Source organism: Paenibacillus ihbetae (genome assembly GCF_002741055.1).
GTDB lineage: Bacteria > Bacillota > Bacilli > Paenibacillales > Paenibacillaceae > Paenibacillus_AQ > Paenibacillus_AQ ihbetae.
Genome location: NZ_CP016809.1, coordinates 2,956,615 through 3,014,285, shown reverse-complemented (window position 1 = coordinate 3,014,285; position 57,671 = coordinate 2,956,615). Strand labels below are relative to the sequence as shown.

Here is a 57,671-nt window from a genome sequence, read left to right as displayed (position 1 = left end):
GAGCGGCGTTACCCGCATGTAGATCGACCATCCCTGCACCCGCTCCTGAACGAGCCGGATGCCAAGCGACATAATGGCCGTGCCCATCACGCTGAAGGAGGTCATCGACATGAGATAATGAGCCTGCCACTGCCCGGCCTCGGCTGCGCCGGTATCCACGATACGGGTGAAGATGAAATAAAACAAGATCGGCATGGCCAAAGACCAGAATATATAGTACGGATTGCGGATCATCCGCAGCAGCTCCATCCGGCATTGAATCGCAACCAGCTTCAAATTTTTCATGTTAACCCGCCTCCCCTTGACTCATCGTTAACTGATCGAATGCTTCATCCAGACTGCCCTGATCGATCCGGATATCGCGAACGGCGAGACCGGCCCGGAACAGTGCCGCAAGGGCGGTGTCCGTGTTGTTCGTGACGGCGATGAGCCGCCCGTCTTGCTCGTAGACATCCGTTATGCCCGGCACCTCGTGAAGCAGCCGGATCACCTGGTGGCCGTCCGCATCCGCGATGAAGGAAACCGTGCGCCGGGTAAGCTTGGATTTGATCGCTTCGGGCGTACCGTCCGCCGCGACCTGGCCCTCGTGAAAGAGGACGATGCGGTCGGCTATATCGTCAGCCTCCTGCAGATAATGCGTGGTGAACAAAATGGTCTTGCCTTGGGCCTGGAGGCCCCGGACCGTCTGCCAGAACAGCCGGCGGGCGGATGTATCGAGACCTACCGTCGGCTCGTCGAAGAACAGCAGCTCGGGGTTGCCGGCAATAGCCAGCGCAAAGCTGAGCTTGCGCTTCTGGCCGCCGGACATTTTCACCGCCCATTTGCCAAGTTCCTCCGGAGTGAGCCCGCTGAGCGCTGCGATTTCCCCGAGCGTCATCGGATTCGGGTAATAGCTGCGGATCAGATTGATGATCTCCCGCGTCCGCAGGCCGTCCATGACGCTCACCTCTTGGAGCATGGCCCCGATCTTTTCCCGCACTTTGAGATCCTTCGGGCTCTGGCCGAAGAGAAGGACCTCGCCTTCGCTTGCGTCCTTGAGGCCCAGCATCATGGAGATTGCGGTCGATTTGCCCGCGCCGTTAGGCCCAAGAATGGCCGTAATGGATCCTCGCTCAATCTTTAAGGAGACCCGGTTGACGGCTTTCTTGCTTCCGAACGTTTTCGTTACCTGCTTCAGCTCGGCAACCGGCTCGCCGCTTAGCTGTTGTTTCATAGGTTACGCACCCCCGCTTTCGTTATCGTGATCATGATTCCATGATATCGGGAGCGGGAGAGGCCCGTTAGTAAAGGATGTCACCGGTTTGAAATGACTTTTGTCATGTCCCGAGCACCTTGGGGAAGCCGACTTTGTACGGCCTATAAGGGATTTCTATCCCCTTGTCTTCTCTTGACCGCAGGGGTGCCTTCAATTATAGTGGGTACAGTAGGAGCAATCTATAAATTATAGAAGGAAAAAGGTGGCTTGTAACATGTCTGAGAAGATCTACGTCGGTGTCGACCTGGGCGGAACGGCAATCAAAGTCGGAATATGCGACGAGGAAGGGCATCTTCTGCAAAAGTTTGAGGGGCCTACGGAAACAGCAAAGGGCGTTGACACGGTAATTGACAACATTGAAAAATATGTGCGTCACATTGTGGAGGAATCGCCATACACCTGGGATCAGCTGGCCGGAGTGGGAGCCGGATTCGCAGGCTTCACGAACATTCGCGAAGGCATCATTATTCTGGCACCGAATGTAGGATTCAAGGATGTACCGATTCGCGCCATTTTGGAGGAGCGTCTTGGCAAGCCGATCAAAATAGACAACGATGCGAATGTAGCGGCGCTTGGAGAAGCATGGAGCGGCGCGGGCCGCGGGATTGATAACTGCGTATGCTATACCCTGGGAACCGGCGTAGGCGGCGGCATCATCATCAACGGCAAAATTTATCAAGGCTTCGGGGGAATGGCCGGCGAGCTGGGCCATATTTCGGTTGTTCCTGATCTGGAAGCCATCCAATGCGGCTGCGGGAAAATGGGCTGCCTGGAGACCGTATCCTCCGCAACCGGCATCATTCGTATGGCGAAGGACGCCGTGGAGCGCGGAGACCGCACCTCCCTGTCGCTCGTGCAGAACATCGCGGCCAAGGAAGTGTTCGACGCGGCGAAGGCGGGCGACGAAGTGGCGATCCGCATCGTAAATCGCGCAGCGTATTACCTGGGCAAATCGATGGCTGCCGTTTCGGCCGTCCTGAACCCGGAAGCTTATATTATCGGCGGCGGCGTGTCCAAAGCCGGCGACATTCTGTTCGATGAAGTGAAGGCGGTATTCGCGAAGCTGACACCGGAGCCGCTGCAGCGCGGCGTGCGCATCGTGCCGGCCGAGCTTGGAAACGATGCCGGCGTCGTCGGCGCTGCCGGACTTCACCTGCGCTCGTAGTGAATTCATCATTCGATTTTAACTTATAAGGGAGGGAAAGCTGATGCTGGAAGCAGCCGAACGAGGCAGCAACACATCATCGATGGCCACCCTGATCATCATAACCGGGATGTCGGGAGCAGGTAAAACATTGGCCGTGCAAAGTCTGGAGGATCTAGGGTTCTTCTGCGTGGATAACCTGCCCCCGGTGCTCATCCCGAAATTCGCGGAACTGATCGATCAGTCCAAGGGCAAGATCGGCAAGGTTGCGCTGGTCATCGACCTGCGCGGGCGTGAATTCTTCACCGCCTTGTCGGAATCGCTCAATTACATCAAGGATCACTTCACGATACATTGTGAAATTCTGTTCCTCGATGCAACTGATTCCGTACTCGTTCAGCGTTATAAGGAGACCCGTCGCCGCCATCCGCTCGCTCCGGAAGGCATGCCGCTTGACGGGATCCGGCTGGAGCGGAAAATGCTCGAAGAGCTGAAAAACTCGGCAACCCAAGTGATTGATACGAGCAATATGAAGCCGCTCAAGTTAAAGGAGAAAATCATCTCGCGCTTCACGCATCTGGAGAGCAGCGTTCTCTCGGTCAACATTACATCGTTCGGGTTTAAATACGGCATTCCGATTGACGCGGACCTGGTCTTCGACGTCCGGTTCCTGCCGAACCCCCATTACGTCGAGCAGCTCCGCCCGAACACGGGACAGGACAGCGATGTATATGAATATGTAATGAAATGGCCGGAAACCCAGGCTTTTCTGACAAAGCTGCTGGATATGCTGCATTTCTTGATCCCCCAGTACCGCAAGGAAGGCAAGAGCCAGGTCATCATCGGCATCGGCTGCACCGGCGGCAAGCATCGCTCGGTAGCGATTGCGGAGTACCTCGGCAAGATGCTGGGCGTAAGCGAGACGGAGTCCGTATCGGTTAGTCACCGGGATTCCGAGCGGGATCGGCATTAATTAAGGGAAGTGATAGATGTGGCTGTGCAAGCTAGAAAGCGCCCCCGCATTGTCGTAATGGGCGGAGGCACCGGGCTGTCCGTTATGCTTCGGGGCCTTAAGGAAAAACCGCTCGATATAACGGCCATTGTCACGGTCGCAGATGACGGAGGAAGCTCCGGCATTTTGCGAAGCGAGCTGCAGATGCCTCCCCCCGGAGACATCCGCAATGTGCTTACGGCGCTAGCCGACGTGGAGCCGCTGCTATCGGATATACTGAAATACCGTTTCAAGTCAGGGTCGGGACTGGCCGGCCACAGCCTCGGCAATCTGATCCTGGCTGCCATGACGGATTTGCACGGAGATTTTGTCACGGCAGTCAAGGAGATGAGCCGGGTTTTTGTTGTTCGCGGGCAGGTGCTGCCTGCAGCCGGCGAAGCCGTCATCCTGCACGCGGAGATGGAGGATGGCACCATCGTCACCGGTGAATCCAAAATTCCGGAGGCCGGAGGCCGCATCAAACGGATCTTCCTGGAGCCGGAGCATGTCGAGCCGCTGCCTGAGGCGCTGGAAGCGATTCAGCAGGCGGATGCGATATTGATCGGTCCGGGGAGCTTATATACAAGTATTTTGCCAAATCTGCTCGTTCCGAAGCTGTCTGAAGCGATCGTCTCCTCGGAGGCGATTAAAATCTTTGTCTGCAATGTTATGACGCAGCCCGGCGAGACGGATAATTATACGGTAAGCGATCATCTCCAGGCGGTGTATGACCATATTGGTCTTCACCTGTTCGATTATGTTATTGTTAATGATGGAGAGATTCCGCCTCAGGTTCAGGATAAGTATGCCCAGAAGGGTGCCAAGCCCGTCTATTTGGACCGTGATGAGGTGACCAGCCGTGGATATAAACTCATTGCGGATAAGCTTGTGCTATTTCGAACGTACTTGCGGCATGATGCCGACAAGCTGAGCAACCATATTTTCCAGCTGGTGCAAGACTGGATTTCACGAAAGGGGTGAGTACCTTGTCCTTTGCGGCACAAACGAAGAAGGAACTAACGATGGTCGAAAGCCAAAACTGCTGCGAGAAAGCCGAGCTGTCCGCGTTGATCCGGATGAACGGTTCTGTTCAGCTGTCCAACAAAAAGGTGATTTTGGATATTTCGACGGAAAATGCCGCGATTGCAAGGCGTATTTATTCCTTAATTAAGAAGCATTTCCAGGCGCATACCGAGCTTTTGGTGCGTAAAAAAATGCGTTTGAAGAAGAATAACGTATATATCGTCCGGATTCCTGCCCAGGTCCAGGAAATTTTGAAGGAGCTTCGAATCGTGTCCGAGGGCTTTCTGTTTCAGTCCCGGATCGATGAGAAGATCATCCGGAAAAATTGCTGCAAACGGGCTTATCTCCGCGGCGCCTTCATGGCGGGCGGATCGGTCAACAATCCGGAGGGTTCTTCGTATCACCTCGAGATTGCTTCGATGTATGAGGAGCACTGTCAGTCCCTCGTTGAGCTTGCTAACCAGTTTCGCCTGAATGCGCGCTGCATCGAACGCAAGAAGGGCTTTATCTTCTACATTAAGGAAGGCGAGAAGATCATTGAGTTCCTCAATCTGATCGGCGCTCATCAAGCGCTGTTTAAATTCGAGGATGTCCGCATTATGCGCGACATGCGGAACTCGGTGAATCGGATCGTGAACTGCGAGACCGCCAATCTCAACAAAACGATCGGTGCCGCTGTTCGTCAGATCGAGAACATCAAGCTGCTTCAGAAGGAAGTGGGACTTGAGAATTTGCCGGATAAACTGCGGGAGGTCGCCGAAATCCGGCTGGCTCATCCCGATATGAACCTCAAAGAAGTCGGGGAACTCCTTAAGGGGACCGTCAGCAAGTCGGGCGTCAACCACCGTCTGCGCAAGATCGATGAAATGGCCGAAAAGATCCGCAATACCTGACATTTTTTCTTCTAGTGTCCTGTATGCTAAAATGGTATAATATTATAAAATGTCAAGACGCTTTCAATACCGCAGATTTATAAGATAGGGGGTAATTTTCATGACAAAGCACCCGGTAGTCGTTCGGTTGAAGACGGGGCTCCATGCTAGACCGGCCGCGCTGTTCGTTCAGGAAGCGAATAAATACTCATCTGAAATTTTTGTTGAGAAAGATGATAAAAAAGTAAATGCCAAAAGTATCATGGGAATTATGAGCCTTGCAATCAGCTCGGGTACGGAAGTGCATATTAGCGCTGAAGGAGCCGATGCTGAGCAAGCGGTTACTTCTCTGGTTAATCTTGTGAGCAAAGAGGAACTCGAGAACCAATAAGCCATCCATGTTTAAGAAAAGTCTTGTGTTTGCAAGGCTTTTTTTAATATATGGGCGCGATCCCCATACCCGTGTATGCATCAAGCTGAACATGAGTTACATATGACTTTACAGAAAAGGGGAAGCGATTCCGCCTTTTTTTGTTTTTTGCGCCGGAAAGCTGTTGTTTAACTTCAGTTTAACTTGCTGTTTTATTCTTTCCTTACACAGTAGATAATCCGGACGGGGAAGGGAAGAGAAAACAATGAGTGTACTGGAAAAAACAGCAGCGGATCATCAGGCGTCGCCAGACGAGAAGCGAAAGGCGGGCTCCCAGGCTTTCTTCCGCCTGCTGAAAGAGACCAAGCCGCCGATGGCCCTGCTCGTGGGCGCCATTCTGCTTAATATCGTTTCGACGCTGGTCGGGCTGGTCATTCCGATGTTTACGAAAAACCTGGTGGATGGCTTCTCCTTAACGGATATGAACCGGAGCCATATCATAGGGCTTGGCATCGCGTTTATCATACAGACGATTGCCGCAGGCATCTCGATCTATTTGCTGAGCTATACGGGACAGAAGATGGTGGCCGCCCTGCGGGACCGGCTGTGAAGAAGCTGCTGGTGCTGCCGGTAAGCTATTACGACCATAACCGGTCGGGGGAAACGGTCAGCCGGATGACGAATGATACCAGCGTCATTAAGGGCCTGATCTCCGATCATGCGGCCGGCTTCGCCAGCGGAATCGTGTCGATCGTCGGATCCATCGGGGTGCTGTTGTATCTGAACTGGAAAATGACGCTGACCATGTTCGTTGTAATACCGGTTGCGGCGCTAATCCTCGTTCCACTGGGACGCAAAATGTATAAAATATCGCTGGGAATGCAGGATGAAACCGCATCGTTTACGGCAAATATCAGCCAGGTGCTGTCCGAGATCCGCCTGGTCAAGGCCTCCAATGCGGAGAATCGGGAGTACGCTAACGGCAGCAGAGGCATTAGGAATCTGTTGAGATTCGGCATTAAGGAAGGCATCGTATCCGCCTGGATCGCGCCGCTGATGTCCTTTGTGCTGATGATGCTGCTCGTCGTCGTCATCGGCTACGGCGGATTGCAGGTGTCGACCGGGGCGCTGACGGCAGGCGAGCTCGTGGCGTTCATTCTATACCTGATTCAGATCGTGATGCCGATGACGCAGCTGACAACGTTCTTCACCCAGCTTCAGAAGGCAAAGGGGGCCACCGAGCGAATCCTGGAGACGCTTGATGCCGAGGAAGAGGCATTCGAGGACGGAATGGACGTGATCGATGCGAATCAGCCGGTATCCATTGAGCAGCTGACCTTCGGTTACAAGCCGGATGAGCCGGTGCTGAGGAATGTCAGCTTCCGAATGGAGCCGGGGACGGTTACGGCCGTCGTCGGGCCGAGCGGAGGCGGGAAAACGACGCTGTTCTCCATGCTGGAGCGATTCTACCTGCCGCAGGAGGGACAGATCAAGCTTGGGCCGGACCCGATTCACGCATTTGCTCTGCGGTCCTGGCGCGGATTGATCGGTTACGTCTCGCAGGAAAGCCCGATGATTGCCGGTACGATCCGGGAGAATCTTTGTTACGGGACGGAGCGGGTCATCAGCGATGCGGAAATCCGGAGGGCGGCTGAAATGGCTTATGCGGACGGGTTTATCGATGAGCTCCCTAACGGCTTCGATACCGATGTAGGCGAGCGGGGCATTAAGCTCTCGGGCGGACAGCGGCAGCGGATCGCGATTGCAAGGGCGCTGCTGCGGGATCCGAAAATTTTGATGCTGGACGAGGCTACATCGAGTCTGGACAGCCGCTCCGAGATCGAAGTCCAGAAGGCGCTGAAGAACCTGATGGCCGGCCGGACGACGATTATCATCGCTCACCGGCTGTCGACGGTGGTGGGCGCGGACCAGATCATATTCATCGAGAAAGGGGCCGTTACCGGAAAGGGCACCCATGAGGAAATGGTACGGGAGCATGCGATGTACAGGGAATTTGCAGCCCAGCAGTTACAGATGAACGAAAGTCTGGAGGCATAGGGAGCCGGCCGGGCCGGGGATAATGCTTGGGAAAGAAAGGGATGGACATGGCAAACATATTGGTCGTCGATGATGATCCGAATATTCGGGAACTGGTGAAGGTGTTTCTGGAGGAGGCGGGCATGGACGTCCTGGAAGCGCAGGATGGACTGGCGGCACTGAGCGTTATGGAACAGAGCCCCGTTGATCTGGTCGTGATGGATATCATGATGCCGAATATGGACGGCTGGGAGCTGTGCCGGGAGATTCGCCGGCATGACGGCATTCCGGTGCTGATGCTGACTGCCAAAGGGGAAACCAGGCAGATTGTGAAGGGCTTCGAGCTCGGTACCGATGACTATCTGGTGAAGCCCTTTGAGCCGGCTGAGCTGGTAGTTCGGGTGAAGGCGCTGCTGAAGCGGTATCAGGTGGCCGCCTCGCAGACGGTCACCGCCGGCAAGCTGCAGATGAACCGCCGCACCTATGAAGTGAAGACGGATAAGGAGACATTCACGCTGCCGCTGAAGGAATTCGAGCTGCTGTTCAAGCTGGCCAGTTATCCGGGCAGCACACTGCCCCGGGACCGGCTGATCGAGGATATTTGGGGCTACGATTTCGAGGGGAACGAACGGACGCTCGACGTCCATGTAAACCGGCTGCGGGAGCGGTTCCCCGAGGCGAAATACCGGTTCCGCATACGCACCGTGCGCGGGCTCGGCTACCGGCTGGAGGGGTGTGAGGACTAATGCGCAAGACCAGCAATTGGGCATGGAAAATCTTGAGGGAGATCCTGCAGATCATTGCCCTCTTCGCCGTGCTGGCCGTCTCCTGGACAGCGGCGACTTATTTGACCAAGGCCGTGTATGCAAAGACAGGTGCGCCGTCATCGGCTTATGTGACGCAGATCATCGACTTGTTTCTTGGCGTCGTGATATTCTTCTTATGCATGATGCTGCTCGGATTAATGTTCAAGCATAAGCAGATGGCCGTCTTGAATGCGATGACGGATGCGATGCGCCGCATCTCCCAAGGCGACTTTAACGTCAAGATGGAGGAGCATAAGCTGCCCGGCGAATTTAAAATGATCGCGAACGGCATTAACGATATGGCCGAGGGGCTTGGGCGGATGGAGACGATGCGTCAGGATTTCATCTCGAACGTATCGCATGAAATCCAGTCGCCGCTGACGTCCATTCGCGGCTTTGCGCGGGCGCTGCGCAACCCCCGGCTGACGGAGGAGCGAAGGAACCATTACCTCGAGATCATTGAAGGAGAGAGCAGGCGTTTGTCCCAGCTGAGCGACAATCTACTGAAGCTGTCCTCGCTGGAAGGGGACCGGACCGTATTTGAGATGCAGCCCTACCGACTAGATGGGCAGCTCCGCGCGTTGGTGCTTGCAAGCGAGCCGCAATGGCTGGCGAAGCGGATTCAGGTGGATCTCGAGCTGGCGGAGGTGCAGATCCGGGCGTCGGAGGATTTAATGAGTCAAGTCTGGATGAATCTGCTGCACAACAGCATCAAATTCACCCCGGAGGGCGGCGTGATCACGATCGAGCTGAAGGCAGACCGGGAAGCGGCCGTTGTTACGATTACCGACACGGGAATCGGGATGTCGGAAGCCGATCAGCTGCGCATCTTCGAACGGTTCTACAAGGCGGATAAATCGCGCAATCGCTCGGCCGGTGGGAGCGGACTCGGGCTGTCGATCGTGAAACGGATCGTCGACATCCACCAAGGGACCGTGACCGTCCGGTCCAGGCCCGGAGAAGGCTCCGCCTTTACCGTGAGCGTGCCGCTTGCCCCTCCTACAGAATGAGCGGCGGACGCAACAAGGCTCACCAGCCATCACGAGATGTCCGGTGAGCCTTGTCATTGTTTGTTGGGTTTGTAAGTGGGAACCTTAGGCCAAGACGCGGCGGCTGTCACTTGGGTTACAGCCGTTCAACGTCACAGCACTTTCTCCAGGAAGCTGATCGTCCGCTCGTTCCTCGGATTGCCGAATACCTCAGCGGGCGGTCCTTCCTCCACGATGTAGCCGCCGTCCATAAAGATGACCCGGTCGGATACCTCGCGGGCAAAGCCCATTTCATGCGTGACGATCATCATCGTCATCCCTTCGCGCGCCAGATCCTTCATGACGCCGAGCACCTCGCCGACCATCTCCGGATCGAGTGCCGAGGTCGGCTCATCGAACAGCATGATGTCGGGGTTCATGGCAAGCGCCCGTGCAATCGCGACCCGCTGCTTTTGCCCGCCGGAGAGCTGGCTCGGGAATGCCTCCGCCTTATCGGAGAGCCCTACCTGTTGCAGCAGCCGCAGGGCCGTAGCTCGCGCTTCCTCCTTCGTTTGCTTGCCGAGCTCGACCGGGGCAAACATAATGTTCTTCAGCACGTTGAAGTGGGGGAACAGATTGAAGTGCTGGAACACCATGCCGATATTTTCCCGAACCTTATTAATGTCGGTCTTCGGGTCGTTGATGTCCCGGTCATCGACGATAACCTTGCCGGCCGTAATTTCCTCCAGCCGGTTGATGCAGCGGAGGAAGGTGCTCTTCCCTGAGCCCGATGGCCCGATCACGCAGACGACCTCGCCTTCCTGTACCTGCATGTCGATGCCCTTCAGCACCTCGTTCGAGCCATAGCTCTTCTTCAGTCCTTCTACACGGATTTTACCCAACTCGAACCCTCCTTTCCAGACGGTTCGCAATCTTCGTCAGAATGGTGATAACAATCAGATACATGATCGCTACGACCAGCCAGATATCAAACGATGCGAACGTTCTTGCAATGACGATTTTACCCGATTGGGTCAGCTCGACCAAACCGATGACCGAGAGAATGGACGTATCCTTCAGCGTAATGACGAGCTGGTTGATAAACGTCGGTATCATGATTTTGACGGCCTGCGGGATGATGATCTTCATCATGGCTTTGCGATACGGCAAGCCAAGCGAGCGGGCTGCTTCCAGCTGACCGGGATCGATGGACTGGATGCCGCCGCGGATAATTTCCGTCACATAAGCCCCGGCATTGAGGCTCAAAGTCAGAACGGCCGCCACCAGCGGGGACATCGTGAATCCGAGAGCCTGCGGAATGCCGAAATAGATGAAGAAGGCAAGCACCAGCAGCGGGATGCCGCGGAAGACGTCAACAAAGACGGTCGCAATGCCCCGAAGCCATTTGTTGCGGCCAACCTTCATGAAGCCGAAGATCAGGCCGATGAAGAAGGCGAAGAACAGCGATACGAACGTGAGCAGCAGCGTTTTGCCGAGGCCTGTGAGCAATGCCGGCATCGACTCGGCAATTAATCCGAGACGGCTTTGGTTAGCCGGTCCGGCCGCGTTCTCGCCGATGTACGTTTCGAGAATGCGGTTATATTCGCCGTTTGCCTTCAGATTAGCCAGCCCGGCGTTGAATTTCTCCATAAGCTCCTGGTTCTGGCCCTTCTGAACGGCAAAGCCGTAGGATGCCCCTGGTTCTTTGTCGGTAACGAGCTTCAGCCCGTTATTTTGCTTGACGCCGTAAGCCAGCACCGGATAATCGTCAAAGCAGGCCACGGAATTTCCGGTTTTGACATCTTCGTACATCTGGGCCGAATCGTCGAACGGCACGATCGTGAAGCCGTATTTCGAAGCGATGGATTCGGCGAAGCTGTAGCCCTCCGTGCCGGTTTTGACCGCCACTTTCTTGCCTCTTAAATCCTCGTAGCTTTGAATACCCTCTTGGTCCTTACGGACCGCCATCACGACACCGGAATCGAAATAGGGATCAGAGAAATCGAATTTCTGTTTCCGTTCCTCCGTGATGCTCATGCCGGCGATGACGCCGTCCACCTGACCGGATTCCAATGCCTGAACGGCTGCGTTGAAGCCGAGCGGCCTGATCTCGTATTTGAAGTTCTGATCCTTGGCGATCGCTTTCATTAAATCCATGTCGATGCCGACAAACTCGCCGCTCGGATCCTGGAATTCAAACGGAGCGAACGTGACGTCCGTACCGATCAGATAGGTTTTGCCTGGTGCCGGCTGCTCGGACTGGCCTTGTGCCGACACCGGTATGCCCGTGGTTGCAGCGAGCAGCAGGACCAAGGCAAGTACTACACCCCTTATTAATCTCATAATGACCTCCTCAAGTTGAAACAACATATTAAGTTAGTTACCCACTTACCATAATACATTAACATCCTGCTGCCTATTTCGTCCTCTATTATATTTTATTTGTCATAGTGCCCTGCAACCACTGGCATTTCCTGGATCCGGAATCCGGGCAATGATGGATCAAAAAAAGTTATGCAACCGCTTAAACGGGATGCAACATTTACCAATCCGTTTGCGTTAGAGAGGTAAGGCAAGCATCAGAAGCGGGCCAATATTAAAGGAGGTTGACCACACATGAGAAGATGGGTCAAACAGGTAGGTTCCATTATGATTGCAGGTGCTCTGCTGACAGGCGGTACGGCTTGGGCCGGATTCGGCGGCGCGACGGAAGCCTATGCGGCCGAGGCGGTGCAGCAAAATATCGTGACGGTGCTCGGCAAGGGCGAGATATCCGTGAAGCCGGATATCGTATATTTGTCCATTGGGGCAGAGTCGTATGCGGAGACGGCTAAATCGGCGCAGAAGGCTAACGCGCAAAAAATGGATAAGGTTATCAAGGTGCTGAAAGAGACCTGGAAGATCGACGACAAAGATATTAAAACCGAACAGTTCTATGTGCAGCCAAATTACTCTTATACGGAAAAAGAAGGCCGCAAGGTGCAAAACTACTCCGCTTATCATTCCCTTGAAGTAACGCTGCGCGATCTGAACAAGGTGGGCGAAGTGCTGGATGCAGCGGCTGAAGCCGGGGCCAATTCGATCGGCAATGCCCGCTTCTCCGTGGACAATCCGGATACATTCGAGGCTCAAGTGATCGATAAGGCAATGGCGAATGCCGATCTGAAGGCCCAGGCGATCGCGAAGGCTTCCAAACGTCAGCTCGGCGTCGTTGTTAATGTAACCGAAGGCTCGGTGAACAACAACGTTGTGTACGGCATGTATGACAAGATGTCGATGGAAACGGCTTCGATGGCCGACGGTGGCGCTGCGACATCCGTGAAGCCGGGCGAGATCAAAATCACGACCCAGCTGTACGTGCAGTATGAGCTGAAATAATCCCCTTTATGAGGAACCGGCAAGAGAAGAGACCGTTCACCGCTTGGCAATGCGGGGGCGGTTTTTTTGTATTTGGCAATCCTATGCCTTGGACGGTTCGATCCTCCACGCGATCCAGAATCCGGTGAAATATCCGGGGCTTCCCCTGTCGAATTAGTAAGAAAAGTGTTGTGTACAAAGGGAAAACAAGGTATAGTGAATATGCGAAAAACGTAAGCCGCCAGTACGCGGCGTGAACATCGAAATATGAAGCAAACGGTAAAGCCATACCCATGGATATGGCTTTTTTTTCTTAAAGAGACTTTAAAGCATCGTCCCTCAAGAAACGGATCCCCCTTCAGGCACAGGCTGGAACACGGGCGGAATTACCGTTTCTTCTTAATGGAAATGGAATTGTAGGTTCGGTCAAATCAATAGCCCTGTGCCGAAAGGCCGCATTTTGAACAAGGAGTTGGTGCATGTGATTGAACTTGTCCAGATCGAGAAGCATTTCCAAGGACAAGCGGTCGTGCATCCGCTGTCGCTCTCTATTAAAGAAGGGGAATTCCTGACTTTGCTGGGCCCCAGCGGCTGCGGCAAAACGACGATTCTCCGGATGATAGCAGGATTTGAACAGCCGACAGGGGGCCAGGTATGGCTGGCGGGTCAGAACGTGACAGAGGTGCCTGCGAATAAGAGGGATCTCAATCTCGTATTCCAGCATTACGCCCTGTTCCCGCATATGACGGTGGAGGACAATATCGCCTTCGGGTTAAAAATGAAAAAGCTGCCGCGCCAGCTCATCAAGGAGCGCGTGGAGGAGGCGGCCGCGATGACGCAGCTGACCGCTCTGCGGGAACGATTCCCGCACCAGCTTTCCGGCGGACAGCAGCAGCGGGTGGCGATTGCCCGCGCGATTGCGAACAAGCCTAAAGTGCTGCTGCTTGATGAGCCGCTCGGCGCGCTGGATCTGCAGCTGCGCAAAAGCCTGCAATCGGAGCTGAAGCATCTGCAGCGGACGCTCGGCATTACCTTCGTCTATGTAACGCATGACCAGGAAGAAGCGATGATGCTCTCGGATCGGATCGTCATCATGAACCAAGGGAAGGTCGAGCAGATCGGGACGCCGCGCGACGTGTATGCGAAGCCGCAAACGCTCTTCGCAGCCACATTTATCGGGGAGAACAATGTATTCTCTTCGCCGGAGGGCCTGTTCTCTGTCCGTCCCGAGAAGCTGGTTCCGCAGCGCGGTGCGGCCGGCAGGAAGACAGGCGTCATTGAAGACGTCCAGTTCCTTGGCAGCGTGCATAAGTTGCTTGTCCAGCTGGACGACGAGCCGATGAAGGTGACGATTGCGCTCGATATTACGGAGGAGCATCCTTGGAAGATCGGCGAGAGGGTCGGGGTGAATTGGAACGACAAGGATGAGGTGATGATCGGGCCATGAGGAAATCGAAATTCCTGCTGACCCCGGTGCTCCTGTGGATGTCCCTGTTCCTGATCATCCCGATGCTGATTGTGATCGGCATTTCCTTCCTGTCGCGGGACGCCCAAGGCAATCTGGTGTTCGAGCTCAGCATGGAAGGCTACAAGACCTTTTTCGATCCGTTATATCTTGGCATCTATTGGGATACCTTGGTGCTGTCGCTGCTAACAACCATCATCTGTCTGCTGGTCAGTTATCCGCTTGCCTATTATATTGCGGGTGCATCCCCGCGAATCCAGACTTGGGGTCTGATCCTCATTACGATTCCGTTCTGGATTAATTTCTTGATTCGAACCTATGCCTGGGTGCTGCTGCTTCGAACCCAGGGCGTGGTCAACAGCCTGCTGATGTGGCTCGGCTGGATTGATGAGCCGATTCAGATGCTGTACACCTACGGCGCCGTGCTGCTCGGCATGGTGTATAACTTCATCCCGTTCATGGTGCTGCCGATCTATGTAGCGCTGGAGCAGATGGACAAGCGCCTTCTGGATGCAGCCAGCGATCTCGGCGCGTCCAAATGGAAGGCATTTCGGCATATTACGCTGCCGCAGAGCAAATCCGGCATCATGACCGGATCGGTGCTGGTCTATGTATCGACCTCGGGCATGTTCGTCGTCACGGACATCCTGGGCGGAGCCAAGTCCTCCATGATCAGCAACATCATCCAGTCGCAGTTCCTTGGAGCCCGCAACTGGCCGTTCGGCGCTGCGTTGTCGGTCATTTTCGTGGCAACGTCCCTGGTGCTCATTCTGCTGTTTAACCGGGCGATGCAGGCCCGCCATCAACGTGTAGGGGAGGGGAGATAAGTGAAGAAGAAGCGTCAGCCTTTGCTTTCGATTCACGCCTTCCTGATGATGGCGTTTATCTACGTGCCGATCCTGATCATCATCATTTATTCCTTCAACGATACGCGGTTGAGCGGGAACTGGGAAGGCTTCACCTTCGAGTGGTATATCTCGCTCTTCGACAACCGAAACGTGATGGAAGCCTTGATGAACAGTCTGACCGTTGCGGTGGTGTCCACGATCATCTCGACAATGCTGGGAACGGCGGCGGCCCTCGGGCTCCGGAATTTGGGACGCCGGGGCCGCAGCGGCATGAACGGTCTCCTGTACTTGCCGGTTATCATTCCGGATATAATCATGGGACTGTCGCTGCTCGTGCTGTTCAGTCAATTAAATATTCCGCTTGGCAAGACGACGGTGATGATCGCCCACATCACCTTCAGCATATCCTATGTCTATGTAGTGGTGAGCGCCCGGTTGTCGGGCATGGGCAAGCAATTGGATGAAGCGGCCCAAGATCTGGGCGCTACGCCTTGGCAGGCATTCCGGCATGTGACGCTGCCGCAGATCGCACCGGGCATTATCTCCGGGGCCTTGATCGCGTTTACGCTGTCGCTTGACGATTTCATGGTCAGCTTCTTCGTTGCGGGACCAAGCTCGACTACGCTGCCAATCTACATTTATGCCCAGGTGAAACGCGGAATATCGCCTGAGATTAACGCGTTATGTACGAAACTGATTCTGGTGAGCATCACGCTCATTCTGCTCGCCCAATATATTCTTAACCGCGGCAGCGGGGATAAGAAACATAAAACGCTGCCGATCTAAAGCAAACGTTCCATTTCTTTTTTTGAGAAGGATCCGATACATCCGCCATGGATACGAAAGAGAGGAGATAGGGAATTGAAAAGATCAAGATGGACCCGCCTGCTTGCTGCAGGGCTGGTCGCCGTATTGTCCGCAAGCCTTCTGGCTGCGTGCGGCTCGAGCAAGGAGACGCTTCACATTTACAGCTGGGCTGACAACTTCGATCCTGAGGTACTGGAGGATTTCGAGAAGAAGTTTAACGTGAAGGTCACGTATGACAACTATGCGAACAATGAAGATCTGCTGGCGAAGATTAAGGCCGGCGGCAGCGGCTACGACCTGATTCAGCCGTCCGATTACATGGTCAAGACCATGATTGAAGGGGATCTGCTGGAGCCGCTCGACATGAACAATATCCCGAACTTTGTCAACATTTCGGAGACGTTCAAGAACCCTTCTTTTGACCCGGGGAACAAGTACTCCATCGTCTACACGTCCGGTGTGACGGGGATTGCCTACAACAAGAAGTACGTGAAGGATGAGATCAACAGCTGGGAAGATTTGTGGAATCCGGAATACAAGGGTAAAGTGCTGCTTCTGGACGACAACCGTGAAATGATCGGCATGGCGCTGAAGAAGCAAGGGAAATCCAACAGCACGACGGACGAAGCCGAGATTAACGCTGCGGCCCTGGACCTCAAGACGCTGCTGCCGAACGTCCTTGCCTTCGACACGGATAACATCAAGCAGAAGATGATTCAAGAGGAAGGCTGGATTGCAACGGTATGGTCCGGTGACGCTGCATTCATCGCGGAAGAAAATCCGGATGTGGCGTATGTGGTGCCGGAGGAGGGCGCAACGATCTTCTCGGATAACTATGCAATTCCGAAGGGCGCGAAGAACAAGGAGCTGGCGGAGAAGTTTATCAATTTCATGCTGGAACCAGAAGTCAGCGCGAAGAACTACGAATATATCGGATACAGCAACCCGAATACGAAAGCGATGGAATTCCACAGCGAGGACTATCGCAGCAACACCATGATCAACTTGACCGACGAGGAGCTGGGCCGCACGGAATGGCTCGACAACGTCGGAGAGGCGCTCCAGATCTATGATCGCTTGTGGACCGAGCTGAAGAGCGGACGATAGAGAATTGGTGCTTTAGTACCCTTTTTATAAGCCTTGCCCTTAGGGGCAGGGCTTTTTCTATTGCAATGGGGATCATGACGGAGGAGCAGCGGTCTATAAGATTTACACAGGATCCCGATTGTTTGAGAACCCTATGAAGTGGTAAGACACTATAGAGAGCTGCGGTTTGCAGATCGATCGGGTGAAGAAAGCAGCCCGTTCGTAGAGCTTGGCCGTACATGGGGATATAAGACTATAAGCTCATATTTTTCATGTAGTTCCTGCAGCATGGAATCAAAATTGTCATTCACTTGTTACCAAACGGGGGGCCGAATTTTTTATAATGAATGAGGGTAATAAACAACTAATGGAAACTTAAATTGGAAAAGGTGGAACTTATATGAATACCAAATTTCGTGTATGCGCATCAATTATTGCAACCGGCGTCCTGCTCGGAAGTCTTGGCTTGAACGGACAGGTCATCGATGCAAGCCCCTCGAAACCCTCTGTTTCCGCCAGCCACAACGTAGCGAAGAAGAATGAAGTGACATTGAAGTGGAACGGCAAGGCCCTGTCCCAGAAGGGAGTTCTTCTGCACGGAGTTACATACGTACCGGCAACCGTACTCCGGGATGCGGCGGGCTTGCCTCTGAAATATGATTCGAAGAACCGTACGTATACGCTGAACGCCGGCTATCATCAGCTAAGCGCCGTTGTGTACGACTCGAAGGAAATCGGCTTGTCGGTGAACGGATTATACGCCGGAGAGCCTGGGGGCCAGATCATCAACGGACGGCTCTATCTGCCGTTCAAGACGGTCAGCGAATACTTGGGGATCCAGGGACAATGGAGTCCGTCCTCGAAGACGCTAAGCTTGACCAAGCAGCAGGCTGATCTAACGATCAAATCGGAAACGCTGAGGAAGACGATCCTTGGCGTGGAAGCTGTCGTGAATTATCCGGTTGTCAGCGGCCTGGGTAACGAAGAAGCTCAAAGCCAAATCAACAGCGTATTGAAAAAGCATGCCGAGGGCGTGATCGCCCGGGCAGAGGAAAGCATCAAGGAGCTTCCCCCGGGTGGAGATAGCTTCCCTTACGCATTCGAGGGCAATTTTGTGGTCCACTACAACAAGGACGGCCTGCTGAGCGTGACGGCGCATGAATATTCCTATCTTGGCGGCGCGCACGGCATGACCTTCAAGAACAGCTTTACATTCTCCCTGAAGGACGGGAAGCAGCTGAAGCTTGGCGATTTCATTGACCTGAAGGGCAAGAAGAAGAAGCTCGACAACCGCGTCCTGAGCGAGTTGAAGAAGGGCGGAGGCTACCTTGGCGGATTCCAAGGAGTTCCGGGAGATGCGGAATTCTACTTGAAGGATAACGCCGTCGTCCTGTACTTCCAGCTCTATGAATACACGGCATATGCCTATGGCTTCCCTGAATTTGAATTGAAGCTGAAGGAATGGAAATAAGGATGTGAACCGCAGGTTTTGAAACCATGGGATAACTGAATCCTAGGGGACACGGGGCCTGTGATCGTTTGATACGCTGTGATGTAAAGATGCAACAATGTGCCGGAATACAAACAGAAATCCCTTGGATGGCAGCCTGAGGTTTAACTTCAGGCATCGCGACCAAGGGATTTTTGTATGCGTAGGGCATGGCGGCGGGTTCTGCATCACAGTTGGGTATAGCTAATGAGACGGATATGGGCTTCACATGCTCATGAACCAATTAGGAATCCATCCTGATGCGATCCGATAGAATCTCATGTTGCTTGTTCGGGAGCCCTCCGTCTGAAGCGGGAATGTCCAATTCCGTAACCAATAAGACCGGCTCCCCAACCAACGACCGCATGGATAAGCGGATAAACCGTCTCCTCCGAGTGACCGGTGTAGTGGACGAGCCCGTAAAGGGGGACGGCGTAGAGAAGGACGAATGGAACGAGAATGACGTAGAGCTTCAGCAAGTAGCCGACGACCATGAAGAACACGCCGACGAGCCAATAAGCCGAGAACCAGCGGGGGTAGTAAATCTGATTGGTATACCCCATCACAAAACCGGAGAACAGAAGCAGAAGGACAAGAACAATGGAGGCAATTCCATGAATTGCATGCGGATCGGCGCCGGAGACGGCACGCTCCAGGTTCATGATCAGAAACGGAAGATGGACAAGCACGAGCATGAAAACAAAGGATATTTTAGAGCCGATCATAAGGACCTCCCTGTATGTAGGAATCAACAATGCAATTATACCAGGAATAACCAGTGGGGTTGGTCACTATGTTCTATACAGACATAAGAAAAAAGGCATGCACCTTTACGTGTGCATGCCTTTTGCATGTATTGCTTCTTACAGTCCTTGCGAAGGCGTCTTCTCCAACACCTGGTCGACGAGGCCATAAGCTTTGGCTTCTTCGGCTGTCATGAAGTAGTCGCGGTCGGTATCCTTCTCGATTCGTTCCAGCGGTTGGCCGGTGCGCTCGGCAAGAATACGGTTAAGCTTGTCGCGCATCTTCAGAATGCGGCGTGCCCGGATTTCGATATCCGTTGCTTGACCTTGTGCGCCGCCAAGCGGCTGGTGAATCATGATTTCGCTGTTCGGCAGCGCGTAGCGCTTGCCCTTAGCGCCTGCATTCAGCAGGAATGCACCCATGGAGGCGGCCATGCCGACACAGATGGTCGAGACGTCCGGCTTGATGAATTGCATCGTATCGAATATTGCCATGCCCGCGGTGATCGAACCGCCAGGGCTATTGATGTAAAGGTGAATATCCTTCTCCGGATCCTCTGCCGACAAGAACAGCATTTGGGCAATGATGGAATTGGCGACCACGTCATTGACGTCGGAGCCGAGGAAGATTATGCGGTCTTTCAGCAATCTGGAATAGATGTCGTATGCCCGCTCGCCGCGGTTGCTTTGTTCAACGACCATAGGTATAAAACTCACGTGAAAAACCTCCTCATTAAGTGCATCACTAATAAATACTGTTACCGTATTACCCACATGATAAACAATTTTAATCAAAAAGTCAAAGATAGTCAAACTATTGGGTAAAAAAAAGAGCCGTCATGGGCACTTTCGGGTAAGTCTTATATGAGAAAATTCAAAGATGGCGCGCCCGCGAGGAATCGAACCTCGATCTCAGGCTCCGGAGGCCTACGTCATATCCATTGGACCACGGGCGCATATAAAAATCAGCAACGAAGATGATTATACCCTATCTAATTGAAAAACACAAGAGCGGATAAAACATTGTTTTGATATATAGAGAGGTTTCGATTTGGCCATAATGTATAAGAATGATGGTTGCAGAGAAATATACGTTCGGACACTTGCAACCTGCATCATTATTGGTTAGAATAGGGGTGGGACTTAAAAAGTTATCCCGGGACATTTTACGTCCAACCAATAGAAGAGCCGAGACGAAAGTTTGCAGGAGTGGAATGCATGCGTAACCTATTAGAAATACAAGAGCAGCTTCTGCCCGATTTGATGGACACCTTTAAACGAAGGTACACGATTCTCCATCAGATCAAGCTGTCCGGGCTGGTCGGCCGACGAACGCTGGCGTCATCCCTGTCGATGACGGAACGGGTTCTGCGGGCTGAAACCGATCTTCTGAAAGCACAGGGACTGATCGAGATTGAGACGCTCGGCATGCGGATCAGCCATGCGGGCCTGTGTCTGCTTGAAGAACTGGAGCCGCTCATGAAGGAATTGTTCGGGCTGGTCGAGCTTGAGGAGAAGATCAAGAAGGCCTACGGACTCCGCAAGGTTGTCGTCATTCCCGGTGACAGTGAATCCTCTCCGGAAGTGAAGCGCGAGCTCGGGCGTGCCGGAGCAAGAACACTGCTAAGCTTCGTCGAGAACGGCGATACGATCGCCGTCACGGGTGGATCCACGCTCGCCGAAGTCGCGGAGCAGATGTCACCGTTGACAGCAGGGCCTTTGAAAGGCACCTGGTTTGTGCCCGCACGCGGCGGTCTCGGAGAGAGCATGGAAATCCAGGCCAACACGATTGCTTCCAAGATGGCGAAGCGCGTGGGAGCCGAATATCGGTTGCTGCACGTCCCTGACCTCCTGAGCGAGGATGCCTATCAATCTCTAGTGCAGGATCTGCACATCCAGGAGATTGTGGATGTCATCCGACGTTCCCGGATCATCATCCACGGGATCGGTGACGCGATGGAAATGGCCAGAAGACGCAAGCTGGACGAGGAATCGATCCGCAGCCTCCAGCAGGATGGGGCGATTGCCGAATCCTTCGGATATTACTTCAGCAAGGAAGGCGCGGTTGTCCACAAGATGCTGACTCTCGGGCTCCGGCTGGAAGACATCATGCAGACGGAGACGATCATCGGTATTGCCGGCGGCCGAAGCAAAGCCAAAGCGATTCATGCCGTGCTGAAATTCGGGCACGAGGATATCCTCGTTACGGATGAGGCGGCGGCGCTGGAGGTGGAGAAGGAGATCGATGCGGCGGCATCGTAGCCTTACGGTCCAGGCAGCATGGCAGCATACAGGAGCAAGGCCTCGTTATTCTTTATCCCGTTGTCTTGATCGGCTTAACGGCCGGTCTTGAATATATTAATTTTACAAATATGGAGGGAACTACTCATGGTTAAAGTAGGTATTAACGGTTTTGGACGTATTGGACGCAACGTGTTCCGTGCTGCGCTGAATAACAGCGAAGTAGAAATCGTTGCAATCAACGATTTGACGGACGTAAGCACGCTGGCTCACCTTTTGAAATATGACACGACTCACGGAAGACTGAATGCAACCGTTGAAGCTAAAGAAGGCGCACTGGTTGTAAACGGCCGTGAAATCAAAGTATTTGCTGAGCGCAACCCTGAAGCATTGCCTTGGGCTGAGCACGGCGTAGAAATCGTTGTTGAGTCCACGGGGATCTTCACAGCGAAAGAGAAAGCTTCCGCTCACCTGAAAGGCGGCGCTAAGAAAGTTATTATCTCCGCTCCAGCTACGGACGAGGATATCACCATCGTTATGGGCGTTAACGAAGAGAAATACGATGCTGCTAACCACACCATCATCTCCAACGCTTCTTGCACAACCAACTGCTTGGCTCCATTCGCTAAAGTTCTCGACGAGAAGTTCGGCATCGTGAAAGGTATGATGACTACCGTTCACTCCTACACGAATGACCAGCAAGTGCTTGACCTTCCGCACAAAGATCTGCGTCGTGCTCGTGCAGCTGCAGAGAACATCATTCCTTCCACAACGGGTGCTGCTAAAGCGGTTAGCCTGGTTCTGCCGCAATTGAAAGGCAAGCTGAACGGTATGGCAATGCGCGTACCTACGAAGAACGTTTCCGTAACGGACCTCGTTGTTGAGCTGTCCAAGAACGTAACGCAAGAAGAAGTTAACGCAGCGCTGAAAGCAGCTGCTGAGGGCCCATTGAAAGGCATCCTGAACTACTCCGACGAGCCGCTCGTATCCAGCGACTACAATGGCGATCCTGCTTCTTCCACAATCGACGCGCTCTCCACAATGGTTGTTGGCGACAACATGGTTAAAGTTGTTTCCTGGTATGACAACGAGTGGGGCTATTCCAACCGTGTCGTTGACCTCGCTGCTTACATCGCAAGCAAAGGTCTGTAATTGATCCAGCCCATCAATCGAAGAGGAGTTCCGTTTACGGGCCTCCTCTTTGGTTCATGGTTTTACCTGTTTTCATGCCAGAGTACTGGGAAGTAACGAGAGAAGCCGGTTCTGGCGGGCGATTAGACAGAGAAACGAAAGCAGCGGCATGCTGCCCGGCGAGGAGAACATTTTGTTAGGAGGAACGTGGAGATGAACAAGAAAAGTGTGCGTGACGTAGAAGTAAGCGGCAAACGGGTGTTTGTCCGCGTCGATTTCAATGTACCGCTCGAAGATGGTAAAATTACAGACGACACTCGGATTCGCGAAACTTTGCCGACGATTCAATATTTGGTGGAGCGGGGCGCCAAGGTCATCCTGGCGAGCCACTTGGGCCGTCCAAAAGGCGAGGTTGTCGAATCGCTGCGTCTGAATCCTGCGAGCGAGCGTCTGTCCGAGCTGTTGGGCAAGCCGGTAGCGAAAGCGGACGAAGCTGTAGGGGAAGCGGTAAAAGCCCAGGTCGAAAAGCTGCAAAACGGCGACGTGCTTGTGCTTGAAAATGTTCGTTTTTATCCAGGTGAAGAGAAGAATGATCCGGAGCTGGCGAAGCAGTTCGCAGAGCTTGCCGATCTGTTCGTGAACGACGCGTTTGGCGCAGCACACCGTGCGCATGCATCTACTGAAGGTATTGCTCATCATCTTCCAGCCGTATCCGGCCTCTTGATGGAGAAGGAGCTGTCCGTTCTCGGCAAAGCCCTCTCGAATCCGGATCGTCCGTTCACGGCGATTATCGGCGGCTCGAAGGTTAAGGACAAAATCGATGTCATCGACAACCTGCTGAACATTGCCGACAACGTGATCATCGGCGGCGGACTGACGTATACCTTCCTGAAGGCGCAAGGGCATGAAATCGGCCAATCTCTACTTGACAAAGAGAAGCTGGATGCCGCGCTCGGATTCATCGAGAAAGCGAAGCAGCTCGGCAAGAATTTCTACCTGCCTGAGGATATCGTCGTTACCGACGAATTCAGCGCAAATGCCAACACCAAGGTTGTCAATATCGACGGAATTCCGGCGGATTGGGAAGGCATTGATATCGGACCGAAGACTCGCGCCAAATACGCTGAGGTCATTAAAAACTCCAAGCTGGTTGTATGGAACGGACCTATGGGCGTATTCGAAATCGAACCATTCAGCCATGGTACCCGTGCAGTGGCACAGGCATGTGCAGAAACGGAAGCCTACACGGTGATCGGCGGCGGGGATTCCGCAGCAGCTGCTGAGAAATTCGAACTCGCTGACAAAATGGACCATATTTCCACCGGCGGCGGTGCGTCTCTTGAGTTCATGGAAGGCAAAGCACTTCCTGGTGTTGTGGCACTGAACGATAAATAAAGATATAGATCAATGATTTTGGATAGCTAATGTGGAAGAAGCTTGAACCCCGGCTCACCGGGGGAATAAAGGAGTGAACTGTGTGAGAACACCTATCATAGCTGGCAACTGGAAAATGTTTAAGACGGTTCCAGAAGCAAAGGCTTTTTTCGAAGAGGTTAAAGGCAAAGCGGAAGTAGAAGGCGTGGAGAGCGTGATCTGCGCACCGTTTACGAATCTTCCGGCTTTGGTGGAAGCAGCCAAAGGAACGAACATCAAGATCGGCGCGCAAAACCTCCATTTTGAAGATAACGGCGCATTTACAGGCGAAATCAGCGGTTTGATGCTGAAAGACCTGGGCGTTGATTATGTCATTATCGGACATTCCGAGCGACGCCAATACTTTGCGGAAACCGATGAGATCGTGAACAAGAAGGTTCATGCGGCATTCCGTCACGGCTTGCTGCCGATCGTATGCGTAGGCGAGAAGCTGGAAGAGCGTGAAGCCGGCCAAACGAAAGATGTGTGCAAGGTACAGACCGAGGCCGCATTTGCAGGTCTTCCTGCAGACCAAGCGGTTCATGTTGTCATTGCTTACGAGCCAATCTGGGCTATCGGTACAGGCAAATCTTCCACGGCTGAGGATGCTAACGAAGTGATTGCCTATATCCGCGAGCTCGTTAAGGGCTTGTACGGTGAAAGTGTTGCAGCTCAAGTACGGATTCAGTACGGCGGCAGCGTGAAGCCTGAAAATGTAGCGGAGTATATGGGACAAAGCGACATCGACGGCGCGCTCGTCGGCGGTGCAAGTCTTCAGCCGGCTTCCTACATCGCACTCGTTGAGGGGGCGAAGTAAGATGACAGCTCCAAGACCAGTAGCCCTGATCATCATGGATGGTTTCGGGCTTCGCAACACCGAAGCAGGCAATGCAGTCGCTCAAGCGAACAAGCCGAATTACGACCGGTACCTGAAGCAGTATCCGAACACGACGCTTACCGCTTGCGGCGAAGCGGTCGGCTTGCCGGAAGGCCAGATGGGGAACTCCGAAGTGGGCCACCTGAACATCGGCGCAGGCCGGATCGTGTATCAGGATCTGACCCGGATCTCAAAGTCGATTCGGGAAGGCGAGTTCTTCGAGAACGATACGCTGGTCGAGGCGGTTCGCGCGGCAAAAAACAGCGGCAAGAAGCTTCATCTGTACGGGCTTGTGTCGGATGGCGGGGTACATAGCCACATCGAGCATATGTTTGCGATGCTGGACCTGGCCAAGAAGGAAGGCATGCAGGACGTTTACATCCATGGCTTCATGGACGGACGGGATGTAGCGCCTGACAGCGGCAAGCAGTTCGTGAAAGATCTCATTGCGAAGATCCAGGAAGTGGGCGTTGGACAGATCGCTACATTGTCCGGACGCTATTACGCGATGGACCGCGACAAGCGTTGGGATCGTGTGGAGAAGGCTTACCGCGCCATGGTATACGGAGAAGGACCGAAGTACACCGATCCGCTCAAAGCGATTACCGAATCGTATGAGAAATCCGTATATGACGAATTCGTCGAGCCTACGGTGATCGTTGATGACCAAGGCCAGCCGATAAGCCTGGTGGAAAGCGGCGATTCGGTCGTCTTCCTGAACTTCCGTCCTGACCGCGCGATTCAATTGTCCCAGGTGTTCACGAATAAGGATTTCCGCGGCTTCGACCGTGGTCCGGGATTCCCGCAGAACCTGCATTTCGTGTGCTTGACCCTGTTCAGCGAAACGGTGGAGGGCTTCGTTGCCTACAAGCCGAAGGATCTGGACAACACGCTGGGCGAAGTGCTGGTGCAGCATAACAAAAAGCAGCTGCGCATTGCGGAAACCGAGAAATATCCGCACGTGACGTTCTTCTTCAGCGGCGGACGCGATGTCGAGCTTCCGGGCGAAACGCGCATCCTGATCAATTCGCCGAAGGTAGCAACCTATGACCTCAAGCCGGAGATGAGCGCTTATGAGGTCGCAGATGCGTGCGTGAAGGAAATCGAAGCTGAGAAGCATGATGCGATTATTCTGAACTTTGCGAACCCGGACATGGTCGGCCACTCGGGCATGCTCGAGCCAACCAAGAAGGCGGTTGAAGTGACGGATGAGTGCGTCGGCAAAGTGGTTGAGGCCGTCTTGGCTAAAGGCGGAGTCGCCATCATTACGGCTGACCACGGCAATGCGGACATGGTCTTTGACGAGAATGGACGCCCATTCACGGCTCATACCACCAACCCGGTTCCGTTCATCGTTACCGATGAGAACGTGACGCTGCGCGAAGGCGGCATTCTGGCCGATATCGCTCCGACGATCCTCGACCTGATGGATCTGCCGAAGCCGGCTGAAATGACCGGAACTTCCATGATTGCGGCGCGTAAATAAAGACGGACAAGATCTTAAACCATAAACGATACCAAAGAAAAAGGAGACTATACCCATGACTATTATTTCTGACGTATATGCTCGCGAAGTCCTTGACTCCCGCGGCAACCCGACTGTAGAGGTTGAAGTATACCTGGAATCCGGCGCAATCGGACGCGCGATCGTTCCATCCGGCGCTTCCACTGGCGTTCACGAGGCGGTTGAGCTTCGCGACGACGACAAATCCCGTTACCTGGGCAAAGGCGTTCTGAAAGCTGTTGAGAACGTGAACGAGATCATCGCTCCTGAAGTAATCGGCATGGACGCGCTTGACCAGCTCGGCATCGACAAGCTGATGATCGCTTTGGACGGAACGCCTAACAAAGGCAAGCTCGGCGCAAACGCGATCCTGGCTGTATCCATGGCTGTAGCGCGCGCTGCTGCTGACGCATTGGATCTTCCGCTGTACGTATACCTTGGCGGATTCAACGCCAAACAGCTTCCAGTACCAATGATGAACATCGTGAACGGCGGCGCTCATGCCGACAACAACGTAGACGTTCAAGAGTTCATGGTACTGCCTGTGGGCGCACCTAGCTTCAAAGAAGCGCTTCGCATGGGTGCTGAAATCTTCCACAACCTGAAGTCCGTTCTGAAAGGCAAAGGCCTGAACACGGCAGTTGGCGACGAAGGCGGTTTTGCTCCAAACTTCACGTCCAACGAAGATGCACTGTCCTCCATTATCGAAGCGATCGAAAAAGCTGGCTACACGCCAGGCAAAGACGTATTCCTGGGTATGGACGTTGCTTCCACGGAATTCTTCAAGGACGGCAAATACGTTCTGGAAGGCGAAGGCAAATCCTTCACGCCTGCGGAATTCGTTGACCTGCTCGCTTCTTGGGTAGACAAATACCCAATCATCACCATCGAAGACGGATGCTCCGAGGACGATTGGGAAGGTTGGAAGCTGCTCACTGAGAAGCTGGGCAACAAAATTCAGCTGGTTGGTGACGACCTGTTCGTTACGAACACTGAGCGTCTGGAGAGAGGTATCAAGGAAGGTATCGGTAATTCCATCCTGATCAAGGTTAACCAAATCGGTACATTGACTGAAACCTTCGATGCAATCGAAATGGCAAAACGCGCAGGCTACACCGCTGTTGTCTCCCACCGTTCCGGTGAGTCCGAGGACAGCACGATCGCTGACATCGCTGTTGCTACCAACGCAGGTCAGATCAAGACGGGTGCACCTTCCCGTACGGACCGCGTAGCGAAGTACAACCAATTGCTTCGCATCGAAGACCAATTGGGCGAGCTTGCTCAATACAACGGCTTGAAGTCGTTCTACAACTTGAAGCAACAATAATTTGAAATGAAGAAGCCCAGTTCCTGCTGTTGCGGGGGCTGGGCTTTTTATTTTGCGCTTTTCTGGGAGTGGGGAAGGGGCTGTGGCTGCACATTTGTTAGCGTGCCGTGGGGCGGTGCGTATATCGGCTTCGGTCGCTGTTAAAATCGGGAAGCTAGAATGGAATAGGTAGAGGATGCTTCCCGATTTTAAAGGCGAGCGCGCTGCTCCTCCGCCGATATACGCACCTGTGGCAGGGGAGAAAGTGTGCAGCCCAGCCACGTGGGTGTCTCATGGAAGCACAAAGGCAAAGCCCGGCTTGCTGCAAAGGCAGGAGCCGGGCTTTTTCTGGAGGAGGGGGAAGGGGCTGTGGCTGCACTCGTTAGCGAGCCGTGGGGCGGTGCGTATATCAGCTCCGGTCGCTGTTAAAATCGGGAAGCTGGAATGGAGTAGGCAGAGGATACTTCCCGATTTTAAAGGCGAACGCATAGCTCCTCCGCCGATATACGCACCTGTGGCAGGGGAAGAAGTATGCAGCAAAGCCCTTGTGGGTGTCCCATGGAAGCGCAAAGGCAAAGCCCAGCTTAGCTGCAAAGGCAGGAGCCGGGCTTCTTGGGGTGAGGGCGTTGGCTGAAGGCTGCACATGGGGATGGTGCCGTAGGCCGGTGCGTATATCGTCTCAGGTCGTCATAAGTCTGACTTTTCAAGGTTATTAATTTTTGTATGTAAGTTTTTTACCTCAGCCCTTAATTTTGTGATGTCCTCTTTAATTTCAGATCGGTTAACCGCAAGTTTTACGATTCGATATAGGACTAATAAAACAACAAAGATTATGACTAGATTGGCGATCAGGCCTCCAAAACCAAATGCCGAACCCATATCAACACCCCCTTATCATGGGATTTTATTAAACTATTTACAATTATACCATTAATCGCGCTCTTCGTTCGACCGTATGGTGAAAACAACCAATTGCTTTGCACCAGGCTCCTGCTCTTGCGGGGGCTGGGCTTTTTATTTTGCGCTTTTTTCGGGAGTGAAGGGAGGGGCTGTGGCTGCACACCTTTTAGCGTGCCGTGGGGCGGTGCGTATATCAGCTCCGGTCGCTGTTAAAATCGGGAAGCTAGAATGGAATAGGTAGAGGATGCTTCCCGATTTTAAAGGCGAGCGCGCTGCTCCTCCGCCGATATACGCACCTGTGGCAGGGGAGAAAGTGTGCAGCCCAGCCACGTGGGTGTCTCATGGAAGCACAAAGGCAAAGCCCGGCTTGCTGCAAAGGCAGGAGCCGGGCTTTTTCTGGAGGAGGGGGAAGGGGCTGTGGCTGCACTCGTTAGCGAGCCGTGGGGCGGTGCGTATATCAGCTCCGGTCGCTGTTAAAATCGGGAAACTAAGCATGGAATAAGTGAGGATACTTCCCGATTTTAAAGGCGAACGCGCTGCTCCTCCGCCGATATACGCACCTGTGGCAGGGGAAGAAGTATGCAGCAAAGCCCTTGTGGGTGTCCCATGGAAGCGCAAAGGCAAAGCCCAGCTTAGCTGCAAAGGTTAATGGAAACAGATCATGATAGTGGCAATCTGAATTCAGTCAGTGGTCATCATTATCTTGGTATGCAAGTATCCTCCAGGGTCTAGATTATCTCTGGGCGGATAAGGTAAGATCGGTTGGAAGCAATCCAGCCATTCATTCTTCTTTGGACGGTGACGGAAAACGCTTTACCTTTGTTGCTTTCCAGCAAACGAAACCAATTCTACAGGTGGAACAACTAGACAAATACAGTACGAAACAAATAGGCACAGGTAAATCCCAATTTCCTTTTGATTCCTGCTGCATTCAAGTGTTTGAGGACTTTCTTTTGTCCTATCATATAGAGGGCTGTGTGGTAGTGGAGGCTCGACACTCTCACTTTTACCAACGAAGCGGTGTTTTTCTATTTTTCGTCAAGGAGTCTATTCAATCGTTCTTTAACCCTCGTTGTACATGCTATTAATCTGTTTTTTTTCTCTGCAAAAGTGAGTTATTAAGATAAATCGTGAAAAGAAATGTAACCAATTGGTCTGTTAGCGTGTTTATAGTATGTAGGCGCCTACATTTTTTAAAATTTATTTGGGAGGAGATACGAAGAACGTAACAGCCTATCTACTTAACAGAATCTTCCGCTTTCTGGAGGCTAAGTTATATTGAGACAGAGCCAATAAAGATTTTTCTGCAGCTGGCCAGCACATCTATGATGTCAGGGAAATCTCGTTTAATTGATATTAATTACAACTAATAGGAGGCACATAATTTGAAGAAAAGTTTAATATTATTAGCTGCATTACTACTCATGCTTAGTGTTTTCCCGCAATTCGCATTTGCAGATATAGGGATACTTTTACAATAAACAATGTTTATGAATATGACAATGAAACCTATGAAAAGATTAAACAATACAATAACTTGAAGGTAGATCTGATATCTGACAGTGACCTATCTCTTGTTTTAGACACCAAAGATGGGATTATCGAGGCTGAGGGTTTATATGAAATCAGCCATGACACTGAGTCAAATACAACTCTAATCTCAGCTCAGGGAATGTTGCATACTGGTGAATCATACGTATTAAAACTTGGATATGACAAAAAAGAGAATGCAAATGGTGATTTAATTATTACAAAGCCTTCTATTGGCAATGAGTTTCCTGAAGAGACTTTCATACATTTTAACAATAATGAGTGGATTTCTTTAGAAAATATGCACGAAATTATTGAGAAAAATAGCCAAGGACTTGTGATGCCAATGGCTGATAATCTGCCGTATGTTAAGTCAGCGAAATATGGTAAATATACTTTCTCAAATGTTCAATGGAATACTAACAACCTTGTTTCAAATAATGACAATAACCTCCAAATTAAATTCCAACCTCTTTTTTCGAGTATCAATACTTGGAAAGATCCTTATGGAAGAACTGGACAATTGATTAAAAAGCAGTCTGGGATTTATACTCTATTAACTCGATATGAATCTTATACAACTACAAGTCCTTATGCTATTGCATACACTTATCCTATCGTTAAAGAAACTACTAAAACAACTATACCGATTACAATTTCCTACGCTGGAATAGGATCAGAAATTCAAATTCCAATCGGTTCAGATAACAAAAAGACTGATGGTAATCCTGCTCGTTGGGATTTGAGTAATATTAATATTCCATTACAAGATTCAAGTGGAAGAGATTTAGATAAATATACTATTCAAGGGATCACAAAAATTACAGGTAAGGGTGCCAATGTTAAAATTCAGGCAGGCGTATATGTTAAAATAGGAGCCTTCTATTCTTTTTATGATAAACCAGCCCAGTGGACAACCTTTACCGATACGTATAACCACGATATAACTGCAAAAGTTCAATAGATATTTCCTTGTTCATAATAAGACGGAGACTGGTTGACAGCCAGTCTCTTAAAATGCTTAGGGGGAAAACATGAAGAATGTCCTGATTTTGTTGTTGTTAACTTTATTAGTTTCGGGATGCAGTAAAAATAACACTGAGAAGGCCACAGATTTTTTGTTAGAAAATCAAACAAATGAGGTCACAGTAGTAGTTTTTACAAATAAATCATTAGAAGATTCATATACTGAAACATTACAGAAGAATATTGATTATATAAATAATAACTTGAGGATTGATAAACCCATCACAAATGTTTCGTTCATTGACGTTAGCCAGGATCAAAAATTTAATTATGAAAGAATTTTCGACTTAAATACATTCCCGCAAATTGTTCTTTTTGAAAAAGATGAAATTGTTTTAAAAACTACCGATTCTGAAGAACTTATACGTCATTATGAGAATTAAACAGGCTAGCCTTTGAGAACTGTACGGTAAGACAAGCCCCGCTGGCTATTACAAGTCTTTGGCTTGTCTTTTCTATTTGATTAATAATTGTACAAGAAAAGCCTATAATATCGACATTAGTGGTGAACGTTCTTCCCCTTCCAGCTCATATTGCTCCCCCGCAACAGACTCGTTTATTGAATCACTACTATTCTTAGTAATGCAAACTATATCGTTTTTAGAAATGCTGCCACCCTTGACCTCATATTCAATCATCGGTTCCTCTGAGAAGTAATTTGAGTTTCGAAGTGTGAGGCGACAGGTCACCAAGTTTTTTCTGGAATCGTATTGTGGAAGGCCATTTTAATAGACGGATTGTAATTATGAAGTGCAACACCTACTGGAATTAAATAAAAAAGGGCCCATGGCCCGATTCGTGTAAAATGAATTCCTACACCACATTCACACAAGGAGAATCCGCTATGAGCTACACACGGCTTAGCATAATTGAACGCAGCAAGTTAGAAATCCTCCATCAGCAAGGCAATAGTTTGAGAGCCATTGCAAAAGAACGGGGAAGACATCCTTCGACGGTTTGCCGTGAGTTGAAGCTTGTTGCTGCGTTGTAGCCCTATCGGGCTGAAAAAGCCCAGCACGCTTATGAGGAACGCATTAAGGCTTCCGTTTCTTCGGGTAAATGGTCAGACCTCTTGTCTGTTTCCTTAGAGGAAAAGCTCCAGCGACGTGGTCTCCAGAGCAAATCATGGAACGTTTCCGCACAGAAGGCACTGATGTCGCTCAAGTTGAGGATGAGGAGCTCGCCCATTCACTAGATCTAATCAACCACAGGCCTCGTGGGTTGGCGAAACCGCTCACGAATCTTTCACAGAGGAATTGTTGCACTTGGTATTACAATCTGTCATAACAATTAAAGGCTAAGCAGCTCCTTTCAAAATACAGGTAAGCGGGACGGCCCATCATCGCTTCTTCCAGAACAGCTGCAGCGCCACCTTGGCGCACCACAGAGAAAAGACGAAGAACAGCAGGGCCCAGATAATCGCGGGAACCACAGTCATATTGGCCAGATTGCTTGCGTCTCCTGCTTGCGATGGCTGGCTCAGCGCCCGTATGGCCAAGGTCAACGGCCCCATGACGGACTCCTCGAGCACGAGAAAGGCCAGAAGCAGGTAATAGAAATTACGGATTTTCGGTCCCAGCATGTAGAAGATAAGATTGACTATGATGAAAATAATGAGCCACCACAGCCCATACCCCTTGTGTACGAAGAAAATAATCATAATAACCGCCAGCGCGGTAATGGTCATTAAGCCTTCGCCCTGCCGCTTACGGGCATATCCCAGGAACATGAGAATGGCGAACACGGAGGCCGATATATACCCTGCCAGCGAGACAATAACAGGACTCCAGCCCCCCGAGGACAGCATGGAATACGTGACGCCGCTGTGATCGGGGTTCAGCTCAATGCTGAGCACTCGGCCGGACATGAGGAGGGTCATGAGTGCGTGTCCCAGTTCGTGAATCATCGTATCGAGGATGCGGAACCAGGAAGAGAAGGGGATCAGCCGGGTCAGAATGGCCGCTCCTACCAGAAATAATAGTGCCTTGATCCATTTATTCATCAGGAAGTCCTTTCCGGCTTCAGTCTTTGATCTGGAGCATCGTTCGCTTTCATCCCTTATAATATAGATGAGTTTCATATGAAAATCCATTAGACTGGCCATGCAAAATGGTATAATTGAAGTCATGACGGAGGTTCATGACCGATGAAAAATGAGAAGCCGGATTTCAATAATGACAAAAACAATCACATAAAGCACATAAGACAAACCACGCTGGTCAATGATCAGGGGATTCGTTTTGCGGAAATCGAGTTCGGCGGGGAGGAGCGGGACATGCCGCTTGCCGCCCGGACCGGGGAGGGGCTGGATCCGGATCAAGAGCAGGATCGGCAAACGGAGGCACCTCAAGCACCGATGGGGAGAAGCTCGTTGGTTGTAAAGCCGCAGCAGCCCCTCGACCTGAATTTGGACGACAGCTTCCGTTATGTGACCAAGGAGCAGCAATTCGCGCTGAAAGCACGGGAGCTGGCCTGGCATACGGAGCAAGAGGCTCCATTCGTTCCGTTCAAAACGTACTGGCCGACGTACGAGCAGATGAGCCCTGAACAGTTTCGCTGGTATTTTTACTGGCGGGAGGAGGTACGGTCCGGCCGGTACCCGGATACGGATTTATCCTATTTATTCTTGTACTTTTACGAGCTGATTCACGGCGTAGGCTGGAGCGACCCGCGGCAAGGATACGATTTGATGCTGCAAGCATGGAACGCTTACCGAGAGCGTTATGCCAAGCTCAATATGTATTTGCGGGAATGGCTATATGATTTTATGATCGTGCATCACCTGGATATGCCGATTCCCGAGACGTATGATCGCCTGCCGAGGGCCATTTCGCCGGAATTGAAGGAACGGGAGTACATGCGGCGCTTCTCCCTTCAGCCTGCCGAGCTGACCTGGGAGCTGCTGTGCGGTCTGCTGGATTATGATGCCGAGAAGAGCCGTTTCTATCAGGAATCCGGACGCAAGGACATGCAGCGGTATGCCCCGAGGGTTGTGGCGCTGGTCGACAGCTATTTGGCCAAAAAGACGGGGCAGCGCTTCATCGACCGCTTCCAGCCCCGGCCAAGGCAGGTCAAGCGATATCTGTTCCGCAGCGCGGTGTATGATCATGGTCTGCATGGGCGAACGGTTGTCCTAACGATCCTCTCCTTAAGCGAGTATGCCCCGTTGCGGGCCTACATGACCGGGTTGACCCGGCTGACGGAGAACAAGCTGAGGGAGCTTAGGGGCTTCAAAGGACGGCTTCGCGGGACGGAAGCCATCGGACCGGATGTGGCGCAGTTGGTTGAGCGGTATTTGACCAAAGAAATAGAACTGCAGCTTGAAGCCGAGCGCAGGAAGAGCATCCCGGAGGTGCAGATCGATACAAGAAAGCTGCAGCGCCTGCAGCGGGAGTCGGATGAGGTCCGCGACATGCTGCTTGTCGAGGAGGCCGGATCGGAGGAGGCCTTGAGTGAGAAGTCCTCATTAGTCCATGCAAGCTCTGATCAGTCCCCGAAAGCCGTCTCATCTGGAAAGCGTAAACCGAAGAGTGTGGATGTCGTTCAGGCCGTGATGGACTTTGATGCGGGGCTCCCTAGCGAAGATTCTTTCGGAATGGAACCGCGGATCAAAGGGACGACTAACGCAACGACCGTAAAAGCGGCAAAACTAACGACCGTCGAAGCGGCAAACGTACCGACTCGACAAACTACAGGGGGATCTTATGCGGAAACCGCTGAAGTAACGCTTGGCGCTAGAGCTATGCCTCATATTGATCGGGGACCGGAGGCTGAAGCGAATAAAGCGGAGGAAGCATCCCATTCACACGGACAGGCATGGCAATGGAATGTGGAGGATGAGGATTGGCAGCAGCTTGCGGAGCGTCTGACGTCTGCGCATATGGAGATTCTGCACGCCTTGAAGGCTGGGCCGAATTCGGCTGCACTGCAGCCCATTGCAGAACGCGCAGGCTCGATGCCTGCCCTGCTGCTGGATGAAATTAACGAGGCTGCGATGGATACCATTGGCGATCTGCTGATTGACGGAGAATCCATTGCGGAAGAATATATCGACAAGATGGATGCTTTGAAGAGGATATAAAAGCACGGACGGTACAACCGGCCTCTAATGCTTTTGAAAGAAGGTGAATTTCGATCATGAACGAGCTAAAAATCCCGAAGCGGCTTACCACTGCCCTTGTGAACTCCATGACGGCAGGCGTCGTGCCGCGCGTTGGGCTTGAATATATTGCCGTCGGGCGTAAACCGGAGGTGAAGTCGATCCTGCGGGATATGGACAATATCGCCGAAGGGGGAGCGGCTTTCCGCCTTATCACGGGACGTTACGGCAGCGGCAAGAGCTTCCTCCTCCAGATGATACGAAACTATGCAATGGACCGCGATTTCGTCGTGGCGGATGCGGATTTGTCGCCGGAGCGCCGGCTGGTAGGCACGAAGGGACAGGGGCTGGCGACGTACCGGGAGCTCATGACCCATCTGTCAACGAAGACGCGGCCTGACGGCGGAGCGCTGGAGGCTATTCTGCAGAAGTGGATTGCGGCGATTCAGCAGCGGATCATGGTTGAGGCGGACCTTCGGCCGGATGATCCCACCCTGAACGAACGCGTGGAGCTGGACATTTTCGCGGTGACGAATGAGATGCAGAATCTGGTGCACGGATTTGATTTTGCGAAGGTGCTGGCTGCTTATTGGAACGGCTATAAGCTTGGCGACGATGACCGGAAAGCGGCGGCGCTGCGATGGCTGCGCGGGGAGGTGCCGACCAAGACGGAAGCCCGCAAGGAGCTCGGCGTGGGGGTCATCATCGACGATGACAACTGGTACGACTATATGAAGCTGTGGTCCGAATTCACGGCTGCGATTGGATATAAGGGACTGCTGCTGTTCATCGACGAAGGGGTTAACTTATACAAAATCACGAACAGCATCTCCCGTCAGAGCAACTATGAGAAGCTGCTCACCATGTTCAATGACACGATGCAGGGCAAAGCCCAGCACCTCGGAATCTACATGGGCGGCACGCCGCAGTTCGTCGAAGACGAGCGCCGGGGGCTGTTTAGCTATGATGCCCTCCGCTCCCGTCTGATCGATGGACGTTACGGCAGCAGCACGCTCCGGACGTATACATCCCCCATCCTGAAGCTGGACATGCTCTCGTACGAAGAAATTCTCATCCTTCTGCAGAAGCTGCGGGACATCCATGCCTTTCACTTCAAGTATGAGCCGCAGCTGACGGACGAGCAGTTGGTGGCATTTATGCAGGCTGCCTTGAACCGGCTGGGCGCGGAAGAGCTGCTGACGACCCGGGAGGTCGTGCGGGATTTCATGGACCTGCTGCACACGCTGCATCAGCATCCGGAAGCCACTTTCGAGCAGCTGCTGGGGGAGCGTGCGGAGGCGCAGCCGGCAGCCAGCAAGGGAGCGGATGAGCAGGGGGACGACCTGGACGATCTGTTGGCGGAGTTTGAGCTATGAGTGCTGCGAATCCTTTTTCCCGATTGGCGCCATTCATTCAGGAGTTTATCTACAAAAAAAGATGGGATACCCTTCGCGAGGCACAGGTTGAAGCCTGCCGCGTCCTGTTCGATACGCCGAACCATTTGCTGATCGCATCAGGTACGGCCTCGGGGAAGACGGAGGCGGCGTTCTTTCCCGCCCTGACGGAGCTGTATAACAAGCCTTCAAGCTCGGTAGGCATTTTGTATATCGGGCCGCTTAAGGCGCTGATCAACGACCAGTTCGAGCGCATCAGCGATCTGCTGAAGGAGGGGCAGGTTCCGGTATGGCACTGGCACGGCGACGTGTCCCAGGCAGAGAAGACGAAGCTGATGCGGAAGCCTTCCGGCGTGCTTCAGATTACCCCCGAGTCGCTTGAGGGGCTGCTGATGAACCGGCCGAATGCGATACCGGCCTTGTTTCAGGATCTGCGGTACGTCATTATCGACGAGGTCCATGCGTTCATGGGGGCTGATCGCGGCATTCAGGTGCTGAGCCAGCTCACCCGCATCGAGCGGATGGCTTCGTGCGAGCCTCGCCGGATCGGCCTGTCGGCTACGCTGAGCGACTATGAGACCGCTGCCGGGTGGCTGGGTGCGGGAACGCAGCATGCGGTCGAGGTCATTGCTCCGCAAGGCGGGCGGAAGCTGCGGCTGTCGGTAGAGCACTTCTCCTTTCCCGATGCGCGGGACGAGAAGCAGGCCGAGCAGCTGGAGCTCGCGCGCAAAGCCTACTATGATTTCGTGTACGATCACACGCATATGAAAAAAGCGCTCGTCTTCACAAACAGCCGCTCGGACGCAGAGCTCACGACGCTGGAGCTGCGGCGGATCGCAGCGAAGCGGCAGCAGCCGGACGTCTTCCATGTGCACCATGGAAGCATCTCCGCCATGCTGCGCGAGGAAGCGGAGGCCGCGCTGCGGTCGGGTCCGGGGCCGGCGGTGGCTGCGGCGACCCTAACCCTGGAGCTCGGCATCGACCTCGGCGAGCTGGAGCGGGTCATCCAGCTCGGTGCGCCGTACAGCTGCTCCAGCTTCGTGCAGCGGCTCGGCCGTTCCGGCCGCAGGGGAGACCAGGCCTCCGAGATGATGTTTCTTTGCCCGGAGGACGAGGATGAAGAGGCGCTGCTGCCGGCGCGTATGCCTTGGATGCTGCTGCGCGCCATCGCCGTGATCGAGCTGTACATCCGGGAGAAATGGGTCGAGCCGCTCACCTTGCGGAAGAAGCCGGTGGGCGTGCTGTACCATCAGACGATGAGCACGCTGAAGAGTATGGGAGAAGCCGAGCCGCAGGACCTGGCGCGGGCCGTGCTTACGCTTCCGGCATTTCGCGGCATAGAGCCGGAGGAGTATAAGGAATTCCTGCAGTATTTGCTGCAGACCGATCATATCCAGCGCACGGAGGAAGGCAGCCTCATCATCGGTCTTGGCGGGGAGAAGATCGTAAATAACTACCGCTTCTATGCGGTGTTTAAGGACGATGAGGAGCATGTCGTCTACAACGGCTCCGAGGAGATCGGATCGATTACGACCGTGCCGCCTCCGGGCTACTGCTTCTCGCTGGCCGGAAAGCTGTGGAAGGTAGAGGAAGTGGACACCAAGCACAAAGCATTGTACGTGAAGGCTGCCAAAGGCAAGGTCGATACGTTATGGCTGGGGGCCGGCGGCGATGTCCACACCCGGGTCGTGCAGAAGATGCGGGAAGTGCTGGCCGACAGCACCATCTATCCGTATCTCGCGCCCGGTGCCGTGAACCGCCTGGAGCGAGCCCGCCGGCTTGCCCGGGAGAGCGGGCTGCTGAAGCAGGTCGTTATCCCGGCGGGCGGGGATTCGCTGTTTATACTGCCTTGGGCGGGCAGCAAACAGTTCCGGACGCTCGAACGGCTGCTGAAGCATAACCTGTCCGAGCCGCTCTCCTTGCGTTCGATCGTGCCGATGGAGCCGTATTACATGATCGTTGCCGGCAAGGCGGATGCCGGGACGCTGCTCGAGGAGATCCGCCGCGAGCTGGCGCAATGCAGCGACGCCAGTTCGCTGCTGGATCCGGACGAGGCGCCTTATCTCGGCAAATACGACGAGTTTGTGCCGCCGAAGCTCGTCCGCACGGCGTTTGCGGCTGATGGGCTGGATGTGCAGGGTTTGGCTGAGCTGCTGCGGTCGTGATAAGCCTTGCGGGGGATACTCAAGCCAGCGTTCATAGGCGCGAACATAGGAGCGAAGTGAACATGCAATCGAAAACAGCCATGGAAGAACGGGACATGCCCGATTCCATGGCTGATTTTTTATTCTTCACTTTTTGATAGCACATAGGATTTCAGGTCATTAAAACGTTTCTCGTTTTCTCGGATCCACTTCGTTTCATCGCTGGATGAGCCGGGACTCGTCGCAGGATCTCCGTTTAGGATCTATAACCAGGGAGATAAATTATTCCAGCTTTGTCGATCTGTGTTACAATATTCATAGGTAGAAAATACAATACTTTGAATTTCTGTGAACTAGAGGTGAAAACAGCTGTGAAAAATAGAAACAAAACAGGTATTGTTGTGGCCCTAATTTATTGTTTTGTCCTTTATGCGATTTTAATTGATGCACCCCCTGGTGAGGCTCCGGTTAATCCGCCATGGGCACCCGCCATGATTCCGCTTGGAGCTGTTATTATTACATCTCTTTTTGATTATGTGATCAAGTTCGATTTCTTCGAAAAAAAGAAAAAGTGAATGGATAAAATGCCAAAATTAAAAATTGCGAAGTCTTTTAGTGGCTGGAGTTCTGCTCTACATTTCTGCTCTACATTTAATTGAATTCCAGCCTTTGACTGAAACCCTGCGGACATCTCTTCAAGAAATGATCCCTTCGTTTATTTTCTTAATTTAAAGAGCCGTCTGAATCGGCTTAATCATCGCATGTAATCTAGGTTATCCCCAAAATGAACCTTGGTGATGTCATTGACCAAAGGCTTCTCTTCCTTTTGGAACCGTACTACCCTCCCTCAAAAGGTTCTTCCATCACTCGCACGCAGATGGGGCCATCCCGTGCACTTCCGTCGTCTTCCATCGGCCCCGAGGATTGGTGCGAATGCCAAGCCTCGCATAAAATTCCCCCTACCCGAAAAAATAAGCATTGTGCTCAACGCCATCGTATGGTAACTTATGTACATAAAAACGTTTTTATTGCAAAGGAAGATCAGTGAATGGGCAAGGTAACCATCAAAGATGTCGCAAGAGAGGCCGGCGTATCGATTTCGACGGTATCGAACGCGCTCAATGACGTGGACGTGCTGAATCCCGAGACGAAGTCGCATGTGCTGAGGGTTGCGGAGCGGCTCAACTACGTGCCGAACCTGAACGGCAAGCTGCTGAAATCGGGCAAGACGAAGATGCTTGGCTTCTTCACCACCAGCGTATCGGGGCCCTATTTCTATACCCTCGTGGAATCCATGTCCCGCGAGTGCGACCGTCTCGGCTACGGGCTGAACGTGTTCGTGACGAAGGACAAGCAGGTCATTATGAGCAACATTCTGGGCGGGCGCGTAGATGGCGTCATCATTTTCGAAGAGCTGAGAATTGATGATAAAGACATTGCCGTCATGGAGAAGGACAAGATCAAGGCGGTATTCCTCGATCGCGTCGTTCAGAACGAGACGATGGGGAGCATTATTTTCGATTCATATGAAGCTGGATATGAGGCGACGAAATACTTGATCAGTCTCGGACACCGCAATATTGCTTACATATCGGGCGTGGACACCATGTTCGACAGCGTGCAGCGGAAGAAAGGCTATCTCGCGGCCTTACGCGAAGTGCAGTTTCCGATCGATGAGGACTTGATCCTCCAGGGTTATTTCGAGGAGGAAGGCTCCTATAACGCCGTAAAATCGTTCATCCACATGCATCCAGGCAAGGTGCCGGACGCGTTCCTGGCAGGGAACGACCTCAGCGCCATCGGCTGCATCCGGGCACTGAAATCGCTCGGCTACGAGGTTCCGAAGGATATCAGCGTCGTCGGCTTTGACGACATCGATATCGCACAGTATTTTACGCCGCCGTTATCGACGGTGCGCAACCAAATCGCGCGGCAAGGCATCCTGGTCGTTGACCATCTGGTGCGCATGATCCAGAAGAAGGAGCAGGGCAAGGTGCAGAAGCTGGCGGGAGAACTGATCGTCCGCGGCTCCAGTCAAGTGAAGGTCCGATCGGAATGAGCCGGAGCCAGTAGACTAGGCAGAAGGCGTCATTTCGGATCTGTTTTTTTTAAATCTAGTCCAAGCATAGGGGGTTTTTATCGCTAAAAATAAAAACGTTTTTATTAAATGATTGCGTTCCTTATGGATGGGTAACACGGTACGGTGCAACCAAGGGGTCTGGAACAACAACGTTATTAAAGGAGGAGGCGAACGAGGTGGCAAAGACAGCTGAGGCTCCGTCCGCGACGCCCGCAGGAACGGGAGCCGTGCTTTCATCCGGCAAAAAGCCGATGGGGCGGAGAGTGAAAGAGTTTTTCGTGGATTTCGGACGGCAATGGGAGCTGCAGTCCATGATTCTTCCGGGCGTCGTGTTCATGTTTATTTTCTGTTACATTCCGATTTACGGTCTGACGATCGCATTCAAGAGCTACACGGTCATCGACACGATCGATTCCGCGCCGTGGGTCGGCATGGACAATTTCAAAATCATCATGTCGGACAAGTACTTCTGGGATTCCGTCGTAAACACGCTGGGCATCAGCTTTCTGAAATTGGCGATCGGGTTCGTCATTCCGATTATTCTTGCCATCATGATTTACGAGGTCAGCTTCGGGCGGTTCAAGAAATTCGTGCAGACGGTGTCGTACCTGCCGCACTTCCTGTCCTGGATCGTGCTCGGCGGGATGCTCATTACCTGGTTCTCAACGACGGGCTTGTTCAACCAGCTGCTGCTCAGCTTGGGTCTGATCTCGCAGCCGTCGAACATTATGCTCGATCCGAACAAGTATTGGTGGATCGCCACCTTATCCGACATCTGGAAGGAAGCGGGCTGGGGGACGATTCTGTATCTGGCGATCATGGCCAAGATCGATCCGACCTATTACGAAGCCGCGAAAATCGATGGCGCAAGCCGTCTCAGACAAATCTGGAATATCACCATTCCGAACATGAAAATGATCATCAGCTTGAATTTGATCCTAACTGTAAGCGGTTTATTGGGCTCGAACCTGGATCAGACGCTGGTGCTTATGAACTCGCAAAACCGGGAAAAGGCGGAGGTAATTAACTCTTACGTCTACCGGATGGGGATGACGCAGGGCGACTTCTCCTACGCAACGGCCGTGGGCCTTGGCGTCTCGATCGTTTCGGTCATTCTGCTCGTGACCGCCAACAAAGTCACCAGCAAATTAAACGATAACCAGTCGGTTCTGTAACGGTTGTTCACCCAAAAATGCCCGCTGCATCCAAGGCGCCGAATCGGACGCTAGGGTTAAGGGCGGGCGGTAGAAGTGTAACGGGAGGAGGCTTTACCTTTGAATTCGAAAGCAGCGAAAGGGGACTGGGATAGCCGGATCTTCGATGCCATCAATATCGCATTGCTGGTAGTGTTTACGCTGATCATCGTGGTTCCGCTTTGGAATGTTCTGGTCTCTTCCTTCAGCTCGGGCAGAGCTCTGGCGGAGGGCGGGTTTATTTTCTGGCCGACCGAACTTTCCCTTGAAAATTACCAGGCCGTATTCCGGGATGACGGTATCTGGCAGGCCTTCTTCATCTCGGTCGCCAAAACCTTGATCGGGGTTATCACCCACGTGTTTTTCTGTGCGATGGTGGGCTACGGCCTCAGCAAGCGGTACGTGCGCGGCCGCAAATTTTATGTCACGATGGGCGTCATCACGATGTTTTTCTCGGGCGGGATGATTCCGACGTACCTGCTCATCAAGGACCTGGGCATGCTGAACAGCTTCTGGGTGTATATTATTCCGGCGCTGCTCAGCTTCTACGATGTCATTATTTTGATGAATTTCTTCCGCAATGTGCCGGATTCGCTGGAGGAATCCGCGAAGATTGACGGCGGCGGGGACTGGCGGATCTTTCTGAGCATCTTCATTCCGCTGTCCATGCCGGCAATGGCGACCATTGCGCTGTTCAACGGGGTCGGACAATGGAACGACTTTATGACGACCAAGCTCTATATTACGGATCAGTCGCTGTATCCATTGCAAATGATGCTCTACGAAATTATCGTGCAGTCGCAGACGCAATCGATGCAGAACGCCGGCTCGGTCGTGATCGAGACGACAACGAAGGGCGTTCAGCTCGCCACGATCGTTGTAACGACACTGCCGATTGTCGTCATCTATCCCATCCTTCAGCGGTACTTTATATCCGGAATGATGCTGGGGGCGGTGAAGGAGTAAGAAAGCAGCAGTAGGTTCGGGTCCGAAAGAAAGCGCTTTTATTAAAAGGGAGGGTTACAGGATGTTGAAGATGGACAAATCAAAGGGCAAAACAAGATTTGCATGGGCTTCGCTCATGCTGGCGATTGTGCTGGTGGTTGCGGGCTGCGGATCGGGCGGCGACTCCGGCTCCAAGAAGGAGAACTGGATTTCGATCGAGGACCGGTACACCCCGGATCCGGAAACGCCGGCGTGGAAGCTCGATAAGAAGGAAGAGACGACGGAGCTGACCTGGTATGTGAACGCTGATTGGTGGAACACCGATTTCGGCAAGGACGTCGTCACGAAGAAAATCAAGGAAGACCTTAATATCAACATCAAGTTCATCACGGGGGACGATACGAAGCTGAATACGTTCTTTGCCGGCGGCGATATGCCGGATTTGATCACGACCTTCGACTCCAACTCGCCGGTGGTGCAGAAGGCTGCGACTTGGGCCTTGCCGCTCAATGATCTGGCCGAGAAGTACGACCCTCACTTCAACAAGGTCGCAGCCCAGGATACGCTGAACTGGTTCCAGCTGAAGGACGGCAAAACCTACGGGTATCCGAACTACTCCAACACCCAGGCGGATTATGACAGCGGTAACATTCCGGCGAAGACGGCGTTCATCATCCGCAAGGACGTGTATGAGGCGCTTGGCAAGCCGAGCATGGGTACGCCGGAAGAGTTCCGCGCAGCTTTGACTGACATCAAGCAGAAATTCCCGCAGCTGATTCCATTCGGATTTAACTCGATCGGCGAGGGAACCGGGTCACTGGGCGACGTATTGCAGGATTTCATCGGCGTGCCGCTGGAGGACGAGAACAGCGGGTTCTACAACCGCAATCTGGACGAGGACTACCTGACGTGGGTGAAGACGCTGAACACCGTTTATCGTGACGGCGCAATCAGCGACGACAGCTTTGCGGACGACGGGACGGCTTTTGAAGAGAAGGTAAAAGCGGGCAAATACGCGACGATTCTGCTCGACGGAACCCCGCAGCAGGGCGGCAATCTCCAAAGCTTCGCCAGCGCTAACCCTGGCAAGGAATACATCGCGATTGACGGGCCGCAAAGCACGGTGGGACATGCCCCGACCTTGAACCAATCCGGCATCACCGGCTGGATGATCAGCTTCATTACGAAGAGCAACGCCGACCCGGCCAAATCGATTCAGCTGTTCACGTACCTGCTCAGCGAAGAAGGCCAAATGCTGATGAACTACGGGATCGAAGGCGAAACCTATCAGGTCAACGCCGACGGCACCGTGGCATTCCTGCCGGCTGTGAAGGAGCTGCAATTGAACAATCCGGACACCTTCAAGAAGGATTACCGGATGGGCGAATTCATGTTCTTCGGCCATGACCGCCACAAGGCGCTAAGCCAAGACGCCTTCCCGGATGCGATCAAGCAGATGCAGGAATGGGGCCGGGGCAAGCTGGTGCCGCACTTTATTCTGGAGAATATCAATCCGGATCAAGGGACGCCGGAGGCTCGCGCATTGAGCGCCATTAATACGAAGTGGAACACGACGCTCGTCAGCATGATCCGTGCCAAGGACGATGGGCAATTCGAGAGCATTTTGAATGAATACAAGTCGTTCCTTGAGGGCAACAGCTGGGACAAAATCGTGGACATCCGCAACGAGAAGATGAAAGCGAATAAGGAAAAGCTTGGTCTTTAATATAGACGAAGGTCCATGCAGGGGCTGCAGAGGTTTTTCCAAGAACGGGAGAGCTTCGGCTGCTAAGCCCCTGGCATGGGCAGATCCGATGGATAGGAAACTTAGTGAGCGAACCTGGAGGGAAACAGCATGCGAAACATCACCATTTATGAGTCGAGAGGGGAAGACGAGCTATTCGTCCCGAAATCGAAGGAACAGCTATCTCCGGTACCACCGAACGAGGAGCATAGCACGATTACCGTTAACGATGAGCTTACCTATCAGGAGATGGACGGATTCGGGGCATCGTTTACGGATTCGGCCGCGTATTTGATCCATCAAGTGCTGGAGCCGGAGCAGCGTTCGGTGCTGATGAGGAGGCTGTTCGATGCGGAGGAAGGGATCGGCTTGTCGGTCCTTCGCAACCCGATGGGCGCTTCCGACTATGCCCGCGATTTCTACAGCTATGATGATATGCCGGACGGTGAAACGGACGAGGAGCTTAAGCGGTTCTCGATCGCGCACGATGAGGAGGACATCATTCCCTTGCTGCAGGAGGCGCTGCGGCTGAATCCGGATGTTAAGCTGATGGGCTCGCCTTGGAGCCCTCCCGGCTGGATGAAGACGAGCGGCTCGATGATCGGAGGGGAATTGAAGCCGGCATATTACGGGGTGTATGCAGATTATTTCGTGCGGTACATCCAGGCTTATGCGAAGAATGGCCTGCCGATTTATGCCGTAACCCCGCAGAACGAGGCATTGTATTCGCCCGTGCACTATCCGGGCATGATCATGCTGCCGGAAGCGCAGAGCGATTTTATTAAAAACCATCTCAAGCCGAAATTCGTACAGCACGGCATCAACACGAAAATATTGTGTTATGACCACAACTGGGACAAGCCGGAGTATCCGAAGGCAGTGCTAGAGCAGGCGAATGACGAGGTGGATGGCGTCGCTTGGCATTGGTATGGAGGACGGCCATCGGCGCAGACCGAGGTGTTTGAAGCTTTTCCGGGTAAAGAGGTCCATTTCACGGAAGGATCGGGCGGGGAGTGGATTCCGCCGTTCGAACCGGCCTTCTCCAATGTGATGCGGACGGGCATCGACATTCTCCGGAATTACAGCAAGTCGTTCGTGCTATGGAATATGGCGCTCGATGAGAAGAACGGGCCTACGGTCCCGGGATTCGGCAAGAGCACCTGCCGCGGTATCGTCAAGATCGATCAAGGAACCAAGGAGCTGACCTATACGCTGGATTACTACGCGCTCGCCCACTTCAGCAAATGCATTCGTCCCAAAGCGGTCCGAATCGCGTCCGAATCCAGCCATGCGTTGGTATCCAACGTTGCTTTCAAAAATACGGACGGCTCGGTGGCCGTCGTGCTGTTCAACGACGGAGAGCAGGCTGCCAATGTATCGCTCGCACTGAAGGGTATAGAGGCGTTAAGCTTCCGCATGGAAGCCAAGAGTGCCGTAACGGTACGGATTGAGGCATAATTGAACACGATAGAGGCACCCCCTGGCATGGAAGACGGCCTTGGGGGTGTTCGCTGTTCATTTTGTGCCGATGGGAAATTTTCTTACCGCTAGCGCATCTTGATCGGATCCCGTTTAATAGTCTGGTTCCCGGTCAGGTCCCTGCCCTGTGATCCCATAAAAAGTTGGTTATTTGAACCGGAACGTTTAGAATAATGAGCATAGGGTTAACCAAAGAACTTATAGGTGGAACATGATGAAGATAAAAACATTGTTTATCGCTCCTTACCCGGCCATGACCCCGCTCATCGACGAATGCCGGCAAGAGGATCCCGATCTGGACATTCATATCGAGGTGGCGAATCTTCAGGAGGCGATTCCGCTTGCGCAGGCAGGAGAGTCTCAGGGCTATGATGTGATTATCAGCCGGGGCGGCACGGCCAAGCTGATCGAGCCCGAGGTGGCGATTCCGGTCATTGACGTTCATGTATCGGGCTATGACATGCTGCGGGTGCTGACACTGGCGAATGATTTTCCAGGGAAAAAAGCGATTGTCGGTTTCTCCAACATTACCCTTGGGGCCAAAGCCATCACCGATGTGCTGGATATCGAGATCGAGGTATGCACGGTCGAGAAGGCAGGGGAGGTCGACTCGATTCTGGAGGAACTCAAAGACAAGGGCTATGAGCTGATTATGGGGGACGTCGTAACGATAGAGGCTGCCGCCAAGCACCGTCTGGAGGGCATTCTTATCCAGTCCGGGCGGGAAGCGATTTTTGAAGCGTTCCAAAGGGCGAAGTCGGTTCATCGCCTTTATCGGCGAAAGGAGTGGGAGATTTCCTTCCTCCATTCCCTGCTTGCCGAGACGGCCAACAACCTCATCGTGCTGGATCGCCAAGGCGAAGTGGTCTATCAAAACTGGATCGACTATGATTCCTGCCCTGTTCCGGTCGATGAATTAAGTGCAGGCATTCGGGAGAATCCGGATCAGACCCGTGTTCTGACGGTTCAGGAGCGCGGGCAGCGCAAGCTGAAGCAGAAGCGGATATTGAAAGACATCCAGGGGAAGCCGTACTATCTGTTCGATTTCTCCGAAATGAAGGAGAGTGCCGGACTTGAGGCCTTCCCGGTCGAGGCCGTATCCCAGCTGCCGATGATCATTGCCCGCAGCGAATCGATGGCCGGATGCCTTGCAGCAATGGAGCATCATCTCGAGAGCGACTCCTTCATCCTGATTGGGGAAACGGGTACCGGCAAGCGGCTGCTGTCACGCTACATTCACTTCAAGAAGCACGACCGCAAGGGGCTGTATGCGGCATTGACGGCGAAGCAGGCCCTGACCGAGATCGAAGGTGAAGGCTTCGACGACGATATTAAGACGCTCTATATGAACGGAATCGACATGCTTAATCCGAACGAGATTTCGAACCTTCAAGGGCTGGTGAAGGCCGAACGCAGCAGGGGACGAACCGTGATACTGGCCTTCGAGAAAGAGGATCCGGCCTATCAATCGCTCCTGTTCGATGAGCAGTCCGTTCGCGTGAATGTGCCGGCACTGCGGGAGCGCAAGGAAGATATTAAGGCGCTGGCAACCTACTATATCGCAGCCTATCACGGAACGCTGGGCACATCGCCGGTCAAGCTGAAGGACGAAGCCGCGATGATGCTGGAAGGATACAGCTGGCCGGGCAATGTGGCCGAATTAAGGACCTTGCTGAAGGACGCGGTGACGGAGGAAAAAGGCTATGTGATCGGGAGGGCGCAAATTTCGCGGCATCTTGGCAGGAAGCAAATACAGCATCCTGTAAACGCCGGTTTGCCGGCGGATTTTCTTCAAGGAACCTTGGATGAGATTGAAAAGCGGATTATTCATGCCGTCATGAAAGAAGAACATGATAATCAAACGCGCGTTGCGGAACGGCTCGGAATCAACCGCTCGACGCTGTGGCGAAAGCTGAAACAATAGTTTCAGCTTTTTTTGTTATGCGGCGGATGTTACTGCATTTCATAAAGCGGGCGAGGGATCGGTTGAGGCGGAGTGGTCAGACTAAGGGAAGGCTCAGGGTCTGGTTCCCAAGCGGCAATGTATCTTCAGTGTGGCGTTTTGGAGAAGGTAATATGGCTCCTTTGATGGAATGTTTAAAATTGCAACAATTTTTGAACAATGTGTTGCAAATTTTAAAGTAAGCATTTACAATAATCCCTGCAAGCGATTTCAATTATGAATCACTGTTTAATATTGAAACAATTATTGAAGGGGTGCTACAATAATGAAGATCAAAGCAGCTTTAGATCGAATTCCCGGAGGCATGATGGTAGTTCCGCTGCTTATTGCAGCAGTTATCAATACCTTCGCTCCGGATTTGCTTCGCATCGGTAATTTTACTGAGGCCTTGTTCGTAAACGGTTCAAGCACATTGATCGCGCTGTTCCTGCTCTGTACGGGGGCGCAGATCAACGTCAAATCGTTCGGCGTATCGGTCGGTAAAGGCGCGACGCTGCTCGTGACCAAGTGGGTAGTAGGGGCGGCATTCGGCTTGATCGCTTATGCATTTGCCGGCGAGAACGGATTGTGGCTCGGCCTGGCGCCGATTGCGGTCATCGCGGCGATGACCAATAGTAACGGGGGCTTGTTCGTGGCGTTGGTCGGCCAGTACGGCAGCAAAGAGGACCGCGCGGCCTATTCTTTGCTGGCATTGAATGACGGTCCGTTCCTGACCATGGTGGCCTTGTCGATCTTCGGTGCGATGGGATTCGTCGACGGCATGTTCTCGTTCGTCTCGTTCATCTCGGTGCTGCTGCCGATTCTTGTCGGTATGGTGCTGGGCAACCTGGACGAAGACATGCGCAAGTTTCTGGATAAAGGAAGCTCTATGCTGATTCCGTTCTTTGCGTTCTCGCTCGGTATGGGCATCGATTTCGGCGCGATCGTGGAAGGCGGATTGTCCGGCATCATTCTTGGACTTTTGACGGTATTTGTTACAGGTACTGCAGGTTACTTTGTATTTAAAGCGATGAAGTGGAATCCGATTGTCGGAGCGGCTGAAGGCTCGACTGCAGGCAACGCGGTGGCGACTCCTGCTGCCATTGCTGCCGCCAATGCATCCTTCGCGGCCTTTACCGATATTGCAACCGTGCAGGTGGCGGCCTCTGTAGTAACGACGGCCATCCTGCTTCCGATCTATGTCGGCTTCCTGGTCAAACGGATGGAGAAGAAGGGATATTCATTTGAGCGGGAAGCGGAAACCGAAGTTTAAAGGTGTGATAAATGTGATCAATCAAATGGGAATTATCGCTGACGATCTGACGGGGGCGAACGATTCAGGCGTGCAATTGGCGAAGAAGGGCCTCGCCTCAACCGTTATACTGGACTATCGTCAGAGCGGTGAGGCTGCGCCTGCCGATGTACTGATCGTGGATACCGACAGCCGGGCGAAGCAAGGTGCCGAAGCTTATGAAGCGGCTTATGGGGCAGCCCATTATTTGAAACGGCATGGCTACGGGCATATTTATAAAAAGGTGGACTCGACACTTCGGGGCAACATGGCGGAGGAGCTGAAGGCGGTGGAGCAGGTGTTCCGCCCGGATCTGATGTTGATTGCTCCGGCTTTTCCCAAGATGAACCGGGTAACCGTCTGCGGTTATCACTATGTGAACGGCTCGCTTATCACGGATACGGAATTTGCCAAGGACCCTAAGACGCCTGTTAAGGAAAGCTTTATTCCAGGGCTTCTCCAGGCAGGAGCCGGCCGTGAAGTAGGGCTGATCGATACGAGCCTGCTGCGGGGGCCCGCGGATGAGCTTACGGCATATGTGAACCAAGCGATATCGCGCGGGCAGACATGGCTGGTCTGCGACAGTGAGTCCGAGCAGGATCTGCAGACCATCGCGGCCTTCTTCTCGAATTGGGATCGATCGATCGTCTGGGCCGGTTCGGCCGGGCTGATCGAATACCTGCCGGAGGCTTTGGCTTTGAAGCCGTCAGGTAGCGGGGAGGAGGCTGAGGCGCTGGCGGGCAAAACGCTGGTTGTCTCCGGCAGCCTGTCCCGAACCACGCGGCAGCAGCTGACAAAGGTCGGCGAGATGGCTGAAGCCTGCATGCTGGAAGTGGATCCGGTCGACTTGGTCCGAGGCGATACAGATGCCGCTCGGTATGTTCAAGCATTGGAAAAGAACTCGGACAAGCCTTATGCTGTATTGTATGTGGACGGTTCCGAGCACAATCGCATCGCTGCGAAAGCAGCGGGAAATCAGCTCGGGCTGTCCTTGACGGAAGTAAGCGAAGCGATCTCTCGGGGACTCGGGCATATTACGCGGGAGATTTTGCAGGCATTTGGGGATATTGAGGGGCTGGTACTGACGGGCGGAGATACGGCGAAGGCGGTCTGCCAGGAGCTGGGGATCGGCGAAATGCAGCTCCATTCGGAGGCGGAGCCCGGACTCCCGTTCGGTAAGCTTCACGGCAACGGCCGCAGCTATTGGGCCATTACGAAGGCCGGAGGCTTTGGCCGTGACGAGTCGCTCGTTGATGCGTTGCAGTATATGACCACAAAGAAAAGGGTGAGAGTATGAGTGAGCGCAAACCGATAATCGGCATCACGATGGGCGATGCCGCTGGCGTCGGACCGGAAATTATTCTGAAGAGCCTCAAGCATGAGGAGATGTACGAGATCAGCAGACCGTTCGTCATCGGGGACCGGAAGATCCTGGAGCGTGCGAAGACGTTCGTAAACAGCGACCTTGCCATCGAGAGCATTGCTGCGGACGAGCTGGAGCGGGCCGATTACCGTCTGGGCACGGTATACGTGCTGGATCTGGACTTGCTGCCGGGCGATCTGCCGGTCGGTCAAGTGTCGGCCGAGGCTGGACATGCCGCGTTTAAATATTTGGAAAGAGCCATAGAGCTGGCGAAGGAAAATCGCATTCAAGCAATTTGCACGGCTCCGCTGAATAAGGAGGCTCTCCACAAGGGCGGGCACAAATACCCGGGTCATACGGAGATTTTGGCAGACTTGACGGGAACGCAGGACTTCTCCATGATGCTGTCCGCGCCGAACCTGAAGGTCATCCATGTGACGACCCACGTCGGACTGATCGATGCCGTGAAGATGATCACGCCGGAGCGGGTATATCATGTGATCAGGCTGGCGCATGAGACGCTGCGGAAGGCGGGGATCGATGCGCCGAAGATTGCCGTGTGCGGGATTAATCCTCATGCGGGAGAGAACGGCCTCTTCGGATATGGGGAAGAAGAGGAGAAGGTCATTCCGGCTGTTGAGAAAGCCCAGGCGGAAGGCATTGAGGTTGTGGGCCCGCTGCCGGCGGATACGCTCTTCTTCCGGACGGTTCGCGGCGACTTCGATATCGTCGTGGCCATGTATCACGATCAGGGACACGGACCAGTCAAAGTGCTGGGCCTGGATGCGGGCGTCAACATTACGGTCGGGCTGCCGATCATCCGCACCAGCGTTGACCACGGCACGGCATTCGATATTGCCGGAACGGGCATCGCGGATGAGAAGAGCTTGATGGAAGCGATCCGCCAAGGGGCCGAGCTGGCGCCGAAGGCTTAACCAGTCCGAGTGTAAGTATCAACAAAATGATGCAGTCCTTTCTTGCCGGATGGCAGAGGGGGCTGCTTTTTTCATGTAGATGACTACCCCGAGCGTTAGCGCCAGGAAAGAAGGATTTCCGGGGACACACAATATCCGTTATAATGGCGTTAACGAAAGAGGCAAGCGAGCATAATGTAAGCAAGTTTATCAAGCGAAGAGGAGGCCGCTGAATGAATCAAGCCCGACCGCCTTGCTAATCCCTCGCCGTACTTCGTTCACGGGGGCCCCCCTCTATAACCGGATCTGAAATAGACAATCCGATAAGAGAGGGAACCGATATGAACCATTCGATAAATATAAATGTGTGGAAGCTGCTGGCGATCCGCTTCTTCTATAGTCTCATTCCCGCGTATGTCATCGAACGATTGTACTGGGAAGATCGAGGCATGACGATTCCGATGGTCGTGTATGCGGAGATTATTTATGCCGTTACAATCGTGCTGCTGGAAGTGCCTAGCGGCATGATGGCCGACCGCTGGGGGCGGAAAACCATGATGCTGGTCTCCGCGCTTATGGGCTGCGCGGAGTTTCTGCTGCTCCTGTTCGCCGAGGCATTTTGGCATTTCGCGCTCGTTGTCGTTGTGGCGGCAATTGGCGGTGCGGCCAGCAGCGGGGCCGAGCAGGCGCTGCTGTATGAGTCGCTGCGCGAGCGAGGGCGGGAGCGCTCCTTCGAGAAGTGGCTCGGCCGTTTGAATGCGGTGGATATAGCGTCAACGGTGCTGGCGGCGCTGTGCGGCAGTCTGCTGGCAAGCCGTCTGCCTTACGAGTTCAACTATGCGCTGTCGCTAATCAGCATGCTGGTCTGCCTCGGTTTGACCTTGACGCTAACGGAAGCGGGGACGGTTGGGGACGGGGAGGACCGTCCGATTCCGATCCGCACGTACCTTACCGCATCATGGAGACTGTTCAGGGAGAACCGGGGGCTGCTGCTGGTAATGCTGTCCGGGATGGTCACAGGGGCAGCCGTCAATTTCATAGATGAGTTCTGGCAGACATATTTGGAGCGTGTGGAGGTTCCCGTGCTGTATTTCGGCCTGTTCTCCGCAGGGATCTTTCTGCTCAGACTTCCGGGAAACTTGCTGGCATTTGCCCTGAAAGAGCGGTTCAGCTACAGGCCGCTCTTAACCCTGGTTATCGGCGTGCTGGCTGCCTGCTTCTTCTGGCTCGCCGCCATGCGGGATAGCCGCTCGATAGCGGCATTGTTCGTCATATCCCTGTTCGCCGGGCTCGTCGAGCCATTAGCCGCAGGATATCTCCAACACCGGGCAGACTCCCGAATGCGGGCGACGATGGGGTCATTCCAGTCGCTGGGGGAGAAGGCGGTGCTCATCGCGATCGGCTTAGGCTTCGGATACTTCTCATCGAAATTCGATGTTTTCGGCGGATATGGCTTTATTGCCGTCATCTGCGCCGTGTATGCGTTGTATTTTCTAACCGCTTCGCGAGAAGCCGTTTAAACAATGCCTTGGTGCTGCAAGCTTCCCCTTAACATCGACAGCCTCAGATTGATTCAGGTGCTATTAGACCGCGCAGATTCCTGGATGTATTTCCGTGTACGGGTGGTGGCGAGCACCTGCCCCAGCGCCGATGGCGATCCAAGCGACAACCTGTACAATCTTCAGACATTCTATGTTTTTAACAAAGACCTCGCAAGATCATCTTGCGGGTTTTTTGTTTTGGGGTGAGAAATTCATCCACCGTTTACGTCTATAGAGTACAGACCATGCATGGGCTCTGAAAGTTAGGAGGAATAACATGACTCAACCGCCGCAGGATGCGGAACTGATAGAACGGATTATCAACGGGGACAAGCAGCTGTTCGCTGTGTTGGTTGACCGGTATAAGAACAAAATATACGGAATTTTCTACGGAATGGGCGCCAGCCATCAGGATGCGCAGGACTTGGCCCAGGAGACCTTTATTCGGATATACCGCAACTTGCCAAGCCATCGCCAAGGCAGCAGCTTTTTCTCATGGATGTATACCATCGCCGTGAATTTGATGAGAGACCACCAGCGGAAAAAGAAGCCCGTTCTGACGTCAGATACGCCTGAAGCCGTATCGCCTGACGAAAAAACGCCCGAGCAGCAATTGCTGCACCAGGAGATGAAACGGGAAATCCACCAACAATTAGATGAGCTCCCTGAGCAATATCGTCTTGTCCTCCTGCTGAAATATACCAATGAGTTAAGCTATGAGGAAATAGCGGACATTGCCAATATGAGCACCTCTCAAGTGAAAAATGCCTTATACCGCGGCAAGAAAATGCTAAAAGCAAGAATCGAGCGCAAAGGAGGGATCCTGCTTGAAGCTAAAATCAAATGAGGAAGATCCAATGTGGGAGCATATGTTGTTCAGCCAGGGCACCGATACCGATTTCACACAAAAGGTCATGCAAAGCTTAGAAGAGGTCGAGATGGATTACAGCAAACAGGGAAGTCATCAACGTTGGAAACGAGCCAAGCAGAGAAGACGGATGATCACCGCTGCCGCAGCAGTCTCGCTGATTGTGATGGGCAGTTCCCTGCTGGCCTGGAAGCAGCCTGACCTGATACGCCAGGTCTCGAGCATCTTTAGCCTGCAACCGCAGACTATAGAAGAAAGTTTGCCTCCGGAATTAAAAGCTTGGACAGAAATGAGCGACTTGAGCTGGCTTGAAGATTATAAAAAATCCAAGCCGCTTGGCCTGGTGCAAACGCCTAAGATCAAGGTAGAAGACAAAGGCTACAGTTTTGAAATTGTGAATGTCATGGTGGACAGCTCCCGAATTGTCATTACCGCCAAACAGACTGGACCTGATGGCAAAGAGCTGCAGAGTCCCTTGGAAGACGGCGGCCTGCAGGTGACCGATCTTGAAGGCAATGTGATCGCTTCGCTCGCAAGAGGAATTAATATGATGGACGGTCTGGAGGAATATGTGTTTATTTTTGATCAAACCGTACCTGACCGGATTCTCGTAACGGGAAATCCCGAATACATCAGAGAGTCAGTGGACAATCAGGAGACGGGGCGTTTTGAGCGCAAGCAAGTCGAGGTCGATTGGGACTTCCGATTTCAGATTGATATGAAAAAAGCCAAGCAATTCGAACACCGGGATATACTGGATGCGAAGTATACAACCCCGGAGGGGCTTGTGGTCAGTATGGAACAGATGATCCGTACCCCGAACGGCATTCGTTTGGATATGGGCTTTAAGCTAAAGGATATGCTTGCCAGCAAGGCAACTGCCGACTGGGGAGACGATCTCCACATTTGGTACCATCTTGAAACGGATCAACCGCAGAAGATATTGCGCTTTGGGGATGGGATCGGAAGACACTCTGTCAAAATCCAGGGGCTGCCCACTGTCAATGAGGACAACGGCACATTACCTTGGTCTGAAACATGGTATACAGGCACTGTTCCGCCCGAGACCAAGAATATACGATTCGTATTGGACGGATACAGCCTGCCTGTTAAGGACGAAGCTGCTGTTCACATCAATATGGAAAAGCTGGAACAAACCCCCGTTGTCTTCGAACATGAGGGAGACCAAATTACGATCACGGGCTCGAGTATGGAGAAGGATGCGGTGAAATCCAACGGCAACGTTCTGCGGCTTCATGCCAAAGGCCGTTATACAAATAACGTCACTAGAGACCAATGGATCGCTTTGGACAGCAATGGTGAAGAATATCCGGTTGAAATTGAGGGATCCGGCAGCGCGAACGAGGACGGAACAGCAGAGTGGATAATGGATTTTGTCGTAGCAGGAGTGGACCCTAACTTATCTGAATTGACCTTAAAGCGTACGGTGGTAGACAAAAGATTCACCGACGTGAATTGGGCCGTCGATCTCCCTTCCTACACAAGCTTGCCGTGGGAAAGTCTTGCGGAAAATAAATAAACTGCACCCCATCAAGTAGACAATTCAAAAATAAAATTATCAATTAAGCGGCCTTGGTCCTGGAATTCCATCGGATTAAGGCTGTTTAATTTTGCTTGCTTTACTGCATGGAGCTTAAGATCAGCACTAATAAAAATCTCCCCCTACGGCATCCAGGCTTTTGTTATTTCACCTGTCTGCCGTAAGGGGAGCATATCAAACGGGGGTGCCCTGCTATTTTAAAATTTACCCGAGCGAAGGAGGCTTCAGACAGCGCAGGCTTTCTTCATCCGTTCATCCGTTCACTCATGTATCCAATCGGAAAGCGCCGAGACGAATGCTTCAGGCTCCTCCAGCATCGGATTATGGCCGCTGGCTTCAAAAACAACCTTGCGTACATGGCCATACCGATCATCCACGGAATCCCACAGCGATACCGGACCGACTAGGTAGTCATACCGTCCGAGTCCGAGGAATACGGGGGTGCGCAGCTCCGCCAGCAGCGGAATCAGATTTTGCTCAGCGAAGGTCCTGCCCCATAAATCATCGATGACGGGCATATTGGTGTAGACTCCGTCCCACATTGGCGAGGCGTCAAAGGTATAATCATGAAAGCTGTGCGCGCCCATGCGGATACACATATGCACAAACCGTCTCTCAGGCTCCTTCGCGAGATCTCCCTCAAGCAGGGCGATGTCCTGCTCGAATTGCCGTTTACGCTCCGGACTGGCGGTATCCTGGAAGAAGGCCAGGCTCTGCTGCTGCCGCTGCGGGCTGTTGGTCGGCGCGGTGTTCAGCAGAACAAGCTTGCGGACAGCTTCAGGATAACGGCGGGCGTAGGCCGCTGCCATGAACGCATGCCCGGAATGGCCCATGAGCACAAAATCCTCCAAGCCCAGTGCTTGCCTCGCAGCCTCGATATCCTCCACGATGCGGTCCAGCGTATAATCTTCCGGCTGAAGAGGCCGCGGCGGCTTCGCAAACCCCCTGTGGTCAAGGGCAATCAATTGGAATGCTGTATAAAAATGCTCCGAAAACAAGCGCGGATAATACACACTGCTTCCTACGGCAAGAATGGGTTGACCTTGCCCGCGGACTGCATAGTTCAATGCAAATCCACCGCTCATGATCGTGCCGTTTCTGTTCATGTTCATCGTCCTCTTTTCGTTTATATTCGTTAAGCATCAACTCCTTTCACGAAATATCCCATCACATTCTCCATCGAACGCTCCAGCATTTCATGCTCACCTCGATTACATCATGGTTCTATGATGCCAGTATACCGGAAACTCGGAAATGGTGGGTATAGGTTTTTAATTGATTGTAATAAGACCATAGGCTTAAAGCTTATCGAACATCGTCCGCTCTGCTTCTTCTGTGAATGGTACGTGGTCAGGTGCATGCTTGGATGGCTGTCGACCCAACTTACATTGTGGACCATTTCAGCCGGGATTGGCTGAAACGCATGCATGTTTTCGGACTCTACCGCTTCCGGAACAGGGCCGTCCACAGGAAAGACTCCCCAAACAGCGGGCCGGGCTGCTCCATGCTCCGCATTCGCCGGAACTCGACTGACTCGAAGGATTTGAAAATATCCCGCAGCTTCTCCTCCGTGTACCCGAGGCCTCCTTTCAGGCTTCGCTCCCGGTATACGTCCCAATCCGACATCTCTGCCCCCATGCCGCCTGCGGCAAAACAGACAAGGCCGAAGAAGCCGCCGGGCTTTAAGCAGTTGTTCAGCATTTGCAGGTAGCTGATTCTCCGGTGCGGAGCAATATGATGAAAGCAGCCGCAGTCGTACACGAAATCGTAGGCGTTCGGGGAGAGTTTTAGCTCGAACAGATTACGGCAGTGGAACTGCACCTCGGCATTCAGGGCATCGGCACGTTCCTTGCCCCAAGCGATCGCCTCCTGCGACAAATCGACCGCATCGACGGAGCAGCCCTTCCGCGCCATGTAAATCGCA

The 57,671-nt window shown here is 52.9% G+C and carries 47 protein-coding genes, 1 tRNA gene and 2 pseudogenes (2 of these 50 only partly in view); 39 read left to right on the top strand and 11 right to left on the bottom strand.

The features are described 5' to 3' along the window. Together BBD41_RS13415 and BBD41_RS13410 are read right to left on the bottom strand one after the other, a co-directional pair. A protein-coding gene (locus tag BBD41_RS13415; RefSeq protein WP_099477891.1) for an ABC transporter permease crosses the window boundary here: on the bottom strand, nt 1-285 show its 5' portion. 462 nt of this gene lie to the left of the window's left edge; 285 of the gene's 747 nt are visible here — the first part of the coding sequence; it begins with the start codon at nt 283-285; its stop codon lies off the left edge, out of view. A gap of 1 nt (nt 286) precedes the next feature. After that, complete coding sequence (locus tag BBD41_RS13410; protein WP_099477890.1) at nt 287-1,213, bottom strand: ABC transporter ATP-binding protein; 927 nt, start codon at nt 1,211-1,213, stop codon at nt 287-289. A gap of 256 nt (nt 1,214-1,469) precedes the next feature. Here BBD41_RS13410 and BBD41_RS13405 point away from each other — a divergent pair, with 256 nt between their 5' ends. From BBD41_RS13405 to BBD41_RS13370, 8 genes and pseudogenes are all read left to right on the top strand, one after another. After that, nucleotides 1,470-2,420 carry an ROK family glucokinase gene (locus BBD41_RS13405; RefSeq protein ID WP_077570530.1) on the top strand — a complete coding sequence of 317 codons (951 nt, stop codon included), beginning with the start codon at nt 1,470-1,472 and terminating at the stop codon, nt 2,418-2,420. A 43-nt stretch (nt 2,421-2,463) separates the two neighbouring features. Beyond that, entirely contained in the window at nt 2,464-3,372 is a 909-nt protein-coding gene (rapZ, locus tag BBD41_RS13400; RefSeq protein WP_077570528.1) for an RNase adapter RapZ, read from the top strand. 57 nt (nt 3,373-3,429) lie between these two features. Then, nucleotides 3,430-4,371 (top strand): gluconeogenesis factor YvcK family protein, encoded by a 942-nt coding sequence (locus BBD41_RS13395; RefSeq protein WP_189636196.1) that lies wholly within the window; start codon nt 3,430-3,432, stop codon nt 4,369-4,371. Between the two features lie 5 nt (nt 4,372-4,376). Further along, a complete protein-coding gene (gene whiA, locus BBD41_RS13390; RefSeq protein ID WP_028406089.1) occupies nt 4,377-5,306 on the top strand; it encodes a DNA-binding protein WhiA in 930 nt (309 codons plus the stop codon). Between the two features lie 100 nt (nt 5,307-5,406). Then, nucleotides 5,407-5,676, top strand: coding sequence for an HPr family phosphocarrier protein (locus tag BBD41_RS13385; protein ID WP_007133000.1), 270 nt, complete (start codon nt 5,407-5,409; stop codon nt 5,674-5,676). A gap of 244 nt (nt 5,677-5,920) precedes the next feature. Continuing rightward, nucleotides 5,921-7,713 (top strand): annotated as a pseudogene (locus BBD41_RS13380) (ABC transporter ATP-binding protein). 47 nt (nt 7,714-7,760) lie between these two features. After that, on the top strand, nt 7,761-8,438 hold the full coding sequence (locus BBD41_RS13375) for a response regulator transcription factor (RefSeq protein ID WP_099480612.1): 678 nt from the start codon (nt 7,761-7,763) through the stop codon (nt 8,436-8,438). Next, nucleotides 8,438-9,508, top strand: a complete 1,071-nt coding sequence (locus BBD41_RS13370) for a sensor histidine kinase (protein ID WP_099477889.1) — start codon at nt 8,438-8,440, stop codon at nt 9,506-9,508. Before BBD41_RS13375 ends, BBD41_RS13370 begins: the two co-directional genes overlap by 1 nt. A 131-nt stretch (nt 9,509-9,639) precedes the next feature. Here BBD41_RS13370 and BBD41_RS13365 read toward each other — a convergent pair whose 3' ends face one another. Further along, on the bottom strand, nt 9,640-10,368 hold the full coding sequence (locus tag BBD41_RS13365) for an amino acid ABC transporter ATP-binding protein (protein WP_099477888.1): 729 nt from the start codon (nt 10,366-10,368) through the stop codon (nt 9,640-9,642). Continuing rightward, nucleotides 10,361-11,809 (bottom strand): amino acid ABC transporter substrate-binding protein/permease, encoded by a 1,449-nt coding sequence (locus BBD41_RS13360; protein WP_099477887.1) that lies wholly within the window; start codon nt 11,807-11,809, stop codon nt 10,361-10,363. Before BBD41_RS13360 ends, BBD41_RS13365 begins: the two co-directional genes overlap by 8 nt. Before the next feature lie 273 nt (nt 11,810-12,082). Between BBD41_RS13360 and BBD41_RS13355 the strand changes: the two genes are divergently transcribed. The 6 genes from BBD41_RS13355 to BBD41_RS13330 all read left to right on the top strand — a co-directional run bounded on the left by BBD41_RS13355 (nt 12,083) and on the right by BBD41_RS13330 (nt 18,500). Then, on the top strand, nt 12,083-12,844 hold the full coding sequence (locus tag BBD41_RS13355) for an SIMPL domain-containing protein (protein ID WP_099477886.1): 762 nt from the start codon (nt 12,083-12,085) through the stop codon (nt 12,842-12,844). 454 nt (nt 12,845-13,298) lie between these two features. Continuing rightward, the gene (locus tag BBD41_RS13350; protein WP_077570741.1) at nt 13,299-14,270 is read left to right on the top strand and encodes an ABC transporter ATP-binding protein; all 972 of its coding nucleotides are present in this window, start codon (nt 13,299-13,301) and stop codon (nt 14,268-14,270) included. Next, nucleotides 14,267-15,115 (top strand): ABC transporter permease, encoded by an 849-nt coding sequence (locus tag BBD41_RS13345; protein WP_007133008.1) that lies wholly within the window; start codon nt 14,267-14,269, stop codon nt 15,113-15,115. The genes BBD41_RS13350 and BBD41_RS13345 overlap by 4 nt, the downstream gene beginning before the upstream one ends. Then, the gene (locus BBD41_RS13340) at nt 15,116-15,922 is read left to right on the top strand and encodes an ABC transporter permease (protein WP_099477885.1); all 807 of its coding nucleotides are present in this window, start codon (nt 15,116-15,118) and stop codon (nt 15,920-15,922) included. 75 nt (nt 15,923-15,997) lie between these two features. After that, a complete protein-coding gene (locus BBD41_RS13335; protein ID WP_007133010.1) occupies nt 15,998-17,050 on the top strand; it encodes an ABC transporter substrate-binding protein in 1,053 nt (350 codons plus the stop codon). Nucleotides 17,051-17,429: 379 nt separating this feature from the next. After that, on the top strand, nt 17,430-18,500 hold the full coding sequence (locus BBD41_RS13330; protein ID WP_099477884.1) for a PdaC/SigV domain-containing protein: 1,071 nt from the start codon (nt 17,430-17,432) through the stop codon (nt 18,498-18,500). Nucleotides 18,501-18,796: 296 nt separating this feature from the next. On the opposite strand, the gene BBD41_RS13325 is transcribed toward BBD41_RS13330, so the two are convergent. The 3 genes from BBD41_RS13325 to BBD41_RS13315 all read right to left on the bottom strand — a co-directional run bounded on the left by BBD41_RS13325 (nt 18,797) and on the right by BBD41_RS13315 (nt 20,217). After that, nucleotides 18,797-19,243 carry a hypothetical protein gene (locus tag BBD41_RS13325; RefSeq protein WP_099477883.1) on the bottom strand — a complete coding sequence of 149 codons (447 nt, stop codon included), beginning with the start codon at nt 19,241-19,243 and terminating at the stop codon, nt 18,797-18,799. A 138-nt stretch (nt 19,244-19,381) separates the two neighbouring features. Beyond that, nucleotides 19,382-19,978, bottom strand: a complete 597-nt coding sequence (clpP, locus tag BBD41_RS13320; RefSeq protein ID WP_077570510.1) for an ATP-dependent Clp endopeptidase proteolytic subunit ClpP — start codon at nt 19,976-19,978, stop codon at nt 19,382-19,384. A 164-nt stretch (nt 19,979-20,142) separates the two neighbouring features. Beyond that, nucleotides 20,143-20,217 (bottom strand) — tRNA-Arg (locus tag BBD41_RS13315). A 262-nt stretch (nt 20,218-20,479) separates the two neighbouring features. Here BBD41_RS13315 and BBD41_RS13310 point away from each other — a divergent pair. The 6 genes from BBD41_RS13310 to eno all read left to right on the top strand — a co-directional run bounded on the left by BBD41_RS13310 (nt 20,480) and on the right by eno (nt 27,754). Further along, on the top strand, nt 20,480-21,523 hold the full coding sequence (locus BBD41_RS13310) for a sugar-binding transcriptional regulator (RefSeq protein ID WP_077570508.1): 1,044 nt from the start codon (nt 20,480-20,482) through the stop codon (nt 21,521-21,523). Between the two features lie 126 nt (nt 21,524-21,649). After that, on the top strand, nt 21,650-22,654 hold the full coding sequence (gene gap / locus BBD41_RS13305) for a type I glyceraldehyde-3-phosphate dehydrogenase (RefSeq protein ID WP_099477882.1): 1,005 nt from the start codon (nt 21,650-21,652) through the stop codon (nt 22,652-22,654). A gap of 192 nt (nt 22,655-22,846) precedes the next feature. Further along, nucleotides 22,847-24,028, top strand: a complete 1,182-nt coding sequence (locus BBD41_RS13300; protein ID WP_077570506.1) for a phosphoglycerate kinase — start codon at nt 22,847-22,849, stop codon at nt 24,026-24,028. An 82-nt stretch (nt 24,029-24,110) separates the two neighbouring features. Next, on the top strand, nt 24,111-24,863 hold the full coding sequence (tpiA, locus tag BBD41_RS13295) for a triose-phosphate isomerase (RefSeq protein ID WP_099477881.1): 753 nt from the start codon (nt 24,111-24,113) through the stop codon (nt 24,861-24,863). A gap of 1 nt (nt 24,864) precedes the next feature. Next, entirely contained in the window at nt 24,865-26,409 is a 1,545-nt protein-coding gene (gpmI, locus tag BBD41_RS13290) for a 2,3-bisphosphoglycerate-independent phosphoglycerate mutase (protein ID WP_099477880.1), read from the top strand. 55 nt (nt 26,410-26,464) lie between these two features. After that, on the top strand, nt 26,465-27,754 hold the full coding sequence (gene eno / locus BBD41_RS13285) for a phosphopyruvate hydratase (RefSeq protein WP_007133019.1): 1,290 nt from the start codon (nt 26,465-26,467) through the stop codon (nt 27,752-27,754). Between the two features lie 666 nt (nt 27,755-28,420). On the opposite strand, the gene BBD41_RS13275 is transcribed toward eno, so the two are convergent. After that, the gene (locus BBD41_RS13275) at nt 28,421-28,612 is read right to left on the bottom strand and encodes a hypothetical protein (protein ID WP_028406730.1); all 192 of its coding nucleotides are present in this window, start codon (nt 28,610-28,612) and stop codon (nt 28,421-28,423) included. A gap of 1,558 nt (nt 28,613-30,170) precedes the next feature. Between BBD41_RS13275 and BBD41_RS13265 the strand changes: the two genes are divergently transcribed. From BBD41_RS13265 to BBD41_RS30770, 3 genes and pseudogenes are all read left to right on the top strand, one after another. Next, nucleotides 30,171-31,127: a hypothetical protein gene (locus tag BBD41_RS13265; RefSeq protein WP_099477877.1), complete on the top strand. Its 957-nt coding sequence runs from the start codon at nt 30,171-30,173 to the stop codon at nt 31,125-31,127. A gap of 70 nt (nt 31,128-31,197) precedes the next feature. Beyond that, nucleotides 31,198-31,572 (top strand): hypothetical protein, encoded by a 375-nt coding sequence (locus BBD41_RS13260; protein ID WP_077570497.1) that lies wholly within the window; start codon nt 31,198-31,200, stop codon nt 31,570-31,572. 461 nt (nt 31,573-32,033) lie between these two features. Beyond that, nucleotides 32,034-32,338, top strand: a pseudogene (locus BBD41_RS30770) (transposase); the annotation flags it as partial. Between the two features lie 190 nt (nt 32,339-32,528). Here the strand turns inward: BBD41_RS30770 and BBD41_RS13250 are convergent. Then, nucleotides 32,529-33,191, bottom strand: coding sequence for a M50 family metallopeptidase (locus BBD41_RS13250; protein ID WP_077570739.1), 663 nt, complete (start codon nt 33,189-33,191; stop codon nt 32,529-32,531). A 144-nt stretch (nt 33,192-33,335) separates the two neighbouring features. On the opposite strand from BBD41_RS13250, the gene BBD41_RS13245 reads away from it, so the two are divergent. The 16 genes from BBD41_RS13245 (at nt 33,336) to BBD41_RS13170 (ending at nt 55,726) form a co-directional block, all read left to right on the top strand. Beyond that, nucleotides 33,336-35,270: a TerB N-terminal domain-containing protein gene (locus BBD41_RS13245; protein WP_099477875.1), complete on the top strand. Its 1,935-nt coding sequence runs from the start codon at nt 33,336-33,338 to the stop codon at nt 35,268-35,270. A 56-nt stretch (nt 35,271-35,326) separates the two neighbouring features. Continuing rightward, nucleotides 35,327-36,664 (top strand): ATP-binding protein, encoded by a 1,338-nt coding sequence (locus tag BBD41_RS13240; RefSeq protein ID WP_099477874.1) that lies wholly within the window; start codon nt 35,327-35,329, stop codon nt 36,662-36,664. Beyond that, nucleotides 36,661-38,847 carry a DEAD/DEAH box helicase gene (locus BBD41_RS13235; protein ID WP_099477873.1) on the top strand — a complete coding sequence of 729 codons (2,187 nt, stop codon included), beginning with the start codon at nt 36,661-36,663 and terminating at the stop codon, nt 38,845-38,847. The genes BBD41_RS13240 and BBD41_RS13235 overlap by 4 nt, the downstream gene beginning before the upstream one ends. Nucleotides 38,848-39,197: 350 nt before the next feature. Beyond that, nucleotides 39,198-39,401: a hypothetical protein gene (locus tag BBD41_RS13230; protein ID WP_028406738.1), complete on the top strand. Its 204-nt coding sequence runs from the start codon at nt 39,198-39,200 to the stop codon at nt 39,399-39,401. Between the two features lie 473 nt (nt 39,402-39,874). After that, a complete protein-coding gene (locus BBD41_RS13225; RefSeq protein WP_099477872.1) occupies nt 39,875-40,885 on the top strand; it encodes a LacI family DNA-binding transcriptional regulator in 1,011 nt (336 codons plus the stop codon). Nucleotides 40,886-41,082: 197 nt separating this feature from the next. Next, nucleotides 41,083-42,081 (top strand): ABC transporter permease, encoded by a 999-nt coding sequence (locus tag BBD41_RS13220; RefSeq protein WP_206098304.1) that lies wholly within the window; start codon nt 41,083-41,085, stop codon nt 42,079-42,081. 99 nt (nt 42,082-42,180) lie between these two features. Further along, nucleotides 42,181-43,065: a carbohydrate ABC transporter permease gene (locus BBD41_RS13215; RefSeq protein WP_077570485.1), complete on the top strand. Its 885-nt coding sequence runs from the start codon at nt 42,181-42,183 to the stop codon at nt 43,063-43,065. Nucleotides 43,066-43,126: 61 nt separating this feature from the next. Further along, entirely contained in the window at nt 43,127-44,770 is a 1,644-nt protein-coding gene (locus tag BBD41_RS13210) for a type 2 periplasmic-binding domain-containing protein (RefSeq protein ID WP_189636179.1), read from the top strand. A 129-nt stretch (nt 44,771-44,899) separates the two neighbouring features. Then, nucleotides 44,900-46,246, top strand: coding sequence for a glycoside hydrolase family 30 protein (locus BBD41_RS13205; protein ID WP_077570483.1), 1,347 nt, complete (start codon nt 44,900-44,902; stop codon nt 46,244-46,246). Between the two features lie 232 nt (nt 46,247-46,478). Then, nucleotides 46,479-48,191 carry a sigma-54-dependent transcriptional regulator gene (locus BBD41_RS13200; RefSeq protein WP_237087072.1) on the top strand — a complete coding sequence of 571 codons (1,713 nt, stop codon included), beginning with the start codon at nt 46,479-46,481 and terminating at the stop codon, nt 48,189-48,191. Between the two features lie 304 nt (nt 48,192-48,495). After that, nucleotides 48,496-49,482 carry a 2-keto-3-deoxygluconate permease gene (locus BBD41_RS13195; protein ID WP_040740343.1) on the top strand — a complete coding sequence of 329 codons (987 nt, stop codon included), beginning with the start codon at nt 48,496-48,498 and terminating at the stop codon, nt 49,480-49,482. Nucleotides 49,483-49,495: 13 nt separating this feature from the next. Then, entirely contained in the window at nt 49,496-50,797 is a 1,302-nt protein-coding gene (locus BBD41_RS13190) for a four-carbon acid sugar kinase family protein (protein ID WP_099480606.1), read from the top strand. After that, nucleotides 50,794-51,798 (top strand): 4-hydroxythreonine-4-phosphate dehydrogenase PdxA, encoded by a 1,005-nt coding sequence (gene pdxA, locus BBD41_RS13185; RefSeq protein ID WP_099477870.1) that lies wholly within the window; start codon nt 50,794-50,796, stop codon nt 51,796-51,798. The genes BBD41_RS13190 and pdxA overlap by 4 nt, the downstream gene beginning before the upstream one ends. Nucleotides 51,799-52,118: 320 nt before the next feature. Beyond that, entirely contained in the window at nt 52,119-53,297 is a 1,179-nt protein-coding gene (locus BBD41_RS13180; RefSeq protein WP_099477869.1) for an MFS transporter, read from the top strand. 298 nt (nt 53,298-53,595) lie between these two features. Then, nucleotides 53,596-54,165 (top strand): RNA polymerase sigma factor, encoded by a 570-nt coding sequence (locus tag BBD41_RS13175; protein WP_028406749.1) that lies wholly within the window; start codon nt 53,596-53,598, stop codon nt 54,163-54,165. Between the two features lie 25 nt (nt 54,166-54,190). Beyond that, nucleotides 54,191-55,726: a DUF4179 domain-containing protein gene (locus BBD41_RS13170; protein ID WP_157929299.1), complete on the top strand. Its 1,536-nt coding sequence runs from the start codon at nt 54,191-54,193 to the stop codon at nt 55,724-55,726. Between the two features lie 281 nt (nt 55,727-56,007). Here the strand turns inward: BBD41_RS13170 and BBD41_RS13165 are convergent, their stop codons facing one another. Together BBD41_RS13165 and BBD41_RS13160 are read right to left on the bottom strand one after the other, a co-directional pair. Next, a complete protein-coding gene (locus BBD41_RS13165) occupies nt 56,008-56,853 on the bottom strand; it encodes an alpha/beta fold hydrolase (protein WP_099477867.1) in 846 nt (281 codons plus the stop codon). A 334-nt stretch (nt 56,854-57,187) separates the two neighbouring features. Continuing rightward, nucleotides 57,188-57,671: the 3' portion of a class I SAM-dependent methyltransferase gene (locus BBD41_RS13160; RefSeq protein ID WP_157929359.1), read on the bottom strand. The gene runs 218 nt beyond the window's last position; 484 of the gene's 702 nt are visible here — the last part of the coding sequence; the start codon falls outside the window, past its right edge — the gene reads right to left on this strand; its stop codon occupies nt 57,188-57,190.

Coding starts and splice junctions, on each gene's coding strand:
- BBD41_RS13410 (WP_099477890.1), bottom strand. CDS start 1,213: ATGAAACAACAGCTAAGCGGCGAGCCGGTTGCCGAGCTGAAGCAGGTA.
- BBD41_RS13405 (WP_077570530.1), top strand. CDS start 1,470: ATGTCTGAGAAGATCTACGTCGGTGTCGACCTGGGCGGAACGGCAATC.
- rapZ (WP_077570528.1), top strand. CDS start 2,464: ATGCTGGAAGCAGCCGAACGAGGCAGCAACACATCATCGATGGCCACC.
- BBD41_RS13395 (WP_189636196.1), top strand. CDS start 3,430: ATGGGCGGAGGCACCGGGCTGTCCGTTATGCTTCGGGGCCTTAAGGAA.
- BBD41_RS13385 (WP_007133000.1), top strand. CDS start 5,407: ATGACAAAGCACCCGGTAGTCGTTCGGTTGAAGACGGGGCTCCATGCT.
- BBD41_RS13375 (WP_099480612.1), top strand. CDS start 7,761: ATGGCAAACATATTGGTCGTCGATGATGATCCGAATATTCGGGAACTG.
- BBD41_RS13370 (WP_099477889.1), top strand. CDS start 8,438: ATGCGCAAGACCAGCAATTGGGCATGGAAAATCTTGAGGGAGATCCTG.
- BBD41_RS13360 (WP_099477887.1), bottom strand. CDS start 11,809: ATGAGATTAATAAGGGGTGTAGTACTTGCCTTGGTCCTGCTGCTCGCT.
- BBD41_RS13355 (WP_099477886.1), top strand. CDS start 12,083: ATGAGAAGATGGGTCAAACAGGTAGGTTCCATTATGATTGCAGGTGCT.
- BBD41_RS13345 (WP_007133008.1), top strand. CDS start 14,267: ATGAGGAAATCGAAATTCCTGCTGACCCCGGTGCTCCTGTGGATGTCC.
- BBD41_RS13330 (WP_099477884.1), top strand. CDS start 17,430: ATGAATACCAAATTTCGTGTATGCGCATCAATTATTGCAACCGGCGTC.
- BBD41_RS13325 (WP_099477883.1), bottom strand. CDS start 19,243: ATGATCGGCTCTAAAATATCCTTTGTTTTCATGCTCGTGCTTGTCCAT.
- BBD41_RS13310 (WP_077570508.1), top strand. CDS start 20,480: ATGCGTAACCTATTAGAAATACAAGAGCAGCTTCTGCCCGATTTGATG.
- gap (WP_099477882.1), top strand. CDS start 21,650: ATGGTTAAAGTAGGTATTAACGGTTTTGGACGTATTGGACGCAACGTG.
- BBD41_RS13300 (WP_077570506.1), top strand. CDS start 22,847: ATGAACAAGAAAAGTGTGCGTGACGTAGAAGTAAGCGGCAAACGGGTG.
- gpmI (WP_099477880.1), top strand. CDS start 24,865: ATGACAGCTCCAAGACCAGTAGCCCTGATCATCATGGATGGTTTCGGG.
- eno (WP_007133019.1), top strand. CDS start 26,465: ATGACTATTATTTCTGACGTATATGCTCGCGAAGTCCTTGACTCCCGC.
- BBD41_RS13275 (WP_028406730.1), bottom strand. CDS start 28,612: ATGGGTTCGGCATTTGGTTTTGGAGGCCTGATCGCCAATCTAGTCATA.
- BBD41_RS13260 (WP_077570497.1), top strand. CDS start 31,198: ATGAAGAATGTCCTGATTTTGTTGTTGTTAACTTTATTAGTTTCGGGA.
- BBD41_RS13250 (WP_077570739.1), bottom strand. CDS start 33,191: ATGAATAAATGGATCAAGGCACTATTATTTCTGGTAGGAGCGGCCATT.
- BBD41_RS13245 (WP_099477875.1), top strand. CDS start 33,336: ATGAAAAATGAGAAGCCGGATTTCAATAATGACAAAAACAATCACATA.
- BBD41_RS13240 (WP_099477874.1), top strand. CDS start 35,327: ATGAACGAGCTAAAAATCCCGAAGCGGCTTACCACTGCCCTTGTGAAC.
- BBD41_RS13235 (WP_099477873.1), top strand. CDS start 36,661: ATGAGTGCTGCGAATCCTTTTTCCCGATTGGCGCCATTCATTCAGGAG.
- BBD41_RS13225 (WP_099477872.1), top strand. CDS start 39,875: ATGGGCAAGGTAACCATCAAAGATGTCGCAAGAGAGGCCGGCGTATCG.
- BBD41_RS13210 (WP_189636179.1), top strand. CDS start 43,127: ATGTTGAAGATGGACAAATCAAAGGGCAAAACAAGATTTGCATGGGCT.
- BBD41_RS13205 (WP_077570483.1), top strand. CDS start 44,900: ATGCGAAACATCACCATTTATGAGTCGAGAGGGGAAGACGAGCTATTC.
- BBD41_RS13200 (WP_237087072.1), top strand. CDS start 46,479: ATGATGAAGATAAAAACATTGTTTATCGCTCCTTACCCGGCCATGACC.
- BBD41_RS13195 (WP_040740343.1), top strand. CDS start 48,496: ATGAAGATCAAAGCAGCTTTAGATCGAATTCCCGGAGGCATGATGGTA.
- pdxA (WP_099477870.1), top strand. CDS start 50,794: ATGAGTGAGCGCAAACCGATAATCGGCATCACGATGGGCGATGCCGCT.
- BBD41_RS13180 (WP_099477869.1), top strand. CDS start 52,119: ATGAACCATTCGATAAATATAAATGTGTGGAAGCTGCTGGCGATCCGC.
- BBD41_RS13175 (WP_028406749.1), top strand. CDS start 53,596: ATGACTCAACCGCCGCAGGATGCGGAACTGATAGAACGGATTATCAAC.
- BBD41_RS13165 (WP_099477867.1), bottom strand. CDS start 56,853: ATGAACAGAAACGGCACGATCATGAGCGGTGGATTTGCATTGAACTAT.